At 36.4% G+C, this 57671-nt stretch carries 42 protein-coding genes (1 of these 42 running past the window's edge); 21 read left to right on the top strand and 21 right to left on the bottom strand.

All coding sequences use genetic code 11. The features are described 5' to 3' along the window. The first annotated feature begins 487 nt into the window (after positions 1-487). The 6 genes from BC008_RS34655 (at position 488) to BC008_RS34690 (ending at position 10970) form a co-directional block, all read left to right on the top strand. Positions 488-1738: a NupC/NupG family nucleoside CNT transporter gene (locus tag BC008_RS34655; protein WP_027844444.1), complete on the top strand. Its 1251-nt coding sequence runs from the start codon at positions 488-490 to the stop codon at positions 1736-1738. 281 nt (positions 1739-2019) lie between these two features. Further along, positions 2020-3831, top strand: coding sequence for a fasciclin domain-containing protein (locus BC008_RS34660; protein ID WP_058184292.1), 1812 nt, complete (start codon positions 2020-2022; stop codon positions 3829-3831). A gap of 669 nt (positions 3832-4500) precedes the next feature. Next, positions 4501-6714 carry a phosphoketolase family protein gene (locus BC008_RS34670; RefSeq protein ID WP_027844441.1) on the top strand — a complete coding sequence of 738 codons (2214 nt, stop codon included), beginning with the start codon at positions 4501-4503 and terminating at the stop codon, positions 6712-6714. A gap of 1165 nt (positions 6715-7879) precedes the next feature. Beyond that, positions 7880-8599: a hypothetical protein gene (locus tag BC008_RS34680; RefSeq protein WP_027844440.1), complete on the top strand. Its 720-nt coding sequence runs from the start codon at positions 7880-7882 to the stop codon at positions 8597-8599. A gap of 200 nt (positions 8600-8799) precedes the next feature. Beyond that, complete coding sequence (locus tag BC008_RS34685; protein WP_027844439.1) at positions 8800-9564, top strand: DUF1350 family protein; 765 nt, start codon at positions 8800-8802, stop codon at positions 9562-9564. Positions 9565-9833: 269 nt separating this feature from the next. Next, positions 9834-10970 (top strand): PP2C family protein-serine/threonine phosphatase, encoded by a 1137-nt coding sequence (locus tag BC008_RS34690; protein WP_027844438.1) that lies wholly within the window; start codon positions 9834-9836, stop codon positions 10968-10970. Between the two features lie 162 nt (positions 10971-11132). Here the strand turns inward: BC008_RS34690 and BC008_RS34695 are convergent, their stop codons facing one another. Continuing rightward, entirely contained in the window at positions 11133-11465 is a 333-nt protein-coding gene (locus tag BC008_RS34695) for an STAS domain-containing protein (RefSeq protein ID WP_027844437.1), read from the bottom strand. A 667-nt stretch (positions 11466-12132) separates the two neighbouring features. Between BC008_RS34695 and aroB the strand changes: the two genes are divergently transcribed. The 3 genes from aroB to BC008_RS34710 all read left to right on the top strand — a co-directional run bounded on the left by aroB (position 12133) and on the right by BC008_RS34710 (position 14541). Next, the gene (aroB, locus tag BC008_RS34700) at positions 12133-13224 is read left to right on the top strand and encodes a 3-dehydroquinate synthase (protein ID WP_027844436.1); all 1092 of its coding nucleotides are present in this window, start codon (positions 12133-12135) and stop codon (positions 13222-13224) included. Between the two features lie 228 nt (positions 13225-13452). After that, on the top strand, positions 13453-14016 hold the full coding sequence (locus BC008_RS34705; RefSeq protein ID WP_058184293.1) for a M48 family metalloprotease: 564 nt from the start codon (positions 13453-13455) through the stop codon (positions 14014-14016). A gap of 114 nt (positions 14017-14130) precedes the next feature. Next, the gene (locus BC008_RS34710) at positions 14131-14541 is read left to right on the top strand and encodes a M48 family metalloprotease (protein WP_058184294.1); all 411 of its coding nucleotides are present in this window, start codon (positions 14131-14133) and stop codon (positions 14539-14541) included. A 48-nt stretch (positions 14542-14589) separates the two neighbouring features. Here the strand turns inward: BC008_RS34710 and BC008_RS34715 are convergent, their stop codons facing one another. The 4 genes from BC008_RS34715 to BC008_RS34730 all read right to left on the bottom strand — a co-directional run bounded on the left by BC008_RS34715 (position 14590) and on the right by BC008_RS34730 (position 18263). Further along, positions 14590-15129, bottom strand: coding sequence for a DOMON-like domain-containing protein (locus tag BC008_RS34715; RefSeq protein ID WP_027844435.1), 540 nt, complete (start codon positions 15127-15129; stop codon positions 14590-14592). Between the two features lie 17 nt (positions 15130-15146). Then, positions 15147-16244, bottom strand: a complete 1098-nt coding sequence (locus BC008_RS34720) for a phosphotransferase enzyme family protein (RefSeq protein ID WP_027844434.1) — start codon at positions 16242-16244, stop codon at positions 15147-15149. 348 nt (positions 16245-16592) lie between these two features. Continuing rightward, positions 16593-17693: an NAD(P)/FAD-dependent oxidoreductase gene (locus BC008_RS34725; RefSeq protein WP_027843083.1), complete on the bottom strand. Its 1101-nt coding sequence runs from the start codon at positions 17691-17693 to the stop codon at positions 16593-16595. 105 nt (positions 17694-17798) lie between these two features. Continuing rightward, positions 17799-18263: a hypothetical protein gene (locus BC008_RS34730; protein ID WP_153009710.1), complete on the bottom strand. Its 465-nt coding sequence runs from the start codon at positions 18261-18263 to the stop codon at positions 17799-17801. A 205-nt stretch (positions 18264-18468) separates the two neighbouring features. On the opposite strand from BC008_RS34730, the gene BC008_RS48845 reads away from it, so the two are divergent. Beyond that, positions 18469-18645: an NUDIX domain-containing protein gene (locus BC008_RS48845; protein WP_153009711.1), complete on the top strand. Its 177-nt coding sequence runs from the start codon at positions 18469-18471 to the stop codon at positions 18643-18645. Here BC008_RS48845 and BC008_RS34735 read toward each other — a convergent pair whose 3' ends face one another. Further along, entirely contained in the window at positions 18646-20028 is a 1383-nt protein-coding gene (locus tag BC008_RS34735; protein ID WP_027843085.1) for an RNA-guided endonuclease InsQ/TnpB family protein, read from the bottom strand. An 84-nt stretch (positions 20029-20112) separates the two neighbouring features. Between BC008_RS34735 and BC008_RS50840 the strand changes: the two genes are divergently transcribed. Then, complete coding sequence (locus BC008_RS50840; RefSeq protein ID WP_201026205.1) at positions 20113-20274, top strand: hypothetical protein; 162 nt, start codon at positions 20113-20115, stop codon at positions 20272-20274. Positions 20275-20462: 188 nt separating this feature from the next. Then, the gene (locus BC008_RS34740) at positions 20463-21320 is read left to right on the top strand and encodes a hypothetical protein (protein WP_027843086.1); all 858 of its coding nucleotides are present in this window, start codon (positions 20463-20465) and stop codon (positions 21318-21320) included. 260 nt (positions 21321-21580) lie between these two features. On the opposite strand, the gene BC008_RS34745 is transcribed toward BC008_RS34740, so the two are convergent. The 3 genes from BC008_RS34745 to BC008_RS34755 all read right to left on the bottom strand — a co-directional run bounded on the left by BC008_RS34745 (position 21581) and on the right by BC008_RS34755 (position 26257). Further along, the gene (locus tag BC008_RS34745; protein WP_027843087.1) at positions 21581-23416 is read right to left on the bottom strand and encodes an aspartate kinase; all 1836 of its coding nucleotides are present in this window, start codon (positions 23414-23416) and stop codon (positions 21581-21583) included. A gap of 827 nt (positions 23417-24243) precedes the next feature. Further along, a complete protein-coding gene (locus BC008_RS34750) occupies positions 24244-25140 on the bottom strand; it encodes a HEAT repeat domain-containing protein (protein WP_027843088.1) in 897 nt (298 codons plus the stop codon). A gap of 139 nt (positions 25141-25279) precedes the next feature. Further along, complete coding sequence (locus BC008_RS34755; protein ID WP_027843089.1) at positions 25280-26257, bottom strand: carbohydrate kinase family protein; 978 nt, start codon at positions 26255-26257, stop codon at positions 25280-25282. A 360-nt stretch (positions 26258-26617) separates the two neighbouring features. Here BC008_RS34755 and pedR point away from each other — a divergent pair, with 360 nt between their 5' ends. Together pedR and BC008_RS34765 are read left to right on the top strand one after the other, a co-directional pair. Next, entirely contained in the window at positions 26618-26914 is a 297-nt protein-coding gene (pedR, locus tag BC008_RS34760; RefSeq protein ID WP_027843090.1) for a photosynthetic electron transport-dependent transcriptional regulator PedR, read from the top strand. 635 nt (positions 26915-27549) lie between these two features. After that, the gene (locus tag BC008_RS34765) at positions 27550-28215 is read left to right on the top strand and encodes a DUF6391 domain-containing protein (protein ID WP_027843091.1); all 666 of its coding nucleotides are present in this window, start codon (positions 27550-27552) and stop codon (positions 28213-28215) included. Positions 28216-28253: 38 nt separating this feature from the next. On the opposite strand, the gene BC008_RS34770 is transcribed toward BC008_RS34765, so the two are convergent. Beyond that, positions 28254-29144, bottom strand: coding sequence for an alpha/beta fold hydrolase (locus BC008_RS34770; RefSeq protein ID WP_027843092.1), 891 nt, complete (start codon positions 29142-29144; stop codon positions 28254-28256). Positions 29145-29998: 854 nt separating this feature from the next. On the opposite strand from BC008_RS34770, the gene BC008_RS50845 reads away from it, so the two are divergent. After that, entirely contained in the window at positions 29999-31828 is a 1830-nt protein-coding gene (locus tag BC008_RS50845) for a TIGR04222 domain-containing membrane protein (RefSeq protein ID WP_058184295.1), read from the top strand. 80 nt (positions 31829-31908) lie between these two features. Here BC008_RS50845 and BC008_RS34780 read toward each other — a convergent pair whose 3' ends face one another. Next, entirely contained in the window at positions 31909-33327 is a 1419-nt protein-coding gene (locus tag BC008_RS34780) for an aldehyde dehydrogenase family protein (RefSeq protein WP_027843093.1), read from the bottom strand. A gap of 227 nt (positions 33328-33554) precedes the next feature. Here BC008_RS34780 and BC008_RS34785 point away from each other — a divergent pair, with 227 nt between their 5' ends. Together BC008_RS34785 and BC008_RS34790 are read left to right on the top strand one after the other, a co-directional pair. After that, positions 33555-35048 carry a TIGR03985 family CRISPR-associated protein gene (locus BC008_RS34785; RefSeq protein ID WP_027843094.1) on the top strand — a complete coding sequence of 498 codons (1494 nt, stop codon included), beginning with the start codon at positions 33555-33557 and terminating at the stop codon, positions 35046-35048. A gap of 205 nt (positions 35049-35253) precedes the next feature. Continuing rightward, positions 35254-35865, top strand: a complete 612-nt coding sequence (locus tag BC008_RS34790; RefSeq protein ID WP_027843095.1) for an HD domain-containing protein — start codon at positions 35254-35256, stop codon at positions 35863-35865. A 240-nt stretch (positions 35866-36105) separates the two neighbouring features. Here BC008_RS34790 and BC008_RS34795 read toward each other — a convergent pair whose 3' ends face one another. Together BC008_RS34795 and BC008_RS34800 are read right to left on the bottom strand one after the other, a co-directional pair. Then, a complete protein-coding gene (locus tag BC008_RS34795) occupies positions 36106-37989 on the bottom strand; it encodes a TolC family protein (RefSeq protein WP_058184296.1) in 1884 nt (627 codons plus the stop codon). A gap of 95 nt (positions 37990-38084) precedes the next feature. Next, positions 38085-39266 carry an ABC transporter permease gene (locus BC008_RS34800; protein WP_027843096.1) on the bottom strand — a complete coding sequence of 394 codons (1182 nt, stop codon included), beginning with the start codon at positions 39264-39266 and terminating at the stop codon, positions 38085-38087. 7 nt (positions 39267-39273) lie between these two features. On the opposite strand from BC008_RS34800, the gene BC008_RS49925 reads away from it, so the two are divergent. Next, complete coding sequence (locus BC008_RS49925; protein ID WP_161938197.1) at positions 39274-39447, top strand: hypothetical protein; 174 nt, start codon at positions 39274-39276, stop codon at positions 39445-39447. A gap of 158 nt (positions 39448-39605) precedes the next feature. Here BC008_RS49925 and BC008_RS34805 read toward each other — a convergent pair whose 3' ends face one another. Then, positions 39606-41075: an efflux RND transporter periplasmic adaptor subunit gene (locus BC008_RS34805; RefSeq protein WP_058184297.1), complete on the bottom strand. Its 1470-nt coding sequence runs from the start codon at positions 41073-41075 to the stop codon at positions 39606-39608. Positions 41076-41390: 315 nt separating this feature from the next. Here BC008_RS34805 and BC008_RS34810 point away from each other — a divergent pair, with 315 nt between their 5' ends. Continuing rightward, positions 41391-42404 carry a zinc-dependent alcohol dehydrogenase family protein gene (locus BC008_RS34810; protein WP_027843098.1) on the top strand — a complete coding sequence of 338 codons (1014 nt, stop codon included), beginning with the start codon at positions 41391-41393 and terminating at the stop codon, positions 42402-42404. Between the two features lie 27 nt (positions 42405-42431). On the opposite strand, the gene BC008_RS34815 is transcribed toward BC008_RS34810, so the two are convergent. The 3 genes from BC008_RS34815 to BC008_RS34825 form a co-directional block, all read right to left on the bottom strand. Beyond that, positions 42432-43646, bottom strand: coding sequence for an RNA-guided endonuclease InsQ/TnpB family protein (locus BC008_RS34815; protein WP_058184311.1), 1215 nt, complete (start codon positions 43644-43646; stop codon positions 42432-42434). Positions 43647-44281: 635 nt separating this feature from the next. Further along, complete coding sequence (locus BC008_RS34820) at positions 44282-46021, bottom strand: ShlB/FhaC/HecB family hemolysin secretion/activation protein (protein ID WP_235595983.1); 1740 nt, start codon at positions 46019-46021, stop codon at positions 44282-44284. A gap of 72 nt (positions 46022-46093) precedes the next feature. Then, entirely contained in the window at positions 46094-49330 is a 3237-nt protein-coding gene (locus tag BC008_RS34825; RefSeq protein ID WP_027845494.1) for a two-partner secretion domain-containing protein, read from the bottom strand. A gap of 370 nt (positions 49331-49700) precedes the next feature. On the opposite strand from BC008_RS34825, the gene BC008_RS34830 reads away from it, so the two are divergent. After that, positions 49701-52490 carry a CHAT domain-containing protein gene (locus BC008_RS34830; RefSeq protein WP_235595984.1) on the top strand — a complete coding sequence of 930 codons (2790 nt, stop codon included), beginning with the start codon at positions 49701-49703 and terminating at the stop codon, positions 52488-52490. 114 nt (positions 52491-52604) lie between these two features. Beyond that, complete coding sequence (locus tag BC008_RS50850; protein WP_058184298.1) at positions 52605-53525, top strand: DUF928 domain-containing protein; 921 nt, start codon at positions 52605-52607, stop codon at positions 53523-53525. 144 nt (positions 53526-53669) lie between these two features. Here BC008_RS50850 and BC008_RS34840 read toward each other — a convergent pair whose 3' ends face one another. The 4 genes from BC008_RS34840 to BC008_RS34855 form a co-directional block, all read right to left on the bottom strand. Then, entirely contained in the window at positions 53670-55598 is a 1929-nt protein-coding gene (locus BC008_RS34840) for a sensor histidine kinase (RefSeq protein ID WP_036267443.1), read from the bottom strand. Between the two features lie 57 nt (positions 55599-55655). Continuing rightward, complete coding sequence (locus BC008_RS34845) at positions 55656-56348, bottom strand: response regulator (protein WP_027845666.1); 693 nt, start codon at positions 56346-56348, stop codon at positions 55656-55658. 443 nt (positions 56349-56791) lie between these two features. After that, positions 56792-57355: a hypothetical protein gene (locus BC008_RS34850; RefSeq protein WP_161938198.1), complete on the bottom strand. Its 564-nt coding sequence runs from the start codon at positions 57353-57355 to the stop codon at positions 56792-56794. Positions 57356-57393: 38 nt separating this feature from the next. Further along, positions 57394-57671: the 3' portion of a hypothetical protein gene (locus BC008_RS34855; protein ID WP_027845664.1), read on the bottom strand. 247 nt of this gene lie beyond the right edge of the window; the window shows 278 of its 525 coding nt (coding positions 248-525); the start codon falls outside the window, past its right edge; the stop codon is at positions 57394-57396.

Here is a 57671-nt window from a genome sequence, read left to right on the forward strand (position 1 = left end):
CACTGCAATTAATTAATCCACAACACCTAAAAAATTGGTTTACAAATTGTTGTTACTGTACCTCATAAACCCCAAATATGCTGTATGATAGAAGAAAATGAAATAATAATTAAAATATTAACAGCTTCGCTCAATAAATTAAAAAAACAATAATTCACTCATAACCCATAATTCATTACTCATTACTGTGCAAACACATGTAGCTATAGCTACAGAAGCTACGGAACCGCCGGTACGCTAACGCTAGCTACGCGCCCCGCTATAGCTAGAGCCTGCGGCGACGGCAGATCCGCAGGTAACGTAGTTATAGCCTATAGCTGCGCTACCTACGGATCCGGAGCCGCTAACATTACTTATTACTCATTACTTATTACTCATTACTTGTTACTCATTACTTGTTACTTATTACTTATTCTCATTCTCATGTTTCCCATAATACCTGCTATCTTTTAACCTAGTTTCTGGACGTGCATACTTGGGAGTCAACATGGAACGCCTCGTGTCAGTACTGGGTTTATTTGTTTTTGTGGGTATATCTTATGGCTTGTCAGTTAATCGCCGCGCTATACGATGGCAACCAGTACTATGGGGAATAGCTTTACAATTAATTTTTGGAGTATTAATTCTTAAAACAGCATTAGGTTTTGCAGTATTCAAGTTTTTGGGGGATGTAGTCAGCCGCTTTTTAGATTTTTCTGATGTGGGAGCAAAGTTTGTCTTTGGCGATAATTTTGAAGAACATTTCATCGCTTTCAAAGTTTTACCAACTATAATATTTTTCTCTTCATTTATTACTGTTCTTTACCACTATGGGATTTTACAACGAATTGTGGGAGTAGTAGCAGTTGTAATGATGAAAACTATGAAAACATCTGGTTCGGAATCACTTTCTGCGGCTGCGAATATTTTTGTGGGACAAACGGAAGCACCACTACTAATTAAACCCTATGTTGAAAAGATGACTAAGTCAGAACTACATGCGATTATGACGGGGGGGTTTGCAACGATCGCGGGTGGTTTGATGGCTGCATATATTTCCTTTGGGGTACCAGCAGAACATTTAATTGCTGCTTCGGTGATGTCTGCACCAGCAGCTCTTGCAGTTTCTAAAATACTTTACCCAGAAACTGAAGAATCTCTAACAGCAGGTAAAGTAAAAATCAAAGTAGAAAGTACCTATGCAAATGCGATCGATGCTGCTGCAACTGGCGCTAGTGATGGAATGAAGTTAGCCTTAAATGTTGCGGCGATGTTGATTGCTTTTTTGGGTTTATTGGCTTTGGTAAACGGATTTTTAGGATGGATTGGTTCTCGCATCGGCGTACAAGAATTGTCGTTGGAGTGGATTTTTTCTTACATACTTGCACCGGTAGCTTGGCTGATGGGAGTTCCTTGGGCTGATAGTCCAGCAGTAGGGGTATTGTTGGGAAAGAAAACGATTTTGAATGAATTTGTTGCTTATTTAGATTTAAAAGCAATTATCGAGAATATCGACAAAATTAAAAGTGGTGAAACTGTATCTAAGTCTTTACCGGTAATATCTGAACGAGCCAAGCTAATTGCAATCTATGCACTATGCGGATTCTCAAATGTTGGTTCTATTGGGATTCAAATAGGCGGAATTGGCGCGATCGCACCGAGTCGTCAAGCGGATTTGGCGCAGATGGGAATTAGAGCCATGATTGGTGGAAGTATTGCTTGCTTTATGACAGCCTGTATTGCTGGAATATTATTGTAATACATGTGATAAAAAATGTGTTATTTTTTACAATCTTTTGAATTATAAGTTATAACTTTTGAAACATTTCTTGGGATAGTTGATATTTATTTGTTGCAAAGATGTTTGTTCTTTGCACAAGAATATCAATCATCTCAATCATCAAAATGGTTAAATCTCATCCATTTTAGAATTTTAAGTTTTGGAAGTTTAAGTGTTAAAAGCTTGAGTTTCATAAGCTGGAGTTTCCCTTGAATGCAAACTACGAGTTTAAAAATGGGTGAGGTTTGTTGGTGAGTAAAATGCCCAATTTATCAGATGAGGAGATTTCCGTGGGTTGTTTCTACCGTTTTTCCCCGAAAAAAAATTATTTACTGGCTTTTGGACTAGTAATTACAACAATAAACTCAATATTTTTAAATTCAGTATTCTTTTCTCCTTCCAGCTTCGCTCAAGATAGCGATCACAATTCAGAATTCTCTTTTCCTTCCAGCTTTGGTCGAGCAAGTGATCGCAATTCAGAGCAGATTTTGGGTCAGTCACAGTTTTCGTCTACCTTATTTTCTGACCTTGGGATAAATTTTTGGGCAAGTCCTTTTATTCAAGCTTTGGTGGAGAGGAATGTAATTACCGGCTTTCCTGATGGTACCTTCAGACCAAACCAACCAGTTAAACGTGCTGAATTTGCAACTATGTTGCAAAAAGCTTTTAATCAAAATCCCGTTAGACAGTTGAATCCGGGAGGATTTGCAGATGTTCCAACTAATTATTGGGCATCTTCAGCAATTAGGGAAGCCTATGAGACTGGATTTATGTCGGGTTATCCAGGAAATCTATTTCAACCAAATCAAGAAATTCTCAAGGTCCAAGCAATTGTTGCTTTAACCAACGGTTTGGGATTAATCCGTGAGGACGCCTCAAATGATATTTTAGCTACTTATTATAGTGATGCTTTTTCAATTCCAAACTATGCAACCAATAGTGTATTTGCGGCAACAAAAGCTAATATGGTTGTAAATTATCCTGATGTAGGCGTTCTTAATCCTGTAGGAATTTTAACTCGCGCCGAAACCGCAGCATTAATATATCAGGCTTTAGTTACACAGGGTCAGGTACAACCCTTAGCAAGTAATATACCTGCAGCCAGTTATGTAGTTGCTGCAACTCCTAATTCAAACTCCAATAATAAAGATATTCTATCTGTGGCTTCCTCTAGTAATTCTTTTACTACCTTAACCTCTCTACTAAAATCAACTGGTTTAGCAAATATTCTCCAAAAACCTGGTCCATACACAATTTTCGCTCCTACCAACGAAGCATTTGCAGCTTTACCACCAGATGTTGTAGAGCAATTGCGGCAGCCAAAAAATAAAGAAGTACTGATAAGTATCTTAAAATATCACGTCGTTCCTGGAGAACTTGCTGCAAATCAACTTTCAGGGGGAAAACTCCAAACCTTTGAAGGAGAAACTATCCAGATTCGAGTTGATTCCAACAGTAATCAAATTGCGGTCAATAACACGAGCGTTATCCAAGCAGATATTAAGGCTAATAACGGTGTCATTCATGCAGTCAATCAGGTATTGATTCCACCCGATTTGGGCGATCCTGAAAAACCAAAAACTGATACTGAAATTGGGACTGCAGAAAATAATCGAGACAATAACACAGATAGCGATAATGTGAAACCAGGTCGTGCGACTCGCGGAGGTTCAAGCTATATTGGCGTTGCAGCAAATTTTGGTCTGGAAGGTGATACGGAACTGGGCGAGACAAATTTTGCAGTAATTAGCAAAATCGGTTTAACAAAGTCTCTTTCAGTACGACCTGCAGCAGTAATTGGAGACGATACTGTATTTTTGGTTCCCCTGACCTTAGATTTTTCCGGACGTAAAACACCATCTATAGCTGGAAAATCTGTTGGTATTTCTCCTTATCTTGGCGCTGGTGTAGCGATTGAAGCTGGCGATGATACAGATGTTGGTTTATTGGTTACTGGTGGTGTAGATGTTCCATTAGGTTCTCGTTTTACCATTAATGGTAGTGCTAACGCTGCTTTTCTGGATGACGACACAGATGTCGGTTTAATGTTTGGCGTCGGTTATAACTTTTAGCTCACTACAAATAGCTGACAAAAAAATTGTTATTACTGTTGTGTAACTTTTTAAAACGACAACTCAATAAGACATCAAGGGGATCTATCCTCATTGAATGATATATTTTATTCGTAGGGGCGCACCGATGTGCGCCCAATCAAGGATCTGTACCCAATCAAGGATCTGTACCCAATCAAGGATCTGTACCCAATCAAGGATCTGTACCCAATCAAAGATCTGCACCCAATCAAGGATCTGTACCCAATCAAGGATCTGCACCCAATCAAAGATCTGCACCCAATCACCGATCAATACCCTACCGAGAATCTACATCCGAGCGAGAACCTGCTGCAGGTAGCCAATTAGCATCAGGTTGAACTTACCTATAAACGATAAGCTTTGATGTTATTAGGAAATTCTAAATAAAAAATATACCACTCATCAGGGCGCACCGATCTGCATCTTTAGTGCCGATGTACGCCCCTATGATAGTAATTAATCATACACGATTATAAAGTTAATTAATAACTTAAGTTGCTACACTCCTACCAGGCGGAGTAACCATATTGAAACAACTTATCCTGAAGTTACACAATCACAATCAATACTCGCGCCCTGGAAGTTGTAAAATTTTTGTTAAATCAACAAACATTTACAATCGGTAGTTATATCCGTAGGGTAGCCAGCATGACAGCAATAACTCCAAAGGTGACTTCCGCTCACCCCCCATTTTGTGAAGGTATTCAATATTTCGGGGAAGCATTTCCGGAATTTGAAAAGTATGGACAAACAAATGCGATCGCATCCGGAAAAACTTCAGTTAGCGACCCTCAAGACCCTACAGCAGTTTATCAAACCTTACTTGCTGCCGATGCTTTACGTTACCTAACACTACAAATTACTGGAAGTAAAGCTTCAGGACATCCGGGTGGTTTTGCTTCCCAAGCTGAGGCTTATGCTGCGCTGGTCATGCTGGGTTACAAGAATATTATCACCGAAGTGGGACACCACGCCCCAGGATTTTATAGTGCGATGTTCCTTGACCGTTCTTTAGAAGATATGGGAATTAGGACTGTTCAACAATTACGCGATCGCTTCCGAGAACGTCATGGATTGTTAGGACATCTTTCTGGTTTTATTCCTGGGATTTTGGCACCTGCAGGACCTTTGGGACAAGGTCAACATTTTGCAATGTCAGCTGCGTTTTTACACCGGGATAAACTATTCCCGTTTACCGTTGGTGATGGTGGGTTGGGTGAACCTTATGTCATGAGTTCCATTGCTCACTTCAATACTGCATACCCCGAAGTCACCAATTTCTTACCGGTATTAGTATGGAACGGTTACAGTCAGGAACACCACAGCATGGTTTCCCTTAAAACCAACGATGAGATGATTGCTTATTGGCTCGGTAATGGTTTTAAGAAAGTTGTTATAGTTGACGCAAAAGATTTTGACGATCAAGAACAACCGGGCGACTACGTTGACAGTACTGCTTTTTCCTTCACTGGACGCCTTGCTTTTACCAAAGCTGTACTTGTAGGTGTAAATGAAGCTGCACGTTCGGCGCTAAGCGGTAATTTAACGGTATTCATAATTAAACAACTCAAAGGTGCAGGGGTTCATGCAAAGGGTTCTAAGTCCCACAACCTATATCCTAAAGATACCTTAGACGCGCCTCACATGATTGAAGCTTTGAAAGCACGCGCTCTCAATCTTGAAGCCTGGGAAATCGTGCGGACAAACTGCGAGCGTGCGGGTGGTGGACCTGCAGGAAAGACAGTTGTAACCGAATCTGAATTAGAATTACCCAAATTAGGTCAGTTAACTTTAGAAGAATATCCTGTAGGTGGAGATGCTAAAATTTCCACTACAGCTATGGGAGAATTAGTCGCTCAAGTCGGAAAAACTGACAAAAATTTCGTTGTCAGTAACGCCGATGGTAACCAAGCATCCCAAATCGGTAACATCAACGCAGCCCTCAAAATTGTTCACCCGACCACCGACGATACCTACTATCAAGCACCCAATGGACAAGTTTACGAACCTTTGAGTGAAGATGCTTGTGCCGGGTTCGCTGCTGGTTTATGTTTGATGGGTGGACGTAGTTTGTGGTGTTCCTACGAATCTTTTGCCATTAATGGTTTACCAATTTGGCAGACTGTTACCCAAGCAATGGCGGAATTAAGACGTCCCACACCTTCAACTATTACTTTATTCACCGCAGGGGCATTAGAGCAAGGACGTAACGGTTGGACTCACCAGCGTCCGGAAATTGAAGCTTATTTTGCAGCGATGATGCGCAACGGTAATATTTTCCCTTTATTCCCCACAGATGCCAATAGCATCCAAACTTGTTATGAGTGGGCATTAAATACTAAAAATAAAGGAATTGTTATCACCGCAAGTAAATCACCCTTACCAATCCGCACTACTTTTGAACAGACTCGCCAAGGTTTGCACGATGGTGCAATAGTATTACAGGAAACTTCCGGAACCAAGAAAGTTGTCTTTGCTGTGGTTGGGGATATGATTCTCAAACCAGTTTATGAAGCTGCTAAAATCCTAGAAACAGAAGGAATTGGTGTCAAAATTGTTTCAGTAATTAACCCCCGTCGTTTGTACCTTCCCCACGAAACCGCTTGGGATACCTGTTCTCAACCCGATGGTATTTTCTTAGACAACATCAAATTCGCCCAAATCTTTGATGGTGATGCTTTAATTGGCGTTACCGGTGGTGCAGGCGCAATGTTAGAACCAATCATGCTCAGAAGTACCGCCCCTCGGACAACTGTTGCTTGGAAACGGGGAGAAACCACCTCAAGCGCTGGCGAACTCATGGCGTTTAATGGTATTACTGCTGAAACTTTAGTTAGAAAAGTCAAGCAGTTGGTGAAGTAAATTGGTGAATCAACGCGATCGTCTGACTGGTCGCACTACGTAATAAAGTTAGGACATTAGTAAATCTTGTTTGTCCTACGGAGACGCTAATGTCGTCAGATGCGCACAATTCGCTAATGACTTGCAGGTAGCGTTATAGCTATTTAATTAAGGATTTATTCAATAAATTTGATACCGCTCTTCAATCAAGAGAGCGGTTTTTTAAGCGGTGCTATATTATACTTTTAATATGCGCGGCACACTTTGTAGAGACATGTTAACCGCTCAAAAGGTAGCAGTTATGTCCCTTAGTTAGCAAAGCTTAGATAGTGTTACTGGGCTACGATCTGAAAATTAAGGCATTATGTCCTGCTAATACACTTTGCAATGAATGCGCCTGAAATTATTTTGGTTCGCAAGTTATAATTTTGACAAAATTATATGTGTCAGACTAAGTAAAATATTTTCTTGCGAACTAAATTAAAACAACTGACAGCGTTATGTGCTTTGCATAGAAATTACATTTGATTTTTTACTTCAAGTCTGCACCTTGAAATTGGAAAACTTCGGTCGGCTTATTAGCTGCACGGTATAACTCCTGAAACCAATTTGTTCTCAATGTTGTCTAAGAGAATGTTTAAAAAGTCGTCATATTATTTACCTAATATATCTTTGATTTCCTTAAATCCCCCGTTCGCGCAGTGGGTTGAGCGTATTAGGGTAATTTTGCCACCTTTTTAAGGGGTAGGGGGGATCTCAATAATGATTTTGGGTAATAAGCGATACTTTCCAGAAATCCTCTAATGAGTTCTAGGATACTTACTTTTTATCCCCAAAGTTCACATGTTGCTAATAATAATCAAACTGAATTCAAATATATACAGGAGTATTCTTTATTTTTATCAATAAGAGAAAGAAAATATGGTTATTCAAGTTTTAATGAGGTTTTTCTCCAAGCCATTGATACTGATATCCCAAATAAAGTTATGAATACACTTAAGTCTAAACCCAAAGCTCTTAATTCGATCTAATTACCTGTATTTTATATTACGAGTTAATAATTTTTCTCTTGCCAAGTATAAAATAAATAAATAGGCCGATACCAAGTATAAGACCTAAATTGAATCGAGATAAATTTGGTTAAGATATAATACGAACAAGTAAGTTACATAAGGATTTTATAGTCGTGCATAATGATTTACTGGGACTGGAAATAACTACACAAGATATCCAAAAACTAACGAATTTACCAATTAAACATAAACCAAAAATTATTATTAATTCAATCAAGAGATTGTTCCAATTATTAATGGAAAAAGTCAAGGGTCCAGAAGGTGCAACTATATTTTTTATGGCTCTAGCTGGAATAGTTAGTAGCTATGTTATTTTTACTTTGTTCATTTTTTCATTTATTTCCTGGTTACCATTTCCATCATGGTTATCCTTTATCGGATTCTGCTTTTTTTCAGTATTTGGAGTACAATTATTTTTAAATATATCCTCAAAAAATAATGCCAAAAAGCTACGCGAAAGTATGACTTATTCCTTAGAAAATCTTTTAAGAGATGTCGAAAGGTTTAACTCAGTAGTGAAAGCTATAGATATTAACGATCAAATTGAAGCTGCAGGTAATGATGGAGTTAGTATCGCTAATAGAAGTAAAGTAATTCAAACTTTGAGAATGACCAGAGACGATTTAGTCCGTGCATTAAAAACTGAAAGAATTATACGAGAAAATAAAGATTTTATTATTAATCAACCAGAACTATTTGCAAGTAATTTAGCAACTTTGACTGCAGTTGATTTTACAGAAGAAGCCACAGAACACGGAAGATTACTCAATGAAGCTTTACAAATTGCTCTTGACGTCCAGCATGAAATGAAAAATTTACAGAGCCAACAATAAAATAAATTCCAACTGCAGCGATTATTTTTTTACAACATATTCATATCTTAATTAAACAAAATACTTCCAGTCTATTTCTTAACCAACTTCTGTCTTAAATATTATTAGAAACTCTTCAGGCTTAATATTTGATATATTTAGATATAAATTACTGTTAAAAATTATTAATTTTTCACTTTTATCTCTTTGAAGAGTGATCCATGAATTGGAAAGAAATAGCTGGAAACTCGGTCCTGGTACCTCACAAACCTATTGGTGTAATTCATTTTTTGGGCGGTGCATTTGTGGCTACTGCGCCCCAAGTGACATATCGTTTGCTGTTGGAGTATTTAGCAGAAAAAGGCTTTTTGGTGGTTGCGACTCCATTTATCAACACTTTAGATCATAGAGCGATCGCTGAAAACGCTCTTCTCAACTTTGAACGCGCACTAGTCAGGTTAGAAGATAGGGGAATTATTAATGGCTACCTTCCCATATACGGTCTTGGACATAGCATGGGTTGTAAGCTTCATTTACTGATTGGTAGCATGCACCCCGTTGAACGCGCTGGGAATATTCTCATATCATTCAACAACTATGCTGCTAAAGAAGCTATTCCTTTACTCGAACAACTTAATTCCACTATAAATGTGGAGTTTACTCCTTCACCAAGCGAAACTAATTCTATTGTGCAAGAACATTATCGGATTCGTCGTAACCTGCTAATTAGGTTTAGTAATGATACTATCGATCAGTCCAACATTTTGACAAAAATTTTACAATCGAGGTTTGGAGAAATGGCAATCGCCAAAACTTTAACTGGAAACCACCTAACTCCCCTCGGTCAAGATATTAAATGGAACCCTGGTAAAGAGTTTAACCCTATAGATGCTGTTGGACAGTGGTTTAAGCAAGAAGTTTACCGCGATTTAAACCAGCTTAAACGCACTCTAGCTTTATGGTTAAGTCCCCTTTCTCCTCCATAAGGATTACATATTAATAACGGTAATGTATTACACTTTATTTTTATGCGACTAAGGGTTATTCTGTATCTTAATCATAAACTTCATAGGAAAATTAGTAGATAGATGTTAAGATATGGAACCTCTAAGCGTGCGAATAAACTTATTTAAACTCAAATACAAGTAAAAATACGGAGTCAAATCCGTCTTTACTCAAGACAATTTGAGTTAAATATGTGACAGTAAAAATAAAGATAACTAAAAATTTACAATTCCTTGGCGGCTCGGCGTATATGTTTCAAATTTTGGTGATAGATGACGATCGTGCAGTACAGATATTATTGAAACGGATGCTGGAAAGACAAGGTTATGAAGTAATAACTACCAGCAACGGGGAAGAAGGTATTGCAAAAGCTTTAGATTATCGCCCAGCTTTGATTATTTGTGATTGGGTGATGCCAGGATTAAATGGATTAGATGTTTGTCGTTATGTAAAAAAAGATTCTAATTTAACAACAACTTTTTTTATCCTACTCACATCTTTAGATTCCATTGCTGATCGAGTCAAAGGTTTGGATGCTGGTGCTGATGATTTTATTACTAAACCTGTAGAACAAAATGAATTACAAGCGCGGGTAAGAGCAGGTTTACGTCTGCATCAAATGAGTCACGAATTAAAAGCACAGAAACAACTTTTGGAAGACGAATTAGCGGAAGCAGCAGAGTATGTACGTTCTTTGCTTCCCAATCCTATGAGCAAACCTTTCAAAATTGATTTTCGCTTCATTCCTTCACAACAATTAGGTGGAGATTGTTTTGATTACTATTGGCTCGATCCAGATTATTTGGCTGTTTATTTGCTTGATACAGCAGGACATGGACTCAAAGCAACTCTCCCTTCAATTTCCGTACTAAATTTGTTACGCTCTCATGCTCTCAAAAGTCTTAATTACTATCAACCAAGTGAAGTGTTGAGAGCACTTAACGATACTTTTCAAATGAATTATAAAAATGACAAGTATTTTACGATCTGGTACGGAGTTTATAACCGAGTTAAAAGAGAACTAATGTACGCAAGTGCGGGTCATCCACCAGCAGTTTTATTATCCAAAAATTCAAAAAATAATCCAGAAGTCAAGTTATTAAAAACTCCTGGAATGCCAGTAGGAATGTTTCCTGAAGCTAAATATATGGATAATTTTTGTACTATTGAAGAGTCTAGCGCGTTATATATTTTCAGTGATGGTGTTTATGAAATCACTATGCCTAATGGTACTGTTTGGAGTTTAGATGCCTTTATTAGGATGCTAGCCGAGTCATCTAATTTTGCGGAGAACAAACTAGAAATAATTATTAACTATTTAAATCAGTTGAATCCCAAAGATGTATTTGATGATGACTTATCAATTCTTCAGATTCAGTTTGACTGATTACTCACAAACTGACAAAAATAGATCACCGAGCTATACAAATATACACAATTACATTTAATAAATCTAAAGATATTTTTATTATCTTGATTTTATCTTAAAATATACCAACATAATGACGATATATTGCTGCCCAGTTTTCTAGAACTTATTCCCAAACGATTAACTTAAAGCTCTGGAAAGGAGAGACTTATCAAATTCTTCGCGGTTAGTGAAAACCTCAAACACCTTATCCATACCAGTTAATTCAAATAAGATTCTAACTTGTTCATTAATCGAACAAATAACCAATTTTTTTTCGTATGCTCTAACTGTTTTAAATGCTAAAACTAAAGCACCTAAACCAGAGCTATCCATAAAACTTACATCTTTAAAATCTACTAAAAATATTTTGGCATCACTTTCCAATAAAGAAGAAACTTCATCACGAAATTCTGGAGATTTACTGGCGTCTAAGTTTCCTTTCGGTTGAATAACTTTGACTCTATCTATCATTTTCTTTAAATGGATTTTTAGTAAGTTTTACATTTATTGAATTTCTATGCCAATGATAATTTATTTTATAAAAAGGTGCCATATATATTTACGCAAATTAAAAGTCATATGTGATACTGGTATATATTAATGCTACTAGAAAAATTTATAACCATAAAACTTAATAACATTTTTTTGAATAAAATAGCAACTATCATAAGTAGTGAGCGATAAAACAAGTTAATTATCATTTCACAGTGAGTAAAATTAGTGTTTTTAAGCTTAATCGCTCATTGTTTAAAAATCATCATAAATATCATGCGATCTCTACGATCGCTAGGTAATCAGTATTTTTTGTGATTTACTTTTTCGATTTTTGACTCATACTTATTAGCGGTGCTTTTTTTCTATTTAATGACTATTCAATGCCTGTTTCATACGTTAATCTAATAAAGTTGCATATATTTATTGAATTCATAAGTAACCATCCAATAAAAAATTTATTTTGATTTCAGAATATTTTAGTTTTTCTACCGACAATAATTAAGTAAAAAAAATTACCACAATGTTGGAAGTGAGTAAATTAATTATTTGGTTTACTGTTCTGCGAAGGGGGTAACTTGTACGCACTTCAGTTATCGGTTAAAATACTGTGCGCGGGCACTTTTAACTTGTCACTATTTCAGCAATGGCTTGTGCAATTAAAGTTTATTTACCACAAGATTCCTATGAAGTTGCAATTTCATCAGGTTATCTTGACGTACTAGGTGAGAAAACATCAACTTTGGGGTTGGGTAAAAAGATTTTGTTAGTATCTAACCCAACCGTATTTGGGCACTATGGAGAGCGGGCAATAAATTCTCTTAAATCTGCTGATTTTGACGTTGCTAGTTGTATTTTGCCCGATGGGGAGCAGTATAAAAATTTAGAATCACTTCAGAAAATATATGATGCTGCTTTAGAAAATCGTATAGAACGCTCCTCAACAATGGTAGCTTTAGGGGGCGGTGTAATTGGTGATATGACTGGCTTCGCTGCTGCAACTTGGTTGCGAGGAATCAAGTTTGTACAAGTGCCCACTACACTATTAGCAATGGTAGATGCAGCGATTGGTGGTAAAACTGGTGTAAATCACCCCCAAGGGAAAAATCTAATTGGTGCTTTCCATCAGCCACAATTAGTACTCATAGACCCGCAAGTATTGGAAACTCTACCAGATCGAGAATTTAGTGCTGGGATGGCGGAAGTTATTAAATACGGCATAATTTGGGATCGAGAATTATTTGATCGCATGGAAGAGTGCGATCGCTTAGATCGAATATCTGCCATAACGCCGGATCTTATCGAATACATATTAAACCATTCCTGCCAATCTAAAGCTGATGTGGTCAGTAAGGATGAAAAAGAAGCTGGGTTGAGAGCAATTCTCAACTACGGACATACAATTGGTCATGCAGTAGAAAGCTTGACTGGTTATAGTGTTGTAAACCATGGGGAAGCTGTTGCAATTGGTATGGTTGCAGCAGGAAAAATAGCCGTAGAGTTGGGGATGTGGAATCCAGAGGAAGCACAAAGACAAGATAGGTTAATTGAAAAAGCAAATTTACCGACCAAATTACCCGCAGGAATTGATATTGAAGGAATTATTGCTGCTTTACAGACTGATAAGAAAGTCAAAGCAGGTAAAGTTAGATTTATTTTACCTACTAGTATTGGTAAGGTTGAAATTACAGATCGGGTTACATCAGAGGTTATTCGTCGGATTTTAGAGCAGATGTAAGTTTATATGTGGGTAACAAGGAACGCGGAAAATCGCGCGCGTTATATTTATCGTAAATTTTGGTCAACATGAAGATATATAAACATGAAGATAAGATGTTTTTTCTTTTAAGACACTGATAATAAGCGTTAATTGGATGGTCATATTGTATTATTTCTGGCGTGAGTTGAAATAAGCCCAAATAATAATGCATGTATTAAAAACTAAGTTGCTTCTTTATGTGCACTGTTGTTATCTGGTACATTACCTGTAGAAGCTAAACCTGCTTTGAAAGGACATGCAGTTTATCAGCGTGCAAAAAAGGAATTACCTAAAGATTTCTATGCTCTCTACAGAATTGTTGATAGGGTTGCTCGTGCTAATGGATATGAAAAAACTCCTTGGCGAATTGTAGTTATTCCACAATATGATATTAACGCGTTTGCTACTAACGTGAATTTAATTGCTATTTATGATGGCATATTAGATCAGTTAGGTGGTGATTCTTCTGCGTTAGCTTGCGTTGTCTCCCATGAAATGGGGCATCATATAAAGCGTCACGCAGCAGTTAGTCTTACAAAAAAGAAAGAGTTGGTGGCTCAAATTCAGGAAGAGACACAGAAAGAAGTACTGGGAGAAAAAAGAGCTGCATCACAGGAAGCCGCAGTAGAATCAGTTGGTGGAGAAGTAGGAAGACGCGCTATCGGTGGAACGTTGGGTAATGTTGTGGGTAATATTTTAGGTGGTGAAAGCCAGAGAAGACACAGAAAATCTGAAAAGCGTATACTTACATTTTGCACCAACAAAAATTGATGTATCTTAATCACTCAGTATTAATAGTAAAAGCTTAATTTAGCGATAAAAAGTAAACAAAATAATGTAGCTTTATTGTGCCATTTTTAAGCTTTCCGTGGTTTATACGGTTAGGTGCAAGATCTGAGTATAAAGAGAATAGTAGAGCAAAAGACACAAGAGTTAGAGCAACGGATAGCGAAACAAAGCCGAAAAAATGAATTTGAAGCTGACGAAGTTGGATATTTAGCTTCTGTGAGAGCAGGTTTTGAGCCAGAAGGATGTTTGCGAGTCATGGAAGTTTTAGGTCGTATTCCAGGAGCGGAGTTTGATACCGATCATCCTGCTGTACCAAAAAGAATCGAGGGAATTAAAGCATTAATGGTAAAGTATCCTCCCAAGGATTTGACTGCTGAAGGTAAAGCAAAATTGTCTAAAACTCAACCTTTGAGCTATGAATTATCCAGGGATAAAGTATCTTTGAAGGTTAATTCTATTCGTGGGGGTTCAGCAGGAGCTGATATAGATGAAATGTTCGGAGACTAATTTTTTGGTGATTTGTTATCTTTACCTTGTAAATCCCCAATCTTTAATTCACGATCGCCCAATCAAAAAACTATCTCGTAAATGAAAATCTGCTTGTTTTCCACAATGCTTCAAAGCCCAATAAGTTATTCTTCCATCTTTGTCTTTGATAACCGTTGTAACCGCAAGATCTAAATCTTGTTCTGCTGTAATGATTTGACCTAAATCTAATTCCAGTATTAATTGTAAAGAATCAGGTTGATGTTGAATATTAAAAGGAAGCAATTGTATTGCAGTTTCTTCTTCCATCCCTTGACGATAGTTGTCAAATTTATAGATGTTCCAATGTCCTGACGGGGAAAGATTAAATTCCCAGTACTGGGGAGAACCATTAATTCCCAAGAAAAATTCAAAACATGTTTCTTCCCAGAGTTCGTTTTTACGCTTTGGGATATCTGCAGCTTTGGGAATGTGGATATTGTTTAAGTCCCCTTGGAGCACAAAATCAATAGTCAGTATATTATTATTGCGGGCTACACTACCTGTAATTTGTAAATCTGGGGTTAAACTGTTTGGGAACGCTCGTAAAGAAAAATTTTCTTCTTTTATTTCTTCTTGATTTTGAATCATTCCATTTCTCCGATAATTGCACGAATATCTGTTTCCTGAGATTCGATACTCTCGGTTAACTTGAACTGCACTAAGGCTCTAGCAAGGTTATGTTCTGGATGTTTGACCTTGAAGTAAACATTACCTGCTAAATAGTCTGTGAAAAATCTCAGTCCTAACTCGAATGCAATGAGGCGAATTGCGTCGTATATATACTCGTAATCTTTTTCGGTGAGAAAATCCTTTGCAATTGAAAAGTATCCCTGCAAAATCGACTTACAAACAACAGTATCAAATACTACTGATTGCCACTCTGCCGTTTCTTCTCCCAAGGGATTGCATCCAGAGCGGAGACAGTCACCAATATCATAATGAACTAATCCGGGTTTGACAGTATCGAGGTCAATGACACCGATCGCTTGCCCAGTTGTAGTATTTATCATGACATTATTAACCTTAGGATCGCCGTGAATCGGACGCAAACACAGATGTCCTTGTTCTAAAGCATTTTCTAGAATATGTGCCCAACTTTGGCGATCGCGCACAAATTGTAGACAATATTCAACTTCAGGGGATTTTGGTGCAGGGTTTTGGTTTACGACAAGGTTATATTGTTGCAGATAACTGGGAGTAACATGAAAACCCGGAAGAGTATCGGCTAATTTTTCAGTGGGTAAATCATTAATAAGATTGTGAAACATTCCCAAAGCATAACCAACTTCGTAAGCGTGTTGATTATTTTTGATTGTGTCGAAGGTTGTACCTGCTTCTATAAAACTAATTGCTCGCCAAAACGATCCATCAGTATCGATTAAGTAATCTCGATTATCCTTTGTTAAAAATACCTGCGGTACTTCCCAACGACGATTAATGTTATTTGAATCACTTTGTAAACGTTGGCGAACGTGATTACTAAAAATACTCATGTTCTGCATTACCAATTGTGGTTGACGAAACACATTGGTATTGACCCGTTGCAAGATAAAATGCTTATCTTCCAAAGAATCTAAAGTGACAAGGTAAGTACCGTTGATGTTACCATGTCCAAACTCTCGGACATCGATAACTTTACCTTGGGGTTTAAATTGATTGGCAATTTTGATCGGGTTACTCAAAGTTGTATCTTGTTTATTAAGGTGTATTTTGCAAAACAGATGTTTCACAAAGAAATATTTGATTTTTTATAAATATATATCCCACCGCAGATAGAACCAATACAAACTTGCAACATTTGTTACCAGTTGTCAGTTTATGGCTAACGCCACGCCCTTACGGGCTACAGTTACCAGTTTATGGCTAACGCCACGCCCTTACGGGCTACAGTTACCAGTTATCAGTTATCCATTACTCATTACTCATTACTCATTACTTATTACTCATTACTTATTACTTGTTACTCATTACTCATTACTGTGCGCTGTCGCGCCCCGCTTGCGCTAACATTACTCATTACTCACTACCAATTACGAAAATTTGGGATTTTCCAAAAAACTATCCAAAAGTACTTTTTGTTCTAGTTGAGCATTAATATCTTTTGCAGCTGCTAATCCCGAATCCATAGCACCTCCAATTAAATTACCACCACACCAATCACCACAACAGACCAAAGGTAAAATAGTTTGTGCTGATAAACACTTTTCTGATAGAGGATGACGAGGAAAAGCATAACGCCAACGATGTACTTGCATCCATTCTGGGGTTTTCAGTGTTTCCAGCATTAACGACTCGCTCGCACTTTGCAACATTTTTTCTCCTACTGATTGTAATTCCTCTGTTTCTAAATGGATTTGTGCAAATTCAGAGCTACTTTGAACTACAAATACGGGTTGATGAGATTGATGACGTTTGCTACTATCAAAACCGATCCAAGCCAAGGCATTATTTTCGCTAAAGTTAAGTGCTTTCCATTCTGGTATTTTAGTATCAAATACTGAAGAGTAACCAGCCATCACGCTTATACAGGGGTGAAAATCAACCGAACGCAGTTGATCAAGGAAAGCTGAATTAATTACGCCATTTCCTAAAGATTCCAAAAGCGTTGTAGCTTGAGGTGCAGGAATTGCAACAACTAAAGCTTTTGCAGTTATTTCCTTATTTTCAGAATCATTATTAGATGGTGAAGTATTACTTGAAACACAACTAAGACGCCATATATTTTCAGGTGTTAGATCAATTTTAGTGACCCGTTGATTGAGCAAAATATCTAAATCTTGTGCCAGAAATTTTGCGATCGCACTCATTCCTGTAGGTGCAGTGTAACAGGGGGAGCCGGATTTTTTGATTGGTAAATGGGAATTGGCTGGAAGTTCGTAATAAGTATCAGTCCAAACTTCAACAATATTATGTTGAGATAGTAATTTCACAAAACCTTGGAGTAATTCTCCTTTGGGTTTGAGGTAACAAGCTCCGTGGTCTGCACGGGTATCATGTAGACGACGAGTTGCAACTCTTCCTCCCAAACCACGAGATTTTTCTACCACTACAACTGAATATCCGGCTTGAGTTAATTGTTGAGCGCATACTAAACCGGCTATTCCTGCACCAATGATTGCAATATCAGTCATTTACTCAATTAGCCATCCACAAAAACTTAAATAGGTAACCTTAAACTAGTATGGATGGAAAAGGGACAGAGAAAGTAAAAAATCTTATATCTCTAATCAACGCCTTCAATTGTTGAAATCAAAATTGTCAAGTACTTCTGGAGGAATTTCAATTGCAAATTCCGACATTAAATTCCCATTTTTATCCCTAGGGATGAGATATCCATCAATTAAAATTGCATCCTCAATTCCAATTCTTTTCATTCCTTGTGAGAGCAGATTATTACGAAATTTTTTTGCGACATCATCGCCTTGTTTTTCTGCAATCTTAAGTATTCGCGTAACTTCTTGTGCTTTTATTACTCTTCTGGTTTGACCTTTGAATTCTCCATTTTCAGGTTTAACAAAATAAACTTTGACTTTCTCAAATGTTGGTGAGAAGCCAACTCCCATCATTTCTACAAAATGATCTAAATCAACAAAAATTTCATTTGTTGGACGATGACAGTATGCGATCGCATTACCAACGAGCATTTCTACTTGCGCGCTTTCTACTGACAAAATTTCAATTTTGTTAAATTCTTGTGACATAGTTTCCATCCTATAAAGTTACAGTTCTCGAACAGAATCGCCCGCGTAGTCCTCTATTTAGTTGGAGTGGATTCAAATCAAAATAAACGTGGTTTGTATGCTGTTGTTTGTAACAAATGTATTTGTTGTTACTCTTATTATTTCAGTTCACATACTCATACATGCTAAATAAAACGATAAATGTCAAGATAAGATTTTTATTATTATGATTGATGCGCTGGTCTGGATCTGTATCAAAGATAGACAGGTTTTATGTACGAGAACGCACGGTAAAGATGTTTTTTATATGCCAGGAGGAAAACGAGAAGATGGTGAGTCAGACTGGGATGGATTATTTCGAGAAATTCAAGAAGAAGTAACGTTCCCACACTATAATCTTTGATTATAGTGTGGGCTTTTGGCATCTAGAAAAGACTGCCAAAACTTCCTTCGCGGTACTATTAGTAGTAGTTTTGTCTACTACAACCTTCCCGCTACGGCGTTTTATAGTTGGGAACACGTTCAGCCCAACTCGCTTTATGTTGCATCCTGCGGATATGTCGCGGTCAATCCATAAAGCATACTCTTCGTCCCAGTACTTTCTGATAGAGCAATCAGTAAACACAAACTCATCTTTGTAGGGAAGGAGTTGTGATGTGTACGCGGGATTCACGGGGATAACTTTGCATCCAGCTTTCTCGGCTATGTGTTGCAAAGTTTTAAAAAACTCTCCAAATGCTGCATCTTGCCAAGACTTATTTAACCCAGACTTGGTAGATTGCCCATTTGGTAAATATTTACCAGAATTATCTTGTTTAGCTTTATTGCGCTTAGATAACCCTTTTAGATTTAGCTTTTCATGGAAGAATACTTTTTTACCAGTCCTCAATAAAGCGTGACTTGTTTTACAGGCGTGATCTTTGCGGCTGCGCGCCACGCGTTGATGAATACGGGCTTCTCTCTTCGCCAGCTTACGGCGTGATTTACTACCTTTACGTCTCTTTGACTTCTTCTCAGATACCTTGGCTAATTTGGACTGTTTCTTACGGAATGACTTTAAAGATGGTAATTTCTCGCCTTCTGATGTAGCTAGATAGTCATCTTCATGGAGTACCGCATCCATACCTAAACTGTTATCCCAATCAGGAATGATTTTGTTATCGGCAGGGCTGGGGATACTTTTATCTTCAACACATAAAGTTATGTACCAACTATCAGCCTTCTTGGTCAGTAAAGCACTTTTTACTTTAAACCCATTTGGTAACGGTCGATGACATCTTAATTTCAGCCAACCCTTAAATCTTGGCAGTGTTACAAATAACCAGTCCTTCTCAGTATGGACAATTTTAGGGATCTGAACGCCAGTAAAACCTAAAGTTCGATATCTAGCAGCACTTTTAAATCTCGGCTTTCCGGAATGGTTCCCGCTTGAATCACCCTTAATGAAACGCTGAAAAGCCAAATCTGCACGTTTAGTCACATCTTGCAATGTATTAGCTGGGAGCAAAGAAAAATCCAAAAGCTCTCCGGAATGTCTGACTTTTTGTAAATCTTTCTTCAGCCCTGGGAGCAATCCTTGCTGTGAATAGCGGGTTGGATTATTTCTTAAATCACTCGTGTGACAAATTAATCGACAAGAATTAATCGCACTTCTATTCTTCTCCCACCAGTCAAAACGATCTCCTAATTGCCAGTTATACCAATACCGGGCGACTCTCAACCAATTATTCAATAATGACTTCTGACTAGTTTCTGGGTACGCCCGATACTGGTAATTTAACAACATAGTGGTATCTCTATTGCTTTTACCGCGCCTTGCGAACGACCTAAATAAGTTTTAGCATTAACGGGTATCCATTGGCAACCCGTCATGACAAAGAAAAGGTTGAGCCTCAGAATGTCTGAGAAAAGATTAAATAAGTTACGGGCTTACGCGGCGAAGAGAGATAAGACTATTACATCTTTGCTCGAAGACTGGATCGACTTACTCCCCCAAGAAGAGATAGACAAAAACCCATCAGTTAAGAACTGATTTCGTCGGAGGATGCACCATTTTTGTCCCGGCATTCCTCCACACACCTAATTGACTACAATTTAGGTGTCGGACTCCTGCTCGGTTAAAGTTGAAGAGATTACCTGGTTCAATTATAAAGATCTCAAAAAATGTACTGCAGCTGCAAGGAAAGTTATTGAATATTTACGCGATCGCAATTTAATCAAATGAAGAAAAAGAAAAATAAGAAAGTAAAAATAAAAGGTGACAAGAAAGGATATTGTAATATTTGTGGTCACTATTCTAAGCTCACACGGGATCATATTCCTCCACAAGGTTGTATTAAACCAAAACCTGTGGAATTAAAAACACTAACGCAGCACCTCTCAGATCCAAATGCAAAGCCAACAGTTTCTCAAAGTGGACTTAACTTACTCTCTATTTGTGGAAACTGTAATAATAATTTGCTTGGTACTGAATATGATCCTGAGTTGATTGAGTTGTCTCATAAAGTTGCTAGTCTTGTAAGATCTCAGCAAGAGCAAGGACTATATTTACCAGAAAAAATAGATTTAACTGTAAAGCCTCAAAGATTAATTAGGGCAGTGGTTGGTCATATTTTAGCAGGGAAGTTACCAATCCCAGGAAAACCGCCTATATCAGAACCTTTTCCAGATGCTTTAAGAAATTATTTTGTAAACGAGTCTAGTAACATACCAGATAAGCTTGAAGTCTACTACTGGATATACCCTTCTAATAAACAGATTGTTATTAATTCACTCGGTATAGGATCCTGTATAGGACAAGGATTTATTTCTGGTAGTTGCTTGCTTAAGTTTTTCCCATTGGCTTTTTGGCTAGTTTGGGACAAACCAACTTCATTCCCCATCAATGGGATTGGAATACCCAAAGACAAGTTTAAAGATTTGGATCAAACCTGCGAAATAGTTCTTGAATTGCGAAATATACCATCTCTTAAGTATCCAGAAGTTCCTGGTGATGACAGATATATTATGTATAAGGATGAGTTAAGCTTTTTAGCACAACCCAAGAAACCAAAAGGCTTTAAATTGTGTAAAAATTAGTAAAGCAATACTCTTAACACGAATAATGTCATAACTATTACAATATAATAAGTAAAGCTTTTACCAAATTACACTTAGTGAGTAGGCATTATACTCACTAAATCCATCATCTGAGAACTCATTTATTGCGACATAAAATAAGTAGGAAATATGATCGCACCAAAAATTAAAGCACTTCCAAACGACTGTAGAGAGGTGATATATCGCCTCTCTAGAATATTTCGGTATTAAAAAATTTCGCAACAAAAATTATTTACTACCTAAGCCGGTACTACAAACTCTTCACTACCAGAAAGCCCAAAGGCTTCATGGATAACCTGTAAAGCTTGGACACCTTCATCTTCTGCAACTACACAACTAATCTTGATTTCAGAAGTGGAAATCATTTGAATATTAATATTGTTCCGCGCCAATGATTCAAACATCTTTGCAGCAATACCGGGTTGTCCCAACATTCCCGCACCCACAACACTAACTTTAGCGATCGCTCGATCTAAAACTACTTCACCCCAACCATACTCATCCGCAACAGCTTTGAGCATGTTCAGCGCAGCTTCAGCATCTGTACGACAAACCGTAAAAGCTACGTCCCGTTTAGGAACACCATTAATCACATGACAGCGTTGGGACTGAATAATCATATCTACACTGATATTATTTTCTGCTAACAAGCCAAAAATCTTCTTAGCCATTCCCGGACGATCTGTTACGTGACGAATCGCCAACCGCGCTTGTTTTGCATCTAAAGCTACACCTCGTACGGGGGGATAGGAATTTGGAGTTGTGGGAATATTCTGGGAACGCGGAGAAGTGGATATTTCAAAAGTATTGCAAAGTGCGCTAACAGCTTTGTCGCAGTCTTCTTCATCTACAACGCAACTTACCTTAACCTCAGAGGTAGATATCATCTGAACATTTACCCCAGCTTCTGCAAGGGTTGCAAACATTTTTGCTGCGACCCCCGGACGTCCAATCATTCCAGCCCCAACAATGCTGACTTTAGCAATGTTTTGTTTTACCATCACCTCTGCTTCTCCCATTCCCGAGTTTTCATCAGTTCCCTGACTATCGGGTTGGCTCGAACGCAATACAGGTGCGATCGCTTCTGCAACGGCTTCTGCTTTCTTGAGGATTGGCGTCATTACAGTGAAGGCAATATCATTTGAATTACCTTCATGAATTGATTGAATAATTAAATCGACATCAACATCCTGACGAGCAATTTCTCCAAATAAACGGGCTGCAACTCCTGGTTTATCAGGTACTCGCAGTAGGGAAACCTTCGCTTGATTGGTATCAAATTCTACAGTATCAACTGGACGGGCAATTTCTAGATTAACTAGAGAACGATCTTCCTGTTTTGGTGCAGAGATATAAGTACCGGGATCGTTTGTCCAACTCGACCTGACCACTAAAGGAACGCCATAATTACGAGCAATTTCCACCGCCCTTGGATGTAGCACCTTTGCCCCCAAACTAGCAAGCTCTAGCATTTCGTTACAGGTAATTTCATCCATAAGTTGGGCTTGGGGTACCAGTCGAGGATCGGTAGTTAAAATTCCCGGGACGTCAGTATAAATTTCACATCGATTTGCCTGTAATGCTGCAGCTAATGCTACTGCGGATGTGTCAGAACCACCTCGTCCCAAAGTTGTGATTTCCAAATTTTCACTGTTAGAAATTCCCTGAAAACCGGCAACGACTACAACCTTACCTTCATTTATATGTTTCTCGATTCGTTGTGTAGCAATATTCAATATTCGGGCACGCGTATGCGCAGCTTCCGTCATAATTCCGACTTGAGCCCCAGTCAGTGAAATTGCTGGCTGCCCTAACTCTTGCAACGCCATAGTCACCAAAGCAATAGATACTTGCTCTCCAGTGGAAAGCAACATATCCATTTCTCGGTGGCTGGGATTTTCGGTAATTTCCCGCGCTAACTTTACCAGTCCATCAGTGGTTTTACCCATTGCCGAAACTACGACAATCAAAGAGTTTCCAGTCTTAACTCTTTCGCGAACGCGCTGTGCTACAACCTGAATACGTTCCACAGAGCCAACGGAAGTGCCACCGTACTTTTGAACTATGAGCGCCATAATTTTTGAAAAATGAGAATGAATTGTGACTGCGTTCCCAACGCCATCAGCAAGTAAACAATTCTTTAAAGAATTGCAAAGTTACTCTGTTTCAATAAGTTATCAGAATCCAGTAACAGTCAAAAGTTTACTTTACATTTTGTTGATTCTTTCTTAACCATGGTAACTAATTTATTATTAAAGTATCAAGTTATTCGATACATTTATTACATTTTAATTAGCATTAATACATAAATCAAAAATATAAACAAAAATATGTTCTCATTACCATAAAGCATCAAAGGCTAAGTATAATAAGTATAATTTAACCCTGAGCTAAGACCTGGGGTTGGTTTAAGATCGTAACTTGCGGTAAATATTTAAGTCTGAATTTTAAGTCTGAGTTTTCACAGCGAATAAATTTCCAAGCTGATGTCTTATATTATTCTTATCAAATAGCAAAAATATCTTTTGCAATCTCCCTACCCGAGTATAGGAATTAGGTTTTTAATATAAGTTTTGAATATAGGTTTTGAATATATTACATCCGAGCGATCGCATTAGGAATAAATTAGTTGTTCAAACAAACAAAATTAATAAAAAAATTAGAATTATTGTATCTATAAGACTTTGATAGTTCAATCTTTGAATAGGTCTTAAAAGATACTAAATTTAAGTAAATTAGAAAGTTTTTACTAAGGGTAGATACATATTATTTCTTGCTCATCCAATCAAATACGCAATCCATGTGGAATCCAGGAAAACGATTGAGCTAAAGCAATCACTACCTATAAATTGATTGCGGCATTTTAGTGTTGTCTATAATTAATACTTATTACTTGTATTTATTATTGTTTTTGCGAACGAGACTGCTGTGCTTTTTTCAGAAGTAGTAGCGGATCGTTCACTGATGCGATCGCTTCTGGGCGAAATTTCCCTTGGGAATTCTTCATGATTTGTAAAGCTTTTTCCAGACTGGACGTGGCTCCACTAATTTCTTGGGGTGAAAGCTGATTTATATGCTCGTAAAAACTCTCACCAATGTTACCCAAAGCATAAGCAGCACCGTAACGTACGGTTTCATTCCCATCCTCTAAACTTTTAATCAAAATAGGTATGGCGGTATGGGCGTCTTTTCCAATAGTACCCAAAGCACTTGCTGCGCTGGTTCTCACCCAACTATCTTCATCTTCTTTGATGGTTTTTATCAGTGCTGGGACTGCAGCAACAGCCTCTTTACCAAATGTACGTAGTGCATGAGTTGCACTATAGCGCTCCCATGCTTCTCCAGTTGATAACTCACTAATTAAGAAAGGAACAATAACTTTTCTGTCGATGGAGCTTAGAGCTTGCATTGCGCTGGATCGCACTTGAAAATCTTTGTCATCCAAGACTTTTTTCAAAGCGGGTACTGCAGCATTAGCATCTTTACCAATTTTACCTAAAGCAATTGCAGCACTCTTACGTATTGCAGGATCTTTATCTTGTAAAGCATTCATCAAATCTGGAACAGCCGAACTACCCAAACCTGCTAATGATTCTATTAATCCCGAACGTTGTTCCTCGTCAGCTGTTTTTAATTGTTGAATATATGAACCTGCTGATTGCTTGTTTTGTTGAGCAATAGTAATACTGGTGACAACTAAAGGCGAGATAACGCATAAAATCATCACCTGAAGGTAAGCAATAGTTCGCAAACTACTTCTTGCAAAAAAACTGTAGCGGGAATTTAGATTTGCTTTCATGAGTTTGGCGATCTGAAATTAGGATCGGGAAAGAAGAAAGGGAAAAGTGAATAATTGTAAAGCTGGAACTTAAGAAATTAAGAACTCAAAGATTAAAATTTCAAAGATTACCAATCCAAAAGATTAAAAACCTAAAAAATTAAGACTTGTGGGAATTTAAAAAAGTTTCTACTTCTTCTGCAGTTGGTTGAGATGCGATCGCACCTGCTTTGGTGGTAGTTAAAGCACCAACAGCGCTGGCGTAGGTAACAATATTTTTTGCAGTTTCTCCATTACCTAAGCTTTTAATCCCTTGTTTTGCTAACTGATGAATAAAACCAGCTAAAAAGCTATCTCCTGCACCGGTTGTATCAACCACAGGTATGCTAAACGCAGGCATTTTCCCTTCGTTCTCACTCAGACAATAGGCACAACCGTTTTCTCCATCAGTTACTAGTACTCCTTCAACCCCGTCAACTCTATAGGTAATTGCACCGGGATCGGTAGTATTAAATAGCCATTCAGCCTCTTCTTTAGAAAGCTTGAGAAAATCAACTTGTTTTAAGATTTGTCGAATTATTTCTGGTGCCAGATCGGGATTTTTCCAGAATACAGGACGCCAATTAACATCAACAATAACTTTCACATCGTATTGTGCTGCTAATTCTAAGGCACGATGAACAGCCTGACCGCTTTCAGGATAAGCTAACTCCAAAGTACCCAAAACCAAAAAATCTGCCGCCTCAAATAGAGAAATGGGCATTTCCGAACTCTTGAGGTGGGTGTCAGCAAATTCAGCTGTGTCATACTCACCAAAGCCAGCAAAATGGCGATCGCCTGCTGTGGAACGTACAACATAAACTTGTCTAGTGGGAGCGCTGGGATGATATTTAACCCCAGTTGTGTCTACACCCACTTCCCTTAATAACTGGACCAATTCATTACCTGCTTGGTCTTTTCCCACAGCACCAACAAATCCTGCTGAAGTCCCCAACTTAACTAAAGCACAAGCAACGTTAGCCGGAGCTCCACCAGGATAAGGGGTCCAAGATTCTACTTCTTCAAGTTTTCGTCCCAATTGATCTGCAAGACAATCGAACAAAACTTCACCTAAACATAAAACATGGGAATTGCTCATTTCGTCTGATGATTTTTGTTTTTGGGTATAAATTTACTGTATGAAATCTACACTAATTTAACTGCTTATTTTGGCTATAGTCCATACAGTTCATACAATTAAATAGCATAATTTCCTACGTTCGCGAACTCTTTTTGCTTTATGTAATAAGATTTAGTAAGTTTGCTTTGAACATTTTCGATTTACGATTGAATAACAAAAAACACTTGTCCTTTATAAACAGTATTACCGCTAACGAACTAAACAAATAAATTATTATTATCGTATTACTGCTAACACTTGAAACCTCCACCACCAAAAGAATCTTTTAGAATGAATAAGAGCATTTGAGTAAATATACCAACGGAGGAACAGATACTCATGGCTGGTGGCGAGTCTCAGGCCCCTGTTAGTCTGTCAGACCGAGAACTGCAAATCATCGAATTAGTGGCTGCTGGCTTAACTAACCAAGAAATTGCAGGTAAACTCGAAATAAGTAAACGTACAGTAGATAACCACATCAGCAATATTTTAACCAAGACAGGTACCGATAACCGAGTCGCACTCGTCCGTTGGGCTCTGCAATGGGGTAAAGTATGTCTGAATGATGTGAATTGCTGTTCTCTTCCCAAGCAATCCAGCGAACAACAACAGCTGGGAATTAAATCTAAATCCTAGATTTTTATTTTTGCTAAATCCTAGACCTTAATTTTTGGGGTGTTTTTGCGTTATTCATAGCGCATCTACTAGTAAATGGCTCAGTTTATTTAACTCTGATTTTTCCGCGAATTGCCAGTCAAATACCTGTGCCATTTTCAGTAGTTGCCGATAGTTCTTCTCCTCACGCCTCATTAAAAGTGAGAAACTTTCACTTGAGGCAATCGTTTTTTGCCTCACACAGTGTTTATTTTTTTTGATTGAGTCCTGTACTGCGTAAGCCCAGGAGAGTACAGAGACGTAATATATTACGTCATATATTACGTCTCTACACGTTCAGAATTGATTCCCAGAATTCATTCCCAAAGCTTATTTTCAGGATTTATTTTCAAAATCTATTTCCAAAGTTCATTTTCAGGATTTATTCTCAGAATTTATTCCCAAAATTTATCTCCGAAGCTTATTTTCAGAAATTTGCTGAAATCTTCACATAAATTAACCACTAAAAATTAAATCTATTTTTTATTGCTACTTGAAAACCATCACAAAGAATTAACAAAAAGAATCAACAAAAATTAGCAATATTCCATTAACTTAAGCGCTACATTGGAAAGTAATCTATATTGCTCCATTTGCAATTGGGCAGCAATTCGGCTATGAATACCTCTGCTTTTACCGATGGTGATTTCTCTAGCTTTAATTTTCTCAATCTTGATTTTGTTACAACATCAAAATCCCAGGATGCCGATCTCGTCGAGCATCTCTCATTTATTCCAGGATTGAAAGAAATTGTCATGTTACGTCAAGTTCATGCTTTGGAACATGGAACTGTTTGGATTCTAAGTCAAGCAGATAAATTATATAATCCTGAATCCAGTTCAAATGAACTTAAAACAGAAGACAACGAACTCTTGGGTGGTTTGTCTACAGAGCAAGGATTTTATCTTTATGGAGATGTGACAATCGGTAGTCTGAGGCGTGCTGCAAAACTTGCTTTACATAGATTAACTAATGGAGAATCAAATTTAGCTGTCCATCCCCGTTGCAGTACAAATATTTCAGTAACAATGCTAGTAACTGCAGGATTTGCAGTAGGGATGCATTTTTTGTTACCAAGAGGACCGATTGAGCAACTTATTGGTTTGGGAATAGCAACAACAACAGCTTCAGAAATAGCTCCTGAGCTTGGCTTGTTAGCACAAAAATATCTTACTACCGCGATTCCTTTTAACTTGGAAATTGAAAGCGTGATTCGCACTCGGGATAATTGTGGCAGAGCAGCTCATTTTGTGAAAGTATGTTGGCGCGATCAAATGGACTAAAAAAAGAGTTAATTTCGATATTTATACATAATTTTTTCCTAATCTCCGGTAATCCACTCCAAAATACACCGAGCTGTAGTTTCTGGTTGTTCTAAGTGGGGTACATGACCGCTATCTTCAATCCAGACAAGTTGATTATTTTTGATACTAGTTTGAAACTTTTTCGCGTCAGCAGTCCCCAAAATTTGATCGGAATCACCCCACAATATTAGTGTGGGCTGTTCGATTTTTGATAATTCTTTTCGGAAAGAACTATAACCACCACTTTTAGTAAAGGAAATTAAAGCTTGACTCCAGTTTGGCATTCCTAGGTGTAATGCAGCACATGCTTGCGCATCGGCAGAAGCAAAACTTTTGTTTTTATAAGCCGCACGACTGATATTTTGGCGTACTTTTGGGTTTCGTAAAAACTCCGTGGCTAAGTAACCTAAAGGTGGAAACATGAGTTTACTTAATGGCGAACCACCTGCAATACCTGCACTATCTATTAATACTAGTTTTTTCACTACTTCAGGATAGGTGAGAGTAAAATCTATTGCTGCTGCACCTCCCATTGAAGCGCCAACTAAAATTACAGGTTGGTTAATTAAGGTTTTCCAAAAATGATAAAGGTGAACTTTAATAGTTTTGGGACTAAATTTTATATTTGGGATTCTACTTGTAAAACCAAAACCTAATATATCTACAGCCCAAGTTTCATATTCTAGGGATAATTTTGGTAATAAACGTCTAAATTCAAATATAGAACTATCAAATCCGTGAATTAGCAGAATGGGTATTCCACCGCTACCTTGGCAAATATAGGATGTAAGAATGGATTCCTCACTTAAAGGTGTGGGTACGCGGATTTGTTTAATATTCTGGGCTAAAGCAATTGAAGTTGATTCTGTCAATTGCTCGGTATTTGGGGGAAGAAAACTAGGAAACATAAGATCAAGTTTAGCGTTAATTAACCCCAGAGCAGAAACCAAATAATAGAGAAAAAAATGGACGTTGCATCATTGCGGGATGATATGAAATTTTTTCTAAATATCGTATAGAAGGTATGAAATTTACCTCTAAACCTCCTCGTTAACTTTTCGTTACATACTTATGCAACGCTAATATATCAGATATCCCAATCTTATATAATTCATAAAAATAAAAATTACAATTGTTTAAAGCCGAGTTTTTAAACAACATTTTTTATGAATTTGAATCACTTAATACCAATCCTAAAATTATTAATTTATCTATCAAAAATAGTTAAAGTAATGTATTAATAGAGCATATTATTTCATTGTAAATGTTTTTATACTGAGATATTTCAGGGTATTACTGCTTAGGGACTTACAAAAATAAAATGTCCAAAAGTTATTGGTTTTACGTTCGTGGCGATAGCCACGCGTCCAAGAAATGTATTTGGGAACTTAAGGACATGACATTTTATTTTTTGGAGATATACCTTACTGATATCTTGCACCTCTCCGTATAAATCCGTTAAGTGTCAAAATATATGTAGTAAAGCTACCTAATTTTTATTAGTCTTCATTGATAAATTAAGATTTTTAGCTTTTTACTGAGTAATACAATGACATCAATTTTTATTGGTGCAATATGTAAGCTTAACAATTCGTGTTTTGTTGCTAATAGTAATTAGAAAATGCATATTCACGTAAACTATTAAATATTCTCCAGATAATTATTATAAAGAGTTTTTATTCAGGGTAACCATATAGTTGAGCAAAAGCGATGCATTAGCTCTGTAATTTGCCTGAAATATCTAAAAGTATAAAAAACTATAATGAAATTAACAAAAATAATTCAACGATTTTTTATCTTTATTAGCGCTCTATTCCTAACTCTGAATGTTTCAGTTAACCATATTAACGCTCAAGCAATACCATTTTTTTGGGAATTTATTAACGTTGATATTGTAATTGAAAATAATGGTGATATGTTAGTTACCGAAACTCAAAAATATACATTTACAAGCAATCACAAAAATCAACGCTATCGCTATATACCTTTAGATAAAGTTAAAGAAATAACTAATGTCTCTGTTTCCAAAAATAATGAAATTATTTCATCGGACACAGGTATTGAAAATAATCAATTTTGGATACGCTGGGAATATCCACTGAATCCACCCGAAAGTCATACTTTTGTTATCAAATATCGAGTAGTTGGAGGATTACAAGAATCAGGAGATAATCTTCAAGTTTACTGGAAAGCGATTTTTCCGGAAAGAAGTTCTCTAATTAAAAAAAGTCGAGTCACCGTAACCTTTCCCAAAGATTTAGCAGGAAAAATCTTAGAATATCAAAGTTTTGGTGTATCAAGCGAAATCAAAAAAATAGATAATAAAACCATTGAATTCACAGCAAAAAAAGAATTACCACCCCAAACAGAATTAGAAGTTCAAATTACTTTTCCCAAGGGTATCTTAAATGTATCTAATGTTTATTCAGAGAGTTCATCTCCTCTAAATAGTACTCCTATAACTTCATCTAAAAAGAAGGCAGATTGGGGTGCTGTAATGATAATGTATATTCCTGCTATTTTAATAGGTAATTTTTTGCGTAAAAGACTTGATAGTACACCTCGAAGTTCTAATAAATTACCATCACTTAATGACTACGAAATTGCTTATCTTGCAGGAAAAAAAAAGCGAGTAATTGATTTAGCAATTATCAAATTGATGCATTCAGGAAGGGTTACTTTCGATTCCATTAGAGGAAATTTTTTTAAATCTGATATACAGAGTGAAAACAATCAAGCCTCCTATTTTACTCAAAAATTGTACTCAAAAATTCACAATAGATCCCGTCATAATTTAGACATTAATATTAAACAACTTAGAAGCAGTTTACAGGAAAAAGAATTAGTTTTAACCCAACAGGAGTCAACGAAGCTTCGATTAATTGGTGCTGCTCCTATCATATTAGTTGCGACTGCAATGTTATTTAAAATGATTTTAATTGGTAATATGCCGCCAGTTTTTATCATATTACTAAACTTACTAATAATTCACTCTTACTTTCACAAATCTGGATTAAATTCAATTGAAGATGAAGTCAATGTATTTGTGCTAATTAAGTTATTCATTGACTCGTTTATACAGGTTTTATCGTATGTACTTTTATCTTATATAATCTTATTTTTTATTTTATTCATCTTCTCATTGTCTGTTTTATTCACATTTTCATGGAATATTATCGTATACTCAAGCTTTTTAAGTCTTACTATATTATTGATGCTATACCCAATATTATTACTAATACCAATAATTGGCTCTTTTCAATCTTCACTCCATCGAAGTAAGTATGGAAATTATGTACTGAAAAAACTGCAAAAACAAAATCCCCACACCGTAAATTCATCTAATATTTCCTTAAGCTTTGCCTTATTTGGTTTAAGGATTATTCCTACTGGAATGATTTATACAGCACTCACCTGGAGTCCTCCTTCTTACACAAGTAGTAGTGGTGGTGGCGGTGGCAGTAGCGTTGGCGGCGGTGGTGGCGGTGGCGGCTGCGGTGGCGTTGGTGGTGGTGGTAGCTGCGGTGGCATTGGTGGTGGTGGCGGTGGTGGCTGCGGTGGCGTTGGCGGTGGTGGTGGTGGTGGTGGTTAAAACCTCACAAAAATCACTGGAACCAGCCCTTTCAATGGGAATAAAAGAAGTGTATCCTATGAACGATAATTCAAGAATCCCTAACGACCATTAAACCACCAAGAATTTTCAACTGACTTGGTTTTAACAAACAGTGTTTTTTTGCGTAGGAAGCGTTGTATCGCCGTGAATCCAGTGCGGGAACTACCCATACCCGAAAATCTAAAAGGGTTTTGTTCTCCTTCTTGAATAATGATATTTAAAGCTGCATCATTGATACTAACAGCACTAAGGTTTAATTTTTCGGCAACTTCTATGGCTTCAGCTTCTGTTGCTGCAAATACCGCTCCGCTGAGTCCATAAAGAGAATCATTGGCTAAATTGATCGCTTCCGTAACTTGTGAAAAAGACATTACCGGTATTATTGGACCAAAAGTTTCTTCTGTCATGATTTTCATGGAATGATTCACCCCAGTAATAACTGTCGGATGACACCACCAACCTCCACCTAATTCTTCAACTTCACCCCCGCAATGGATGACTGCACCCTTATCAATCGCATCTTGTAAATGCTCCTCAATGATTACAGCTTGTTTTTCCGCAACGATTGGTCCAATATCTCCATCAGAAAGTTCGGGGTGAGAAAATTTCAAACGATATGCTTTAGCTACCAATTGATGGTAAAACTTATCATAAATCGGTTCGGCAACATAAATTCTTTCCAAACAATGACAAGACTGTCCGCTATTGAAAACTGAACCCCATAAAACTGCTGAGGTTGTTAAGTCCAGATCTGCAGACTCCAAAATAATTGCCGGATTTTTCCCACCCAATTCTAAACAAGCAGGAATAAATTGTTTGTTCGCAGATGTTGCGACTTCTAAACCCGTGCTTGCATTTCCTGTAAAGCATATAAAATCAACACATTCAATTAAAACAGTTCCGGTGTCTCTACCTCCCTCAACAAAATTTAGGACATCCCGCAATATCGGTATGGTGTTGAGTGCAGCTAACAGAGGTGACATGAACCGGGGTGTGATTTCACTCGGTTTAACAATTACCGCACAACCTGCAAGTAGTGCTGGAATTGTATCAATGGTAGATAGCATCAACGGACAACTATAAGGAGAAATTACCCCTACCAATTGATAAGGTACCCCTGTCTGTTCCAATTGAATGAAGCGAATATTTGTTTCTTGCCGAGGAGAACGCAAGGTTTTATATGCAAATTTACACCAGTAATCGATACTCGCCAGAAAAGAATTTATTTCTAATTGGGAAACTACCCAGCTTCCAGTATCAGCAACTAGAGCTTCGCTTAACTTATCTTTAGTCGAGATTATAGCTTGTTTCCATTCTTGTAAAGCTGCAATTCTGATCTCCAAACCTATTTCCTGCCAATTTTTCTGGGCTCTACGCAAACGATTGCACTTTTGTACTAAAAGTCTTTCTGGCGGAGGTATAATTACGTAATCAAACTTACCATTACGGGGATTGCGAACTTCAATAGGTCTGGACATAATTTAGTTAATCAACCTCCAGTTTTACTCTTGCGATTGGTAGTTTCGGCATAAATATTGATAAAAACAAAATTTTTTGGTTGATAGAATTTTTATATTACTGTCTACTCATGTTGTGTGAAAATATCTCCTACGTATAATGTGAAGTCAATTCAGTATTCTGGAATAGGCATTTTCCCACCTGCTGCTAACCTAGAAACATCAAATCATAAGATCTGGAATGCAGGGTGAAACAAGAAATTTTTAACTATTCCCCTAGTGTGGAAGTTTTAAAGTTACTAACGCCGGGTTCTTTAAAGCAGAATTTAGCTAAAGCTGTAAGGTTGTGGGTTATTTTACGTTCGATTTACGGAAGTGATACCGATGAAGTCAAATTAAACTTAGGAAATAATTTTACCTTTCTCGAATGGCGCAATTTGTTTTTTTTGGAGACAAAAAAGCATCATGCACGGGATTGTATTCCCATTTTACACAATCCAAATTGTCGCTGTGCTACCAAATTATCTGAGTGGTTGTTTGGCTCCAATTTAAGTATAAAAAAAACTAAATGGTGCAAGTCATTCCAGAAGTATTACTCCGTTCAATCCGATGAGTTAGAAAATTTACTATTGAATGGAATTATTAATAGCAGTCACCCTCGAAGTAATCAATCAGCCGATACTGATAGCCAAAAATCCCATAACTTTTCCAGATTTTTACCTGATGGACGTTTATTTGCTGTCACTGGTCGTAACTTAAAAGACCATGATTTTCAGTCATTAGTAAATTTAGGCTGGTTACAAAGAAAAAAAATAGACGATAGTGATACTTATTTTAAAATAGATAAATTTCCAGAACTATTTTTAACTAATTTAGAAAATATCAAAACTCTATCAGAAAAATTCACCAATGAGGAATTATCCGCTTTCAATAATTCATTGTCACAACCAATTAATGGTATTCAAAGATTTTTTATTCATACAGAATATATAATTCATCCTAAGCTATATGACCGCGTTGAATCATTACAAAAATGCTTAAAAAATATTTGGGAACAAAATCAGGTCCCATTGGTAAAGTTGAAATATCAGAGTGCAAAACTATATCAAAAAACTGTCAATTGCATTGTTTATCCAGTTTGCATTTACTATTATAAACGCGCACCTTATTTATTTGCTTACGGTCAAATTCCCCAACAGGAGAGCAAAAATAGTTGGGATAAAATTGATTGGTACGATTATCGACTAGACCGAATTATCAAACTCAGTAAAATACCAAAAAATGTAATTCATACAAAAATTCCTCAAGATTTTATAGGTAAATGTTATGGTAATAACCCACCTAGCCCCGATGAAATTAAAAATAAAATGTCAGATGCTTGGGGGTTTGATATTTATAAACAGCAGGAACTACTCATATTAAGGTTTGAAAAATATTTTTATGGTAATTATATCAAGGGTACAGAACGGGATGAAATGTTCAAAAAAATTTCCCATCAACAAGTGGAAAAAAACATCAAGTCTTGCCAGAAATTAACATTGATAGAACAGAAAAATCTAATTTCAACAGTAAATTCTCGTTCTCCTGAAGACATTTACTGCAAAGTATTTTATCGCATCAATGATAATAATATTGTTATGCGTTTACGAGCCTGGGGAGCAAAGGTCGAAGTAATTTTACCCTGGGATTTACGACAGCGGATGAAAGCAGAGATGGAAGCAAATTATAAACTTTATATATAGGAGTTTGATTTTTTTTAATTAGTTAGAGATATTAAAAAGGAATAGAAGAGAGAAAATAAAAGATAAAATATTGATTTTAATTTACATAAAAACTCTAATCCCGGAATTAACAGTCCTGCATTTCTAAATATCAGAATACTGTTAGATAAGCAATTGAAAGAACATCGTCGTAAATAATTCTATTAGAACACATGGAGTTAAATTTATGGATTTGAACGTGACAGAAACACCAAAATTAACCGATCGTTTTGAACAAGCTTTGGTCTATGCGCATAAATTGCACCACAAACAAACTAGAAAGTCAGGCAATATACCTTATATTAGTCATCTCTTAAGTGTTGCAGCTTTGGTAATAGAAAATGGAGGTGATGAAGATGAAGCGATCGCAGCTTTATTACATGATGCGGTGGAAGACCAAGGGGGAAAAGCAACCCGCGAAGTAATTTTAAGTATGTTCGGTCAAAGAGTCACTGAGATTGTAGATGGTTGCACAGATGCAGACACCATACCAAAACCACCTTGGCAAGAACGCAAAGAGCAATTTATTGAAAGAATGCATCATGCTTCAAGTTCAGTTCGTAGGGTAGTTTTAGCAGATAAGTTACACAATGCGCGCAGTATTTTGAGAGATTTATTTATGTATGGGGAAGTTACTTGGGATAAGTTTAAAGGTGGTAAGTCGGGAAGTTTGTGGTATTACCGGAGTTTATTAGAAATATTTTTGGAAACTGATGCAGATTCTTGGTTGGTACAGGAATTAAATCGGGTTGTTAATGAGTTTGAGTCAGTAACAAAAGAGACTAAAGCTAATTCCTAACTCCTAATTCCTAATTTCTAATTTCTAATTCCTAACCTAGTAAAGTAAGTAGGGCAGAAATAAAGCAACCATTTAAGTAGTTGGACAGAATTATTTGTATATAATCTAAGTCACTAAACCTGACATAATAAGAAAATTATTGCACAATTAATTTTGTCTAGGTACTTATAAAACTTAAAAGCCAGAGAATACAATACTTTTTACTTTTTACTTTTTACTTTTTACTCACGCGCAGCGCTATTAGTCCCTAATCTCAATATTCCAAGTTTGCAATGTTGTACCTAAAAATAGGTCTAAATTTGTTAAAGCATTCAGATATCCAATAGTTGCATCTAATTCGTCAACTCTTGCTTGTGCAAGATCTTCTTGGAGGCGAATTAAATCTAGAATTGTTACATCTCTACCTAATCTTCTTCTTTCTTCTTCAATTTCAAGTTGTTGTTGAGACAAACGAGTTGAATTTTGTGCAAGTTCTAATTGGGAAAAACTTAAATTAACCTCTCGGATTCTATCTTGTAACCCTAAATCTAGATCTGCAAGGTTATTTTGCAAAGAATTTTCTGATTGTAACAAGTTGACACGCGCCCGTTCAAATTGTTGTTTTAAACTTAAATCCCCAATTGTTCGACTGAGAGATAATCCCGCTCTTGCATCTGATTCTTGATCGGTTTCGTTTCTCAAACTAGCAGTTAAGCTTAAATTCCAACGTCTTCGATCTTTTGCTTCTAATAGCTGCAGTTTATTTTGAGATACATCTATCTTAGAGATTAGATAACTTGGTCTATTTGCTAATGCTGTTTCTCTAAGTTTATTTAAGTTAAGTACAGTTGGTTTCACGGGAGGTATACCTTCTGCCACTATCTTAGTATTTTTATCTATATCCAGAATAGTTAGCAAAGCAACTTTTCTTGACTCTAGTTGATTTTCAGCATTTAATAAATTAACTCGAATACGAGCAACATTTGCTTCATTTTGAATTATGTCAACAGGTGCTCTTCTACCCGCATCAATTAAAGCTTGAGTAACTTCCAATGATTCTTGAGCATTTTTCAAAGTAAGTTGTTGGATTTTTACCCGTTCTTGTGCTTGAAGAAGATTACGATAAGCAATAATCGAATTGGTAATAGTATTAATTAATGTAGATTTTAAGTTAATAATATTTTCTTGTTCTTGCAAGCGAGCTATTTTGACTGAAGCTCTGTTAACTTTTGTCCCAGCACCTCGAAGTATTGGTTGGTTTATATCAACTTGAAAACTTTGGCGAAAAAAATCATCATTTGTCCCACTACTCAAATTATTTTCACCTGAAATTTCAGCATTACCCTCCCAATTAAAGTTTAAAGTAGCCCCTGTGGGGACTCTCACTTCGACTTGCGCTCCTGCTCTCCCTGTAGAATTTGAATTTGTATTTCCTCCTAGTCCATCGAGTGACAATGAAAATGTTGGTGTCAAGTTGGGAACGAATTTATCTTCTTCTACTGCTAAATCTTCTTTTTCAGCGATCCTATTTAGATAAGCATTTTTGATATCAGTATTATTAGCTACTACTAAAAAGACAACATCGGAAAGTGAAAGTCTAATTTCTTTTTCTTGTTGTTGTTTTCTGAGATTATTTTTTTCTGTATTAAGTTTTTTTCGCTCTGGATTTGATGTATTAATCTGTGTTCTTGTAAGTTGTGGTTTATTTAAATTTTGGCTCGAATCATTCGGTTTTTTCCCTTCTTTTTTTGGTTTATCCTGTGATGCGTTTAGATTATTATCAAATTGTTCTTGCTCCGATAATGTCCTTTGAAAAATTGCTGGGTACTTATTAAACACATCAGGTACTAAAGCATCTGCAACCCAAACATTTTTTTCGGATTGGTCACACACTAGATTTATGCATAATGGTTGTGAATATTTGTCTTCAACTAGATTTTCGGATATATTCTCAGATATATATTCAGATAGATATTTAATTTTATTTTCGTGAACATCAGCAAAGGCTGAACCCATGGTTACGGTCAAAATAATAATGCTATTTAAGGTCAAAAAAGTAGTTGTAATAAAAAAATCAGAGATATAAGGCTTTACGTCTCTGCGGATTTTTTTATTTTGTAATAAATAAAAATTATCTAATATCATATCTTGTCTCAAGAACAACATAATAATCAAAGTTGTCTTTGAACTTTCCTATAATTAAAGTAACTATCTACTACCCGTTACTAATTACCAATTACCTAAGCTTCACGTAATGCTTTGACTGGATCTAATTGGCTAGCACGAACCGCTGGTAAATAACAAGCACCCATACCAACCATTAAAGCCGAGCCTAAAGATAATATGGCATTTTGAATGGCGAACTGATATGGCAATGCAAATATACTAGTAATAACCACTGTTAATCCATGAATTGTAGCGATCGCAAGCATTCCCCCTGCTAAACTTAAAATAATTGACTCAAGAATAAATTGCATTTGAATTTCCATTTTAGTTGCACCAATTGCTCTTCTCAAACCAATTTCAGATGTTCGCTCAACAACTGCAGCAATAGTTATATTAGCAATACCAACCCCAGAAATCATTAAGGAAATCATAGCAAGACTGGTTAATGCTAAAGAAGCAATATCTACTACGTTTGTCAGGAAGACAACAGAATCCATATTGCTCCACACATATACATCTTTTACTTCTGGAAAACGTTGTTTAAAAAGTGTTTCTGTTTGTTCTTTTAATTCCTGCATTTTATTTTCATCGTACGGACGTATCGATATGTTATTAATTTTTTCGTCACCTGTTATAGCCCTGTAAATTGACATTGTCGCAAATAAATTACCTCTTGGATTAGCGAAGATTCCCATCTTATTTTCTGTAATTCCAATCACCCGGAAAGGCGTATTTCCTCCAAGGTAAATCACTTTACCAATTGCTTCTTCCTCTTGAAAAAGTTTTTCTGCCAAAAACTTATCGATTACTGTTACTCGTCTATAATTAATGAAATCAGCCTCATTAAAAAAACGGCCTTTTAAAAGTTTTCTACCAGAAGTGTTCTCGAAGCCTTGAGTAACTGCTAAAATTGTTGGTTCAGCTTTTTCGCTTTGATACAAAACCTCGTTATAAAATCCCATCTGAACGGAAGCACTAATTGCTTTGACATTTGTTAACCGTCGTCGAGCATACTCCATATCTTCTAACTTTGGTTGTTTACCTTCTAATGAATAGAGAGAAACATTGACTTGGGGTGCCTCTTGTTCTAATAACTGTTTAGCAATTACATTTCGGCTAACTGTACCTACTTGCAGTGAAGCATTAACTGCAGCAACGCCCATAAATACACCAAAAGTTGTCAAAGTAGAACGCAAACGGTTACTGAGCAATGATTTACAGGTAAGATTAATTAAGTCTAATGCTGATAGGCTCATAATTATTGTGAATTTTGAAGTTATGAGTTTTGAAGTTATGAGTTTTGAAGTTATGAGTTTTGAAGTTATGAGTTTTGAAGTTATGAATTTTGAAGTTATAGATTTTAAATTTAAGGTTTTGAAGTTATTAATTTTGAATTGGTATTTAAGTTTGATATTTAATTTTGAGGTTGAATTTTAATATTTCAATATTTTTCATAAACCTAATTTTTATGCACCTGATTTTTAATAATTTATAGCAATATATAGTTAGATTAGGACATTCAATAAATATTGAAAGACATATCACTAGAAAATGAAAATTGATAAATAAAATAATTATTGACCAAACCCCAATTTCTACTCTTTTATTGAAACTCCTGGTTTCAAAGCAATATCTGGAGTAGGTGTAATAATTTTATCTCCAACTTTGAGACCAGATTTCACCTCCACTTGAATTATTCCTTCCAAACCAAGGGTCACATTTATCTTTCTCGCTTTTCCTTCCTTATCAACAACCCAAACAAAAGGTTTTCCTTCATTTCGCACAACTGCTTCCAAATTTACAGCTACTACTTGTTTTCGTTGTTGAACGGCAATTTCTACACTTACTTGGCTACCAGGAATTAAACTACCAGTGGGTTTATCTAATTTTACGGTTGCAGGAACTTTTGCTTGACTGGAGGAACCACCACTGGAAACACCACCGCTACTTTCAGAAGAAATAGCTTGAGGATGTATACTCTGAACTTTTCCTGTAAATTCTTCAGAGTTGGGACCAATGATTTTGATTCTAGCTGGTTGATTAACTCTGACTTTTCCTGCATCTAATGTTCCCAGTTGAAGTTTCACTATTTCTTTTGCAGGATTACCCAAGGTAAGTAAAATATCCCCAGGTTTCACACCATTACCATCTTTAACTTTGATATTGAGTATTTTGGCATCAATTGGCGCGCTCACAATATTATTTTTGAGTGTTTGGGCTTTTAGATCGCGTTCTACTCGTAGACGTTTTAGTTCGCTGATACTACTATCAACACTCGAGCGTGCTTCTTCCAACGCAGACTGCGCATCCAAGACGCTTTGTTTGAGTTGCGTTCCTCGCTCTTTCTCCGTTTGCAGACGTTTCAGATCTATGATATTAGTTTTCACCTGAAATTCAGCCTCCCTTAATTCAACTTTATTTCCTCTTATAGTTGCTTCTTGTCTTTCTAATTCATCACGGGGTATAAAACCTCTGGCTGATAAGGCTTGTAAATTTTTCAGTTTCTTTTTTTCAATAGCTAATTTTTCCTTTGCTTCTGCAATTTTTTGTCGATTGCGGGCGAGGGTGAGGTTTTGTTTGTCGATTTCCAATTCTTGTTTTATTGGTTCTTGAAGTTCCTTTTGAGCAACTGATAACTTTTTTTGAGCTTCTATAACTTTTTGGCGGTTACGTACTACAGCTATTTCTTGCTTACGAATTTCTAAATCTTTGTTATCCAGGCTATTTTGTTGTTCTTTATCGCGGATAATTAATAATTGTTGACCTGCTTTGACCCTATCTCTCACCTTTACTAGTACCTTTTCTACAGTTACTTCCCCAGGTGCTTTGAGGCTTTGTTGATTTCCCAATTCCAGGGTTCCACCCTGATTAATGGTAACTTCAACATTACTTCGTTTGACTTTGGTAACAGGTGCGGCGATCGCATCACTAGATTTATTAAAATTCTGAACGTAAACTAGCCAACCTCCAACACTGATTATGATTGGAATTCCTAGCAAAGTTAGCCATTTAACCCCAGGTTTAAACTTAGTTTTTCCTTTTGTTATAATCCGAACAAAATTCATATATCGTACTAGGTTCAAACAGTTTTAATTTATTGCTATTTTCTTTGAAATAGATAGGTTAGACCCTATTTGGATCATTACAGTTAGTATTTTTACTTGAATCATGTATTTACATAATACAAGGATTTTATTGAGCTATAGATTGAATAGCTTCAGCCGAGAGGGAGATATACAGATAAGATAGGAAAAAATTTATTCACAAATCTATCAATAAATTTATTGAGTATTAACAAAACTATTTACTTAGATATTATTTACTGACTACTGAAGCATTAATAGGTAAGTAAGCTGATATTACAAAGGAGAAATCAATCGATGAAAATATATCAATTTGAAAGTGGTACCGGACTTGATGCTTTGTCTTTAGTAGAAAAACCTGAACCACAACCTACCTACGGACAAGTTTTAATTAAAGTCCGCGCAACTGCTTTAAATTATCGCGATCTAGTGGTTGCTCAAGGGGGTTATGGTCCAACGGTTAAATATCCGTTAATTCCCATATCCGATGGTGCGGGGGAAGTTGTTGCAATTGGAGAAGGTGTGACGCGAGTTAAAGTTGGCGATCGCGTTGCAGGAATTTTCTTCCAAAAATGGCTTGATGGTTCTCTTACCAAAGAAAAGCTGAAATCTGGTTTGGGAGGTAATATCAATGGAATGTTAGCAGAATATGTTACTTTACACGAAGATGGCTTAGTTATATTACCCGACCATTTAAGTTATGAGGAAGGTGCAACTTTACCTTGTGCAGCGGTTACAGCTTGGCATGCTCTGATGACTCAGGGTAAAATTACTGCTGGCGAACGGGTTTTGTTACTTGGAACTGGGGGAGTATCAATTTTTGCGCTTCAATTTGCCAAAGTTCATGGTGCTGAGGTAATTATTACTTCCAGTAGCGACGAAAAGTTACAGCATGCCCAAGAATTAGGTGCAGATGTAATCATTAATTATAAAACCACACCTGAATGGCATAAAGAAATCTATAAACTTACAGAAGGTAACGGAGTAGATCGGGTCATTGAAGTGGGTGGTGCGGGAACCTTAGCGAAGTCAATGCAGGCAGTACGTGTAGGTGGGACAATTAGTTTAATTGGGATTTTAGCTGGTGCAAAGGCAGAAGTGAATCCTTTACCAGTAATAATGAAGAATTTAAATATCCAAGGTATTTACGTAGGTAGTAGAGATATGTTTGAATCTATGAATCAGGCTATCTCACTACATAAAATCAAACCTATTATCGATCGCGTGTTTCCCTTCGAAGAAGCTAAAGAAGCTTATTCCTATCTCAAAAGTGGGGCTCATTTCGGCAAAGTTGTAATCAAATTAGAGTGAACTACCACACACCAATAGTCGTACAGATTAGGTGTGGGCTTCCAACTTCACGGAGGAATGCCGCAGTTTAGACTTACGTCCGCGCTTTGGTCTTACTCCCTCTCCATTGGCGGCTTCTTCCTCCCCCGTCCCAGAGGAGGACAGCATTCTGATACCTTCTGCTCTAATATTCTTTGCTGCATTGCCATCTCTATCATGATGAGTACCGCAACTAGGACAAATCCAAGTCCTTACATCAAGTGGTAACTCTTTGATTTGGTAATGACAATTAGAGCAGGTTTTAGAACTGGGGAACCATCGGTTTATTTCAAGTAAAACCTTACCTTCCTTCTCACACTTATATTCAAGGAAGTTTACAAAGGTTCCCCACCCTGTATCAGATATTGCTTTTGCTAGTTTGTGGTTACGAACCATGCCCTTGACGTTTAGATTTTCGACTACTACAACCTGATTGTTATCAACTATCTTTCTAGACAGTTTGTGTAGAAAGTCTTGGCGGACATTGCTAACCCGTTCATATACCCTAGCTACAGTCTTCATAGCTTTTTTGCGTCTGTTACTGCCTTTCTTCTTTCTCGCAGCAATACGCTGTTTTTTAGCTAATTTATTTTCATACTTAGCTAAATGTTTAGGATTGGCGTATTTAGAAGTTTTCTCGCCGTCGTTGGTAATTGCAAAATCTTTAATTCCCAAATCAATCCCAATCACTTTTCCGTCTGTACTGGGTGCTAGATTATCATCATCGTGCTCCAGTAAAACAGAGGCATAATACTTGCCAGACGGACTTTTACTTACAGTAACTGTTTTGATTTTCCCGTCCAACTCTCGGTGAATTTTGGCTTTAACAACACCCACCTTGCCAGGGAATTTCAAATCATTACCAATTTGTTTTACATTCGCAGGATACTGGATGGATTGACGATGATGTCTTGATTTGAACCTAGGATACTTTGCTCTACCATCAAAAAAGTTTTGGTAAGCACGGCTAAGATTGAGGCTTACAGATTGTAAAACTTGCGAATAGCACTCACTCAACCAAATAGTTTCTTTTTCTTTTTTGAGCTTTGGCAGCATAGAATTTAGTCCAGACTGAGACAGCCCTTTACCAGTCTCCTTGTAAGTCTCTATGCATTTATTCAATCCATAATTCCACCACCAACGAGCGCAACCAAAATGTTGTGCAAGTATTTGAACTTGTTGCTCTGTGGGGTATAGCCTTACCTTGACGGCCTGACGTCTCATCTGCGCTGCGCTTGATGGTGCTGCGCGGATCATCTAAACTTCTCCTAAATTATGACTTCGTCACGCTACGCTATCGACCTCTTACTATCATATACACTTTCCAGTAAGAAAATTCGGAGAAATTATAAAAATATTTGCTACCTCCTTTTTTCAGCTAGTCCAAAACAAGCTACAGTCAGGAGGTGCAAACATTTTTACCACCTTATATCCCGCCACTAATTTGAGTACAAATATAGTGGGGGACTTACGGCGAGTTAGTTAAATTTATTTTTTACCTGAGATTCCATATTTGCAGTTACATCAGGTACAGCGCTACGCGCAAGTCAAAAGTCATTAGCGTAGCGTGTCCGTAGGACATAAGTCATTAGCGCCTAGCGTAGCGTACCGTAGGTATTGCGTGTCCGTAGGACATAAGTTTACTAGTTATGGGTTTGAGCGTCTGCTAACGTCCTAACCTAATTACGTAACGCCATAACACCAATTTCTTAAACTAAAGCTACAGATAATGCATCAAGCGAAAATTATATCGTTTAATTAAATTTTATGAGTATAGCCTAAATAAATGAAATTTTTTCCTGTTCCCCGTTCCTTGTTCCCTAACTTCACCAGAAGACTTTTTTAACAGCAAATCCTATCTAAAAAGGCTGATATTGCACAGAAAAATATAAGCCATTATCCTGCAGTGTATTACCCCTATCCTCAACAGATACTAAAGGTAAACCATAATCTAAACGCAAATTTAGATCGGGTCGAGGCTGCCATAACAATCCTACACCCGTACCAGCAATGATATTAGGATCGGGATTTGAACCCCGATTATTCCAGACTGCAGCGATATCAAAAAAAGGTGCTATTCTCAATTCATTCGAATTAGGTGTAAGAGGAATAAATAATTCTACTGAACCTGTAACAGCATTATCAGTCACCAATTCATTTTGACGGTATCCGCGTACTGTATTAACTCCACCAGCACTGAATTTTTCTAAAGATAATAGAGAATCGGGAGTAAGTTGAGCATTAAGTCTAGAAACCAATATACTTCTCGGGGTCACTTGCTGTACCCATTGGAATTGTCCCAACCAACTAAAAAATCTCCCGTCAGTTCCAGAGTTATTTGTTGTCGCATCAAAAGCGTCTATACCAAAACTAAACTGGGAACGTGCAGCTAATACAGTTTTGGTATTACGTTGTACCCAATCCTGGGAAAAGCGAATTACTGTGACATTTGATTCCCCATCTTCTGCACCTTGCGAAAATGAGAAGGGAATATCATCAAGAATAAAGGTTTGACTGCGGCGTAAATCTAAAGCTAGTCCCAATGCAAATTCACTGTTAGGTGTTAATGTTAAAGGCTGACGGAAATTTAAAGAGTATGTCTGTGCTTCACTTCTAATGTCAATATCTTCAAAATCGTCTTCAATAATTCGGCTATCAGTATTGGTAAACCGAAAGCCAATTTTCCCGTTTTTGGAATTTACAGGAAAAGTATAATTAATATCATAAAGATTGAGCCCTTCAGTAATTCCATATTCACCCCGTAGGGAATCTCCAAAACCTAAAACATTATCATGAACAGCAAAAATACCAGCTTGTAGGGAACCAATACTGGGAGATTGACTATTTCTAGTAAAAACTCCTGCATGAAAAGCAGGTGCTTCCTTAACTATAAGTTTGAGAATATTCTTACCTGGAGTACTACCTGCAGTTAATTCTGCATTGACCTGGCTAATTAAAGGGTCTATTTGTAATAATTGCAGGGCTCTTTCTAAGCGGTTTTTATTTAAAGGGGTGGTGGTTGCTCTCTTGATGCGGGAACGTACATAGTTTGCTCTTAATCTTTTTAATCCAGTGAGTTGAATATCTTCAAGTTCGCCTTCAACTACTTGTATTTTTACCACTCCATCTGTATCGATGATTTGACTTAATAAAAAAGCACCGCTGTTAATATATCCGTTATCAATGTATAACTTTGTGATATCAGAACGTAATTGTAGTAGTTCTTCAAAAGAAACTTGTCTTTTTTCTAATAATTTATTTTTTAGTTCTTCAATTTCTTTTCTTAAAACTGTACTACCTAATATTTCAATTTGTTTTACTGAGAAAGTTTCCTTGAAGACTCCCTCTTCTTCTCTTTTGGGTATCTTTTGATTTTCTGGAGGAATCAATATTGGATCTTGAGGTTCTGGAGTACGGGGAGGAATTGTAGAAGGTTCATCTTCTGGAGGAGAGGTGCGTTCTATCGGATCTGGAGGATCTGGCGGAATATTGATTCCTGGAGGAATATTTGGTTGGGCTAAAATTCGAGATGATAGAATACCTAAAGTAAAAATAGTTGAGCTTGTAATTAATATTAATTTATAAATAGAGTACAGCACTTTTATCCTTCCAAAAAATAGTCAATAATTCAGTTCATTTGGCTCCAAAAAAATATTTCTGATTCAAAATGATTAGTTACACTTTCGGCTTAAAAGTAATTTTCCATTAGGTAATCGGAAAACACCTTGGGGTTCGATAATAGGGTCACCTTTTTTCCAGGGAGGCGATTTCTGATTATTATTGACACTACGCACCTTACCAGTACTATAATTTGAGATATCTGCATTCCCTGGGCTATGGGGAAAACCACCAGAACCTGTAATTAAAAAGGTACTACCGGAATCTTCTGCACGAACAATGCAACTATTCGCAATTAAAGCACCAGTGTCAATTTGGTTTTCGGGTAGTTCGTTGAGACTATTTTGGATAAAGGTAGTATCGGGTATTCCAGTAATATTTCCAGATATTGCACCACTAGCATTAATATCGACGCGGTTATTACCTTCAAGCTGATTAAGGTTAATACTTGCAGAGACAGGACGAAACTGTGAAGAACTGAAAAAACCAGAAGTGTTAAAGATTATATCGCCACCTTGACCTCGATCTGCGAACGAAAAGATATCACTATCACCAAGGGCGATAATTGTATTCGCTGTGAGGTTAATATTTCCACCACCACCCGTACCACTGAAAACATTAGTACGAATATCACTGTCACTAAATAGTTGAATATTCTTTGCAGTAATACTTATTGCACCACCAAAAGATCTAGTTGCGGTTGTAGAAATGTCACTATTGTTAACCAATAGATTCTTGCGGACATCAATTAAAATATTTCCAGCACCACTTTCTTGAAGAGCACTATTACTACTGATACTTGCTCTATTTTCCAATAATACAGAATTACCCTTGATTTGAACATCACCACCTTTTCCTCTTCCTAAGGTGTTTGCTGTTATTTCCCCTCCATCTCGAACAAATAGTTTTCCAGTATTTATAGTTATATCACCTGCATCTTTAGGACTAATCGCTAAGGACGATAAACTACTTTCACGGGTAGTTTGTTCTAAACTAAGCTCCTCAGTAAAAGGAAGATTACCAACAAAAGTAATACCACTACCACTTATTTCGGTCGAATCAGAAGCATTAATCTCCAAATCTCCACCTCTTCCTTGACCAATAGAAGAAGTAGATACTGTACCACCATTACGAATAAATAATTTTTTAGTGTTTATTTTAACTTTACCTGCATCTCCAGTAGACAATATAGAAAAACTAACAATCCCGGTATCAACACCACTTACTTCGACAAAGTCATAAGCTTCAATATCTAAATCTCCACCTTTTCCTCCAGTTCTAATACGTAAAGCGTTGTTTGCAAAACCTGTGCTGGTTGAGACTTCAGCTTTTTCTCGAACCATCAATTTGCGAGTATTAATTTTTAATTTTCCCGCATCCCCAGTACCATTTGTTTTTGTCGTTAAAAGGCTCTGTTCTCCCGAAACTTCAATAGATTCTGTTGCATTTATAGTAATATCTCCTGCTTGTCCTGCTAAAAAATTAGTTGCACTTGAAACTCTACCTCCATTAGTGATATTTAATTTTCCGGTATTGACAATCAAATTTCCACCTGGTGCTGGATTTATCCCTGTAATAGTACTTAAAGAACGACCGGTCTCAGTAACCAAGCTGCTAAAAAATATACTATCTTCGTCTTCTTTCAAAAAGCCAGCAACTTCTACAGAATCTGTCGCGTTAATTGTCAAGTTTCCGGCTTTTCCCTCACCGAATAATCCAGCAGTTGAGGCTGATATTGTTCCTCCGTTAAGAATCCTAAGTTTATCAGTATTAATTGTTAAATCATTTGCATCTGCACCCCCATTAGTCGCAGTAAATAAACCACTTGGGCTACCATTTTCAGTACCGCTAATTTCTACAGATTCAGAAGCATTAATACTCAGAGTTCCACCTTTACCTGTCATAACTTCGCTGAATGTACCTGCTTGTACTTGCGCTCCATCTTTGACAGTTAAACGTTTAGTGTTAATAAGTAGGTTACCACCACTCCCTGAAGCATTTTCTCTGACTTGAATAGCAATTTTACTTAATAAATTATCTGGAATATTTCCCAGTAATCCTTCAAAAAAACTAAAATCGTTTTTATTACTTCCGATAACCTCTACAGACTCAGAAGCATTTATCATAATATTCCCTGTATCTCCACCAGCATCAGTAGAAGCTGAGATTTCTCCACCGTTTCTCAAGCTAACTATTTCTGCTTTAATATTTATATCTCCAGCTTTATTCTCTCCTAAAGTTGTAGTTGAAATTAAACCGCCAAAAGGGAAAAAACCACCTTTTATATCAAGTTTTTTTGTTTCAATATTTAAATTACCAATACTACCAGAAGATTCAACTGCAAGAGAACCGATAACTGAATTATCTACAATAATTGAATCAGTTGTGCGAATAGAAATTTCGCCTCCATCGTTGGGAAGATCCGCACCAGTAGTAATTATAGAACCATCATTTAAAATTAATTGTTGACCTTGAACTTGAATCTTACCACCCCTTGCACTACTCGCACTCACAAAAGCAAGTTCAGATAACTGGATATTTCCAAAATTCTCTATACTATCGTAGTCTAATATCCACTCCTGTTCAGTTTGATTTAGGTTTACTACCCCTGAACCTAATACGCTTCCTATGTCAATCCTTCCCGCTGGTACTATTAAATTCCCTCCCTCAATCATCACATTTCCACCAACCAGTAATAGATTTTGCCCTGTTGGAAGTGAGAAAGACCCTTGAACATTAATCGGATTTATAGACCGATCCGCAATTTGATTAAACAACAAAGCGGAAGGATTAACTGTTAATAACTGAGAAACTGGCTGAGGCTCCCTCGCACTAAACAATCCTCCCTCTCCAAACCGAATAGCATCAGCTGTTGTAGCGACAAATGATCCTTGTACATCTAGACTTGCATTTTCTCCAAATACTATCCCATTAGGGTTAATCAGAAACAAATTAGCTGTACCTGATACTCCCAATTTGCCCAAAATATTTGAAGGATTATTACCAGTGACACGAGAAAATATATTATTTATGCCGTCAGGATTCGCAAAAACAACTCCTTTACCTTCACCAACATTAAATTCTTTAAAACTATGAAATAAATTTGTTCCCCGCAACGCTCCACCATTAATACGCTCATTGAATTCATCAATTGAATTAACAATTGAAATTTCGGAATTTAGAGTCGTATCCGGAACAATTTGAGCCTTAACTCTTTCGACAAAAATTAAGTTTAAGAGGAAATATAGCCAGAATTGGCAGCATAAAAAAACCCAGCTTTTGCTAAGCATTACTGTTATCTCAAACAGGTAATTGTATTTTTAAATGTCAGTAATTCTATCTAGGAGTAAACTATCACGCTCAGAAGATGATTATCTTTATTTTGCAAAAACTTTACATTTAGATGTTACGCAAGACAAAACTTAAATGGAATCGAGGTAAGCAAAAACCAGTTCCGAGGGAAGCATTTAACTTGCAGCCTTAAAGGCATATATCACATTGACTTGACTTTGTGATAACTTTATATAAACTTCATTTTGCTTGCAAAGAACACCGTAAACAGATATATATCAAGTAAAAATAGCAACTTATTTATATTAAGTTTTACAAAAAACTTCACATCATTAGAAACAACTTATGTTTAGGGAATGTTCGAATAATATGCGTCGTTTTCTTGCAGTTTTATTTATTTTTAGTTTGACTTGCAGTCTATGGCTTAGTTATCTTCCTTTACCATTTTCCTATTCAAAATTTTTTCAGATAGTAGTTGCTCAAAGACCTCAAGCAACTCAACAAGTAGAGAAAGGTATTAATTATTATCAAATAGGAAATTACAAAGGCGCAATTCAAGAATGGGATAAGGCTTTAGAAGCCTATCAAAAAACTGGTAATTCAGCGAATATTGCAATTATTAGTGAAAATATTGCTCGAGGATATGGAGCTTTAGGTGAAGGAGAAAAAGCCTTAGAAAAATGGGAAGAGCTAGTAGTTTACTATAAGAATTCTGGGGAAAGAAAATTACTAGGGAGAGCGCTAACAGAACAAGCGCAAGCATATAGTAGCTTGGGTCAGCCTTTGAAAGCTATTGAGATTTTACATGGCTTAGATCGGGTAAGAACTGAAAATATAGAGCTTAAAAAGACAGAGAGTCGAAAAAATACTGCTCTGCAAATTGCGAGGGAGGAGAAAGATAAAAAGGGTGAAGCAGCAGCTTTAGGTAGTTTAGGTGATGCTTATCGTAAGCGAGGTAATTACGATAGAGCAATTGAATGTTTACAACAAGCTTTATCTATTAACGAAGAAACTTACGAACAACCTTTGCTTAATAGTCTGGGTAATACCTACACTGGAAGAGCCCAAAGGTGGAATTTGCGTTCTCAGTCTGCAAATAAACTGGATATTCCTAAGGCTGATGAATTTAAGCAAAATGCTGAAACTGATTATCAAGAAGCGAAGAATAACTTTCAGAAGAGTCTTGAAATTGCTCAAAAAAAGGGCGATAGCTTCGCTCAAATGCGATCGCTATTATCTTTGATTCAGTTAAGTTATACCTCACGAGAGTTTAGAATATTCGACCGAAGTGAAGTAGATCGCAAAATCCAAGAGGCTTTAGTTCTTTTAAAAGATTTACCTAATACACGAAATAAAGTATATGCTGCAGTGGATTTAACCAATCTACCAGCAGTAGATTCTCAGGAAAAAATAACTTCACCTTTAACTCAATGTATTTCACCACGTCGAATCACGGACATACGAGCAAAAAATTTGCTTGAGGATGCGCTCAAAACTGCTGAAGAGATGAATGATAATCGTTCCAAGTCTTTTGCTTTGGGAGCGTTAGGTCATTTTTATGAATGTAATGGTAATAATCAATATGAAACTGCTTTAAGATACACTCGTCAAGCTTTATTAGCAGCGGATCAAAAATTAAAAGCTAGAGATAGCGTGTACTTGTGGGAATGGCAAATTGGTAGAATATTCCGCAAGCAGGGAAAATCTCCTCAAGAAATTGCTGATGCTTACCAACGCGCATATCTAACTTTAGAGGAAATTCGTGGCGATATTCTCAAAGCAGATAAAGATTTACAGTTTGATTTTAGAGACGTAATTGAACCCGTATATCGAGATTTAGCTGAATTAAGGTTAGAGTTAGCATTACAGAATGAGAATAAGTTAAAAGTATCACAAGCAAGAAATCTACAAACTAAACAAGTTAATACCAATAAAACATCTAAAAACAGCCTTAAAACTCAAGAAAATCTAGATAGTGCAATTCAAACTATTGATTCTTTACGGTTAGCAGAATTACAAAACTTCTTTGGTAATGATTGTATTTTAGCGGCAATTAGCAAACAAGCAGTAAATGAATTAGTGGGGGAAGACACTGCTGTTCTTAGCTCGATTGTTGTTGATAAAGGCGTAGCAATATTACTCAGTTTACCTGACGAACGACAAAAAGTTGAATGGGTTGAAGACAACGGTAAAATTATTGAATCTCAAATTATTGAAAGTGAAATTAAGAAATTTCGTGATGGACTTAAAAGAGGACAAAGTCCAATAAAATACAATACCGGTGAAGCAGAAAAACTATATCAGTGGTTTATTGCTCCTTTTAAAAACGATTTAGAAAACAACAACATCAAAACCTTAGTTTTAATTCAAGATGGTATTTTACGTACCATACCAATGGCTGCACTTTACGATAGTAAGAATAAAAAGTATTTAATTGAAGAATATGCTCTTGCTACTACCCCAAGTTTGAAACTAACTGCACCCAAAAAATTGAATACGCAAAAAAATAGTGTCTTAATTTTAGCTTTAACTGAGGAGAGTAGTATTAGTGGTAAGATATATTCCGCCTTATTTAATGTTGAAGAAGAAGTAAGTGAAGTTAAAAATTTATTTCCTCAGTACAAAGATTTTGTAGATGGAGAATTTCAACCATCTAATGTAGAAATAGAACTAGAGCAAAATATTTATCCTATAATTCATATTGCAACTCACGCTCAGTTCGGGACAATCCCGGAAGATACTTTCCTAATTGCTGGAAGAAAAAATGATAATGACCCAGACAACGAAAAACTAACAATTGATGAATTAGAAATAGTACTTCGTAAAGTTAAAGGTGGTTCTCGCGCTATTGAATTGCTCACATTAAGTGCTTGTGAAACAGCTTTTGGTGATGACCGTTCTGCGCTTGGTTTAGCAGGAGTTGCTCTACAGTCAGGAGTCAGAAGTGCTGTTGCTTCCCTATGGACTGTTGCTGATGCATCTACATCAATCTTAGTATCAGAGTTTTATAACAATCTTAAGTCAGGGAAATCTAAAGCTGAGGCTTTACAAGCAGCACAAATAAAGTTGATTAAAGCTAAAGAATACCCGGAAGTTAATAGACAATACGATAATCCTTATTATTGGGCTCCATTTATTCTTATTGGTAATTGGTTATAGCGCTATGCGCAAATAAAAAGTCATTAGCATAGCGTGTCCGTAGGACATAAGTTCAAATTAAAAAGTAAAAACTTGAACATTAAAACTTAAACATTAAAACAGACCGAGCCTCTGGTGACCAAAATTTTACTAGTAATAGATCTGAAGATTCGTCAATTAACCATTACCAATTACCCATTACCAATTACCCATTACCCATTACCAATTACCAATTACCAATTACCAATTACCAATTACCAATTACCAATTACCAATTACCCATTATCAATTAAAAAAATCATGATGAAAAAATACCTCATACACAAATTATTTGTAATTACTTTTTTAACATTATTTATAACTATCTCACCGTTGTCAGTTCTCGCAGCTTACGTTCCACCACCAGATCAAAAAGAATCTAGCGATTATTCTAAACCTGGAGGTCGTAGGGGGTGTGATACCAGCAAAATACCTTTAACTGTTCTTGCTCCTAAAAAATACGTTGGATACACAGCTTCTAGTCATCCAACTTTTGCTTGGTATTCCTCTGGTTCTGAATCAGTAGAATTTAGTTTATTTAAGTTTAATAAGAATGGGGATCCAGAACCACTAGGTTCGCCAATTAATACTAAAAAAGCACCAGGAATTCAAACTTACTCATTACCTAAAAATCAACCTGGATTACAAATTGGAGAAACATATCTGTGGCAAATTATTATTACATGTCCTCAGGGTCTTGTATTGAGTAGGGCTGAATTTACTCTAGTTCCATTAACAACAGAGTTATCAAAAAAGATAGCAAGAACTTCTAACGAATTAGATAGATTAAATTTATACGCACAATCGAGTTTATGGTACAACGCTTTAGCAGAAGCTCTCATATTAGCTAAAACTAAAGGATTAACTAAACCACTTTCAAGTCTTTTACAAAACGTTGCAACTGGAGATATTCCCCATGAAAGAATAAATTTAACAAAACCAGAAATTGAAGGATTAAAAAAACATGTGGATAATTTACAGAATATTGCAGCGATCAAAGATATTCAAATCAATTAGTTAAGTAGGTTAGTAAGAGAATTATAACTTGTTTGTAATAGCGCTTTAGCGCTAAAGCGCTACTACGAGCCAAATAAGAATATTTTATATTTATTTACATAGTTYACTTTTTTCCCACCTACTTACTTATCAGACTAAGTAATATTATTTTTTGGTAAAAATCAATCGTTTTAATATAGGTAAAATATTTATGCTTATTCTGTAGCGATCGCGATTTAAATTCCATGTAAGCTCACATGAAGTACCTTTGGGATGAGTTGATTTGCGATTAAATCTACCTCCTAGCTCCTTTGCTAAAAATTTAGAGTTTTTTGTACCTTTGTTCTCTTTATTAGAGGAAAGACCTACTCCGTTATCTTTAACAGTGATAGTGTACCAACCATCTTCATATTTACCTGTTGCATATAAACGAGTAACACCTTCTGCATGTTTACCAACATTACATATAGCTTCTTCAAGAAACTGACATAATTCTCGTTTCTTTTTAATATTTAAGTATTTTTCTTCTATAGGGTCGAAATCTCTGACTTTGGCCTTTAAAGTTTGAAAGTGTGGTAAATTACGTTCTACACTATTACTATAAACTTCATAAAATAAGTCATTAATTGGACGTTTTAAATCTATTTTTGAGGAATTACCTAAATATAAAGTTTCTCCTCTGTTGAGAGTTTCAATTTTTAAATTTTCCCCAACATCTCTAATTTCTTGATTTAAATGTTGTAGTTTTGAGTGTAATTCTTTTGCTTGGAAATTATAATTTTGTGTTTCCCTCATTAAAGCTGCTAGGGTTTGCAAAGGTCCATTATGAATCGATGTAAATGTAAAGTCTATAGCTTCCTGTCTGATAGCAATTTGTGACTTCAAACTGCGATCATATTCGTAAAATGCAAAAGCGCTTAACCCCACAGCATTAATTCCCAATATTAAAACAACAGGTGCGACAGGAATCCACCAACCGATCATTAAACACAGATAACTTATACTGACAAAACAAACGATTGTAATACCAACTACAAGTAAATTTTTAAACGCTGATTGGGTTAATCTTCCTAAAGCAATTCCTAAAATTCCCCAAGCTACAATCCACAGATATTCCCAAATATCGGGTAAAGTCACTATTTGTGGTCTATTATTTTCAACCGTACTGAGAAGGTGACTAATAACGTGAGCGTGGAAATCTACCCCATAAATTCCAAGGTGATGTCTATAATCAGATACCGCTGAAGTGTTAATGAAATCTGGTTGACTGGGTGCTGTAATCCCAATTAAAACTATGCGATCGCGTATTAGTTGAGGATTAAAATTACCTTTTTCTAATTCATTGAGGGATAGGGTTGGAAATATTTTTTTCCCACTACGAAAGTTGACGAGAATTTTTACCCCTCCAGCATCTGTACCAACATACCCTCCAGTATTAGGTAAAAAACGAGTTAATTCAGTTTTCCCAAATCTCATTGCATGGCGATCGCGAGTACCATTTTCTAAAGTTATATTTTTGCTAGCTAAATAAGTTTTTACTAGGTGTAAAGGAAGAGAAAATTTATAACCTTCATTACTTGGATTTCCGAGTAGTGCTCGTCTGGAATTTCCATCTCCATCAATAATAACGTCTATAAAACCGACTCTTTCGGGTGGTAATGCGGGTGGAGGAGGAGCTTTATCTTCTCCTAAGATTACTTCAGCACCAAATATATTTTTATATTTCTGAAAAACTTGAATTAGTTCATTATTACCTGGTGGTACTTGAATATTTCTAACAATATCTAAACCTATAGCTTTTGGTTTATAACTTTGGATTTTTTCAATCAGTTTAGCAATATTTCGATCTGGAATAGGATAGGTTCCAATAGAGTTAATATCTGCTTCGTTAATCCCAATAATGGTAATTCTATCATCTCTTGATTCAGCCGGACGCCAGCGTAAAAAAGCATCTAGGGTCATCCATTCGAGGAATTGTAACGAACCAGTTAAACGAGCTAATATAACTAGGAAAATTATGATTAAACCTGGCAATGCTCCTACTCGCCAAATATTAAGTTCATCCTCAATTTTCCCCCAGATACTTCTTAACACTATTTTAAAACTCCAAATTAATTTCTTAATAAATTAATCGATTAAGCGTATTATTCACTAATCAATCAATCCTTCCTTTCTGGCTCGAATTTCTGTTTCAATGCGAATATTTTTTCCCTCCTTTTTGCTATATTCTGGGTAGATACCCAAAACATCTTGAATCTTAGTCCAGTAATGACGCACCATTCTTTCTGACTTGAACATTTTTTGTGCGATCGCCTTATCTTGTAAACCTTCTTCAAAGGCTAATCTCAATACTTCTAACCATTCTGGTTTTACTTCTAATTTGGTTTTCAAATCCTTAGTGTGGGTTACCCCCTTGAGTGACAAGTCAACCCTAGTGAGCATATCCGCTTCTAATAGTCCCTTATCAGCAACGGTAAAACCACCATGGTGAGCATCAATATCGTGCTTAATTCTCACCAAAGCTTTTATATAACTGCTTTGCACCATTAAATTCAGATCGGGATATTCTTTCATCAACTGTTGTAGCAATTTAATACCCGTTTCTATTTGGGATATTTTTCCATTTTCTTCAGGAATGGAAAGGTCTAACACTACTAAATCTGGCTGACATTTTTGAACTTGAGATAAGGTATCCTGTGCAGTTTTCGTGGTCAATAGTCTTGCTTCGGGATACTGTTTTTTCAGCACTTCTAAAGTTCCACCAAGGATTAAGTTGTGGTCGTCAACTACTAGAAAAGTTAGCAGTGCTTGCTCCTGTGCTTGTCCCTGTAAGTTATGAATCATTATTATCCCTCACTGTTTACGTCTTTGCTGATATGGGATCTAAAATTGCATCCATATTTTTACAGTAAGACTATATTTTTGATTATTAAAGTGGTGCTTATGCAAATTTAATCACTATTTCCAGACAAGGGGATGGGGAATTTATGCTATTAGGATTGCAGAAAACTGTATTGACTTAATCTGAATTTTGATAATTCAATTGCACAAAACAATTTATCAAGAACTTCAAATTACAAGAATATAGCAATCATATTTGATTTACGAACAGATAAATCCTGTAGAGATGTTGCAGAGGCTAACGTCGACACCCCACCCAGCCCATGCTCTGCAACATCTTACAATATTGATTCTCATGAATGATTCATCAGGGTACACGTTAGTGCACCCCTACCGTTAATAAAAAGAACGCTAGTGCTTACAAATATATCAGTGCGATATCTACTTCATCCAAACGAAAAGCTCTGAGTATCTTTTTTTCGTAAGCGTTTTTCAAGAAAGGTAATATCTGCTAACAGGTCTATTAATTGAGAAAAGTAGCTCTCCTCAGTACTACTTTCTTGTTCAGTTTCAGTGTCTTGATTAAAGTAACTTTTTTGATGACTACTATTTATCTGATTACTGCTCATTTCCCCATTAACGCAACTTTCTCGACCGTTACTAGTTATTTGACTACCACCTACGTCCTGAGCAATATTACTTTCTTGGTCGCTACTTACCTTATATTCCTCCCGGTTGTTATTAACTTCTTGGTCAGATTTTTTTTCAATGGTTTGTTTCATAGTTGCCATTTCATAATAATCAAGACCATTTTGAGCTTTAGCTCTAAGCTTATCCAATCGAGAATAAAGCTCCTTAATTCGCGTCGAATTGAAAAAATAATATTGCAAAAAGTTAAACAGTAGGTTCAGTGAATTTATATCTGGGATAGCATCAATCTCAAGTTCCAATTGTTTGAGATCTTTTTGAATATCACTTATTAACTTTTCATAAGCTTTCATCTTTTTCATGACTTTTAAATCTTATTAGTTGTCTATTAATACAGTTTTTAATTTCGAAAAATTCTTTCCCACAAAGAGCCATAGGGAATTAAGAACTTTGGTTTTTTCGAAGCAGGAAACATAGGACGAATTAAACCGGTAAAAGACCAGATTAAAACCTTGGCTGCTAAAGTACTAATACCCTTTGTAAATCTTTGCCAAGCGTCCTGTAAATTAGCCCAAAAGCTTTTTTCTACTAAGGTTGAATACGTTTCATTATACTTAGCTGCTAGTATATCAAAATCGGTTTGAATACTGTATTTTTCTGTTTCTAATTCACTTGCTT

This window comes from Mastigocoleus testarum BC008, assembly GCF_001456025.1.
GTDB lineage: Bacteria > Cyanobacteriota > Cyanobacteriia > Cyanobacteriales > Nostocaceae > Mastigocoleus > Mastigocoleus testarum.

Bases quoted from the DNA above. Each gene is read 5' to 3' on its own strand.
- BC008_RS34655 (WP_027844444.1), top strand. From the start codon at position 488: ATGGAACGCCTCGTGTCAGTACTGGGTTTATTTGTTTTTGTGGGTATA.
- BC008_RS34660 (WP_058184292.1), top strand. From the start codon at position 2,020: ATGCCCAATTTATCAGATGAGGAGATTTCCGTGGGTTGTTTCTACCGT.
- BC008_RS34670 (WP_027844441.1), top strand. From the start codon at position 4,501: ATGACAGCAATAACTCCAAAGGTGACTTCCGCTCACCCCCCATTTTGT.
- BC008_RS34685 (WP_027844439.1), top strand. From the start codon at position 8,800: ATGAATTGGAAAGAAATAGCTGGAAACTCGGTCCTGGTACCTCACAAA.
- BC008_RS34690 (WP_027844438.1), top strand. From the start codon at position 9,834: ATGTTTCAAATTTTGGTGATAGATGACGATCGTGCAGTACAGATATTA.
- BC008_RS34695 (WP_027844437.1), bottom strand. From the start codon at position 11,465: ATGATAGATAGAGTCAAAGTTATTCAACCGAAAGGAAACTTAGACGCC.
- aroB (WP_027844436.1), top strand. From the start codon at position 12,133: ATGGCTTGTGCAATTAAAGTTTATTTACCACAAGATTCCTATGAAGTT.
- BC008_RS34725 (WP_027843083.1), bottom strand. From the start codon at position 17,693: ATGACTGATATTGCAATCATTGGTGCAGGAATAGCCGGTTTAGTATGC.
- BC008_RS34730 (WP_153009710.1), bottom strand. From the start codon at position 18,263: ATGTCACAAGAATTTAACAAAATTGAAATTTTGTCAGTAGAAAGCGCG.
- BC008_RS48845 (WP_153009711.1), top strand. From the start codon at position 18,469: ATGATTGATGCGCTGGTCTGGATCTGTATCAAAGATAGACAGGTTTTA.
- BC008_RS34735 (WP_027843085.1), bottom strand. From the start codon at position 20,028: ATGTTGTTAAATTACCAGTATCGGGCGTACCCAGAAACTAGTCAGAAG.
- BC008_RS50840 (WP_201026205.1), top strand. From the start codon at position 20,113: ATGACAAAGAAAAGGTTGAGCCTCAGAATGTCTGAGAAAAGATTAAAT.
- BC008_RS34740 (WP_027843086.1), top strand. From the start codon at position 20,463: ATGAAGAAAAAGAAAAATAAGAAAGTAAAAATAAAAGGTGACAAGAAA.
- BC008_RS34745 (WP_027843087.1), bottom strand. From the start codon at position 23,416: ATGGCGCTCATAGTTCAAAAGTACGGTGGCACTTCCGTTGGCTCTGTG.
- BC008_RS34750 (WP_027843088.1), bottom strand. From the start codon at position 25,140: ATGAAAGCAAATCTAAATTCCCGCTACAGTTTTTTTGCAAGAAGTAGT.
- BC008_RS34755 (WP_027843089.1), bottom strand. From the start codon at position 26,257: ATGAGCAATTCCCATGTTTTATGTTTAGGTGAAGTTTTGTTCGATTGT.
- pedR (WP_027843090.1), top strand. From the start codon at position 26,618: ATGGCTGGTGGCGAGTCTCAGGCCCCTGTTAGTCTGTCAGACCGAGAA.
- BC008_RS34765 (WP_027843091.1), top strand. From the start codon at position 27,550: ATGAATACCTCTGCTTTTACCGATGGTGATTTCTCTAGCTTTAATTTT.
- BC008_RS34770 (WP_027843092.1), bottom strand. From the start codon at position 29,144: ATGTTTCCTAGTTTTCTTCCCCCAAATACCGAGCAATTGACAGAATCA.
- BC008_RS50845 (WP_058184295.1), top strand. From the start codon at position 29,999: ATGAAATTAACAAAAATAATTCAACGATTTTTTATCTTTATTAGCGCT.
- BC008_RS34780 (WP_027843093.1), bottom strand. From the start codon at position 33,327: ATGTCCAGACCTATTGAAGTTCGCAATCCCCGTAATGGTAAGTTTGAT.
- BC008_RS34790 (WP_027843095.1), top strand. From the start codon at position 35,254: ATGGATTTGAACGTGACAGAAACACCAAAATTAACCGATCGTTTTGAA.
- BC008_RS34795 (WP_058184296.1), bottom strand. From the start codon at position 37,989: ATGATATTAGATAATTTTTATTTATTACAAAATAAAAAAATCCGCAGA.
- BC008_RS34800 (WP_027843096.1), bottom strand. From the start codon at position 39,266: ATGAGCCTATCAGCATTAGACTTAATTAATCTTACCTGTAAATCATTG.
- BC008_RS34805 (WP_058184297.1), bottom strand. From the start codon at position 41,075: ATGAATTTTGTTCGGATTATAACAAAAGGAAAAACTAAGTTTAAACCT.
- BC008_RS34810 (WP_027843098.1), top strand. From the start codon at position 41,391: ATGAAAATATATCAATTTGAAAGTGGTACCGGACTTGATGCTTTGTCT.
- BC008_RS34815 (WP_058184311.1), bottom strand. From the start codon at position 43,646: ATGAGACGTCAGGCCGTCAAGGTAAGGCTATACCCCACAGAGCAACAA.
- BC008_RS34825 (WP_027845494.1), bottom strand. From the start codon at position 49,330: ATGCTTAGCAAAAGCTGGGTTTTTTTATGCTGCCAATTCTGGCTATAT.
- BC008_RS34830 (WP_235595984.1), top strand. From the start codon at position 49,701: ATGCGTCGTTTTCTTGCAGTTTTATTTATTTTTAGTTTGACTTGCAGT.
- BC008_RS34845 (WP_027845666.1), bottom strand. From the start codon at position 56,348: ATGATTCATAACTTACAGGGACAAGCACAGGAGCAAGCACTGCTAACT.
- BC008_RS34850 (WP_161938198.1), bottom strand. From the start codon at position 57,355: ATGAAAAAGATGAAAGCTTATGAAAAGTTAATAAGTGATATTCAAAAA.